Source organism: Paenibacillus sp. Y280 (genome assembly GCF_056786335.1).
In genome coordinates, this window is the sequence record NZ_JBXCIW010000033.1 from 1 (window position 1) to 45,571 (window position 45,571).

The 45,571-nt window shown below is 44.8% G+C and carries 41 protein-coding genes and 4 pseudogenes; 32 read left to right on the forward strand and 13 right to left on the reverse strand.

Features of this window, described 5'->3' with window-relative positions; genetic code table 11:
• Nucleotides 1–174 precede the first annotated feature (174 nt).
• Together AC1TPC_RS25170 and AC1TPC_RS25175 are read left to right on the forward strand one after the other, a co-directional pair.
• The gene (locus AC1TPC_RS25170; RefSeq protein WP_482069483.1) at nucleotides 175–960 is read left to right on the forward strand and encodes an ankyrin repeat domain-containing protein; all 786 of its coding nucleotides are present in this window, start codon (nucleotides 175–177) and stop codon (nucleotides 958–960) included.
• A 31-nt stretch (nucleotides 961–991) separates the two neighbouring features.
• A complete protein-coding gene (locus tag AC1TPC_RS25175; RefSeq protein WP_482069484.1) occupies nucleotides 992–1,474 on the forward strand; it encodes a peptide ABC transporter substrate-binding protein in 483 nt (160 codons plus the stop codon).
• Nucleotides 1,475–1,666: 192 nt separating this feature from the next.
• On the opposite strand, the gene AC1TPC_RS25180 is transcribed toward AC1TPC_RS25175, so the two are convergent.
• Nucleotides 1,667–2,326 carry a class I SAM-dependent methyltransferase gene (locus AC1TPC_RS25180; RefSeq protein WP_482069485.1) on the reverse strand — a complete coding sequence of 220 codons (660 nt, stop codon included), beginning with the start codon at nucleotides 2,324–2,326 and terminating at the stop codon, nucleotides 1,667–1,669.
• A 449-nt stretch (nucleotides 2,327–2,775) separates the two neighbouring features.
• Between AC1TPC_RS25180 and AC1TPC_RS25185 the strand changes: the two genes are divergently transcribed.
• The 3 genes and pseudogenes from AC1TPC_RS25185 to AC1TPC_RS25195 all read left to right on the forward strand — a co-directional run bounded on the left by AC1TPC_RS25185 (nucleotide 2,776) and on the right by AC1TPC_RS25195 (nucleotide 5,636).
• A complete protein-coding gene (locus AC1TPC_RS25185; protein ID WP_482069486.1) occupies nucleotides 2,776–3,066 on the forward strand; it encodes a hypothetical protein in 291 nt (96 codons plus the stop codon).
• A 257-nt stretch (nucleotides 3,067–3,323) separates the two neighbouring features.
• Nucleotides 3,324–3,458, forward strand: a pseudogene (locus AC1TPC_RS25190) (VOC family protein); the annotation flags it as partial.
• 678 nt (nucleotides 3,459–4,136) lie between these two features.
• Nucleotides 4,137–5,636 (forward strand): malate:quinone oxidoreductase, encoded by a 1,500-nt coding sequence (locus AC1TPC_RS25195; RefSeq protein WP_482069487.1) that lies wholly within the window; start codon nucleotides 4,137–4,139, stop codon nucleotides 5,634–5,636.
• Between the two features lie 196 nt (nucleotides 5,637–5,832).
• On the opposite strand, the gene AC1TPC_RS25200 is transcribed toward AC1TPC_RS25195, so the two are convergent.
• Nucleotides 5,833–6,051, reverse strand: coding sequence for a hypothetical protein (locus tag AC1TPC_RS25200; RefSeq protein WP_482069488.1), 219 nt, complete (start codon nucleotides 6,049–6,051; stop codon nucleotides 5,833–5,835).
• Between the two features lie 378 nt (nucleotides 6,052–6,429).
• On the opposite strand from AC1TPC_RS25200, the gene AC1TPC_RS25205 reads away from it, so the two are divergent.
• From AC1TPC_RS25205 to AC1TPC_RS25245, 9 genes are all read left to right on the forward strand, one after another.
• Nucleotides 6,430–6,852, forward strand: a complete 423-nt coding sequence (locus AC1TPC_RS25205; RefSeq protein ID WP_482069489.1) for a DUF1801 domain-containing protein — start codon at nucleotides 6,430–6,432, stop codon at nucleotides 6,850–6,852.
• Between the two features lie 38 nt (nucleotides 6,853–6,890).
• The gene (locus tag AC1TPC_RS25210; RefSeq protein WP_482069490.1) at nucleotides 6,891–7,397 is read left to right on the forward strand and encodes a DinB family protein; all 507 of its coding nucleotides are present in this window, start codon (nucleotides 6,891–6,893) and stop codon (nucleotides 7,395–7,397) included.
• 242 nt (nucleotides 7,398–7,639) lie between these two features.
• A complete protein-coding gene (locus tag AC1TPC_RS25215) occupies nucleotides 7,640–8,362 on the forward strand; it encodes a DUF4386 domain-containing protein (RefSeq protein ID WP_482069491.1) in 723 nt (240 codons plus the stop codon).
• A 101-nt stretch (nucleotides 8,363–8,463) separates the two neighbouring features.
• Nucleotides 8,464–8,772 (forward strand): hypothetical protein, encoded by a 309-nt coding sequence (locus AC1TPC_RS25220; protein WP_482069492.1) that lies wholly within the window; start codon nucleotides 8,464–8,466, stop codon nucleotides 8,770–8,772.
• Nucleotides 8,773–8,970: 198 nt separating this feature from the next.
• Nucleotides 8,971–9,369, forward strand: a complete 399-nt coding sequence (locus AC1TPC_RS25225; RefSeq protein ID WP_482069493.1) for a DUF1793 domain-containing protein — start codon at nucleotides 8,971–8,973, stop codon at nucleotides 9,367–9,369.
• 179 nt (nucleotides 9,370–9,548) lie between these two features.
• Nucleotides 9,549–10,046 (forward strand): VanZ family protein, encoded by a 498-nt coding sequence (locus AC1TPC_RS25230; protein WP_482069494.1) that lies wholly within the window; start codon nucleotides 9,549–9,551, stop codon nucleotides 10,044–10,046.
• Between the two features lie 56 nt (nucleotides 10,047–10,102).
• Entirely contained in the window at nucleotides 10,103–10,381 is a 279-nt protein-coding gene (locus tag AC1TPC_RS25235; protein WP_482069495.1) for a hypothetical protein, read from the forward strand.
• Nucleotides 10,382–10,405: 24 nt separating this feature from the next.
• Nucleotides 10,406–10,813: a hypothetical protein gene (locus AC1TPC_RS25240; protein ID WP_482069496.1), complete on the forward strand. Its 408-nt coding sequence runs from the start codon at nucleotides 10,406–10,408 to the stop codon at nucleotides 10,811–10,813.
• A 91-nt stretch (nucleotides 10,814–10,904) separates the two neighbouring features.
• Nucleotides 10,905–11,558 carry a hypothetical protein gene (locus tag AC1TPC_RS25245; protein WP_482069497.1) on the forward strand — a complete coding sequence of 218 codons (654 nt, stop codon included), beginning with the start codon at nucleotides 10,905–10,907 and terminating at the stop codon, nucleotides 11,556–11,558.
• Nucleotides 11,559–11,705: 147 nt separating this feature from the next.
• On the opposite strand, the gene AC1TPC_RS25250 is transcribed toward AC1TPC_RS25245, so the two are convergent.
• The 3 genes from AC1TPC_RS25250 to AC1TPC_RS25260 are packed head-to-tail and all read right to left on the reverse strand — an operon-like array spanning nucleotide 11,706 to nucleotide 13,647.
• Complete coding sequence (locus AC1TPC_RS25250; protein WP_482069498.1) at nucleotides 11,706–12,386, reverse strand: hypothetical protein; 681 nt, start codon at nucleotides 12,384–12,386, stop codon at nucleotides 11,706–11,708.
• Nucleotides 12,386–13,279 (reverse strand): ABC transporter ATP-binding protein, encoded by an 894-nt coding sequence (locus AC1TPC_RS25255; protein ID WP_482069499.1) that lies wholly within the window; start codon nucleotides 13,277–13,279, stop codon nucleotides 12,386–12,388. Before AC1TPC_RS25255 ends, AC1TPC_RS25250 begins: the two co-directional genes overlap by 1 nt.
• Nucleotides 13,276–13,647 (reverse strand): GntR family transcriptional regulator, encoded by a 372-nt coding sequence (locus tag AC1TPC_RS25260; protein ID WP_482069500.1) that lies wholly within the window; start codon nucleotides 13,645–13,647, stop codon nucleotides 13,276–13,278. Before AC1TPC_RS25260 ends, AC1TPC_RS25255 begins: the two co-directional genes overlap by 4 nt.
• A 760-nt stretch (nucleotides 13,648–14,407) precedes the next feature.
• Between AC1TPC_RS25260 and AC1TPC_RS25265 the strand changes: the two genes are divergently transcribed.
• The 3 genes from AC1TPC_RS25265 to AC1TPC_RS25275 all read left to right on the forward strand — a co-directional run bounded on the left by AC1TPC_RS25265 (nucleotide 14,408) and on the right by AC1TPC_RS25275 (nucleotide 16,195).
• Nucleotides 14,408–14,662 carry a GNAT family N-acetyltransferase gene (locus AC1TPC_RS25265; RefSeq protein ID WP_482069501.1) on the forward strand — a complete coding sequence of 85 codons (255 nt, stop codon included), beginning with the start codon at nucleotides 14,408–14,410 and terminating at the stop codon, nucleotides 14,660–14,662.
• A gap of 59 nt (nucleotides 14,663–14,721) precedes the next feature.
• Nucleotides 14,722–15,324: a hypothetical protein gene (locus tag AC1TPC_RS25270; RefSeq protein WP_482069502.1), complete on the forward strand. Its 603-nt coding sequence runs from the start codon at nucleotides 14,722–14,724 to the stop codon at nucleotides 15,322–15,324.
• A 409-nt stretch (nucleotides 15,325–15,733) separates the two neighbouring features.
• Nucleotides 15,734–16,195, forward strand: a complete 462-nt coding sequence (locus AC1TPC_RS25275) for an SRPBCC family protein (protein ID WP_482069523.1) — start codon at nucleotides 15,734–15,736, stop codon at nucleotides 16,193–16,195.
• Here the strand turns inward: AC1TPC_RS25275 and AC1TPC_RS25280 are convergent.
• The gene (locus AC1TPC_RS25280; protein WP_482069503.1) at nucleotides 16,192–16,314 is read right to left on the reverse strand and encodes a hypothetical protein; all 123 of its coding nucleotides are present in this window, start codon (nucleotides 16,312–16,314) and stop codon (nucleotides 16,192–16,194) included. The two genes, AC1TPC_RS25275 and AC1TPC_RS25280, sit on opposite strands and share 4 nt — an antisense overlap.
• Nucleotides 16,315–16,444: 130 nt before the next feature.
• On the opposite strand from AC1TPC_RS25280, the gene AC1TPC_RS25285 reads away from it, so the two are divergent.
• Nucleotides 16,445–17,272, forward strand: coding sequence for a DUF2935 domain-containing protein (locus AC1TPC_RS25285; RefSeq protein ID WP_482069504.1), 828 nt, complete (start codon nucleotides 16,445–16,447; stop codon nucleotides 17,270–17,272).
• Between the two features lie 70 nt (nucleotides 17,273–17,342).
• Here AC1TPC_RS25285 and AC1TPC_RS25290 read toward each other — a convergent pair whose 3' ends face one another.
• Both AC1TPC_RS25290 and AC1TPC_RS25295 read right to left on the reverse strand, forming a co-directional pair.
• The gene (locus tag AC1TPC_RS25290; protein WP_482069505.1) at nucleotides 17,343–17,993 is read right to left on the reverse strand and encodes a carbohydrate-binding family 9-like protein; all 651 of its coding nucleotides are present in this window, start codon (nucleotides 17,991–17,993) and stop codon (nucleotides 17,343–17,345) included.
• 99 nt (nucleotides 17,994–18,092) lie between these two features.
• Nucleotides 18,093–19,043, reverse strand: a complete 951-nt coding sequence (locus tag AC1TPC_RS25295; protein ID WP_482069506.1) for a hypothetical protein — start codon at nucleotides 19,041–19,043, stop codon at nucleotides 18,093–18,095.
• 303 nt (nucleotides 19,044–19,346) lie between these two features.
• On the opposite strand from AC1TPC_RS25295, the gene AC1TPC_RS25300 reads away from it, so the two are divergent.
• From AC1TPC_RS25300 to AC1TPC_RS25330, 7 genes are read left to right on the forward strand one after another with little or no spacing between them, the layout of a single operon-like run.
• Nucleotides 19,347–21,125 carry a vWA domain-containing protein gene (locus tag AC1TPC_RS25300; RefSeq protein WP_482069507.1) on the forward strand — a complete coding sequence of 593 codons (1,779 nt, stop codon included), beginning with the start codon at nucleotides 19,347–19,349 and terminating at the stop codon, nucleotides 21,123–21,125.
• A 24-nt stretch (nucleotides 21,126–21,149) separates the two neighbouring features.
• Nucleotides 21,150–24,539, forward strand: coding sequence for a tubulin-like doman-containing protein (locus AC1TPC_RS25305; RefSeq protein WP_482069508.1), 3,390 nt, complete (start codon nucleotides 21,150–21,152; stop codon nucleotides 24,537–24,539).
• A gap of 2 nt (nucleotides 24,540–24,541) precedes the next feature.
• Nucleotides 24,542–26,968, forward strand: coding sequence for a transcription initiation factor TFIID (locus AC1TPC_RS25310; protein ID WP_482069509.1), 2,427 nt, complete (start codon nucleotides 24,542–24,544; stop codon nucleotides 26,966–26,968).
• A 57-nt stretch (nucleotides 26,969–27,025) separates the two neighbouring features.
• Nucleotides 27,026–28,312, forward strand: a complete 1,287-nt coding sequence (locus tag AC1TPC_RS25315) for a vWA domain-containing protein (protein WP_482069510.1) — start codon at nucleotides 27,026–27,028, stop codon at nucleotides 28,310–28,312.
• 22 nt (nucleotides 28,313–28,334) lie between these two features.
• Entirely contained in the window at nucleotides 28,335–28,970 is a 636-nt protein-coding gene (locus AC1TPC_RS25320) for a beta-mannanase (protein WP_482069511.1), read from the forward strand.
• Between the two features lie 14 nt (nucleotides 28,971–28,984).
• Nucleotides 28,985–30,244: a TRAFAC clade GTPase domain-containing protein gene (locus tag AC1TPC_RS25325; RefSeq protein WP_482069512.1), complete on the forward strand. Its 1,260-nt coding sequence runs from the start codon at nucleotides 28,985–28,987 to the stop codon at nucleotides 30,242–30,244.
• On the forward strand, nucleotides 30,244–33,204 hold the full coding sequence (locus AC1TPC_RS25330; protein ID WP_482069513.1) for a GAP1-N2 domain-containing protein: 2,961 nt from the start codon (nucleotides 30,244–30,246) through the stop codon (nucleotides 33,202–33,204). The genes AC1TPC_RS25325 and AC1TPC_RS25330 overlap by 1 nt, the downstream gene beginning before the upstream one ends.
• Nucleotides 33,205–33,291: 87 nt before the next feature.
• Here the strand turns inward: AC1TPC_RS25330 and AC1TPC_RS25335 are convergent, their stop codons facing one another.
• Together AC1TPC_RS25335 and AC1TPC_RS25340 are read right to left on the reverse strand one after the other, a co-directional pair.
• The gene (locus AC1TPC_RS25335; RefSeq protein WP_482069514.1) at nucleotides 33,292–34,392 is read right to left on the reverse strand and encodes a GIY-YIG nuclease family protein; all 1,101 of its coding nucleotides are present in this window, start codon (nucleotides 34,390–34,392) and stop codon (nucleotides 33,292–33,294) included.
• Between the two features lie 184 nt (nucleotides 34,393–34,576).
• Nucleotides 34,577–34,987, reverse strand: coding sequence for a VOC family protein (locus AC1TPC_RS25340; protein WP_482069515.1), 411 nt, complete (start codon nucleotides 34,985–34,987; stop codon nucleotides 34,577–34,579).
• A 169-nt stretch (nucleotides 34,988–35,156) separates the two neighbouring features.
• On the opposite strand from AC1TPC_RS25340, the gene AC1TPC_RS25345 reads away from it, so the two are divergent.
• From AC1TPC_RS25345 to AC1TPC_RS25355, 3 genes and pseudogenes are all read left to right on the forward strand, one after another.
• Nucleotides 35,157–35,837, forward strand: a complete 681-nt coding sequence (locus tag AC1TPC_RS25345; RefSeq protein ID WP_482069516.1) for a GntR family transcriptional regulator — start codon at nucleotides 35,157–35,159, stop codon at nucleotides 35,835–35,837.
• Nucleotides 35,838–35,842: 5 nt separating this feature from the next.
• Nucleotides 35,843–37,534: a dihydroxy-acid dehydratase gene (gene ilvD, locus AC1TPC_RS25350; RefSeq protein ID WP_482069517.1), complete on the forward strand. Its 1,692-nt coding sequence runs from the start codon at nucleotides 35,843–35,845 to the stop codon at nucleotides 37,532–37,534.
• 125 nt (nucleotides 37,535–37,659) lie between these two features.
• A pseudogene (locus AC1TPC_RS25355) lies at nucleotides 37,660–37,845 on the forward strand (amino acid permease); the annotation flags it as partial.
• Nucleotides 37,846–37,893: 48 nt separating this feature from the next.
• Here AC1TPC_RS25355 and AC1TPC_RS25360 read toward each other — a convergent pair.
• On the reverse strand, nucleotides 37,894–38,115 hold the full coding sequence (locus AC1TPC_RS25360; protein WP_482069518.1) for an alpha/beta-type small acid-soluble spore protein: 222 nt from the start codon (nucleotides 38,113–38,115) through the stop codon (nucleotides 37,894–37,896).
• Nucleotides 38,116–38,275: 160 nt separating this feature from the next.
• Here AC1TPC_RS25360 and AC1TPC_RS25365 point away from each other — a divergent pair, with 160 nt between their 5' ends.
• Together AC1TPC_RS25365 and AC1TPC_RS25370 are read left to right on the forward strand one after the other, a co-directional pair.
• Nucleotides 38,276–39,151, forward strand: coding sequence for a DMT family transporter (locus AC1TPC_RS25365; protein ID WP_482069519.1), 876 nt, complete (start codon nucleotides 38,276–38,278; stop codon nucleotides 39,149–39,151).
• A 141-nt stretch (nucleotides 39,152–39,292) separates the two neighbouring features.
• Nucleotides 39,293–40,024 carry an MORN repeat-containing protein gene (locus AC1TPC_RS25370; protein ID WP_482069520.1) on the forward strand — a complete coding sequence of 244 codons (732 nt, stop codon included), beginning with the start codon at nucleotides 39,293–39,295 and terminating at the stop codon, nucleotides 40,022–40,024.
• Between the two features lie 93 nt (nucleotides 40,025–40,117).
• On the opposite strand, the gene AC1TPC_RS25375 is transcribed toward AC1TPC_RS25370, so the two are convergent.
• Complete coding sequence (locus tag AC1TPC_RS25375; RefSeq protein WP_482069521.1) at nucleotides 40,118–40,849, reverse strand: alpha/beta fold hydrolase; 732 nt, start codon at nucleotides 40,847–40,849, stop codon at nucleotides 40,118–40,120.
• Between the two features lie 176 nt (nucleotides 40,850–41,025).
• On the opposite strand from AC1TPC_RS25375, the pseudogene AC1TPC_RS25380 reads away from it, so the two are divergent.
• Together AC1TPC_RS25380 and AC1TPC_RS25385 are read left to right on the forward strand one after the other, a co-directional pair.
• A pseudogene (locus tag AC1TPC_RS25380) lies at nucleotides 41,026–42,375 on the forward strand (IS1380 family transposase).
• Between the two features lie 790 nt (nucleotides 42,376–43,165).
• Nucleotides 43,166–43,636, forward strand: coding sequence for a restriction endonuclease (locus tag AC1TPC_RS25385; RefSeq protein WP_482069522.1), 471 nt, complete (start codon nucleotides 43,166–43,168; stop codon nucleotides 43,634–43,636).
• A 310-nt stretch (nucleotides 43,637–43,946) separates the two neighbouring features.
• Here AC1TPC_RS25385 and AC1TPC_RS25390 read toward each other — a convergent pair.
• Nucleotides 43,947–44,949 (reverse strand): annotated as a pseudogene (locus AC1TPC_RS25390) (IS3 family transposase); the annotation flags it as partial.
• Nucleotides 44,950–45,571: the final 622 nt, after the last annotated feature.

Below are 45,571 nucleotides of genomic sequence, written 5' to 3' on the forward strand. Positions count from 1 at the left end.
CCCATAATGAAAAATGGGATTAAATGAAAAATCCCCCTACCCAAGTAGGAGGATGCTAATAAAGATGGTTCGAGGAAACCCTTGTCCCATCAGCCTCGGCAAATGCCGAGAGGCTATCTAAGTATGCGAGAGGACAGGCATGAAACAATCATATGTGAGAGAGGAGTTCTGGATATGAACTTTATTTACGAAGATGAAACACTGACAGTATCCGTTGTTAAAGCGATCCACACTGGTGATATTCCATCTTTGAAGCGACTTCTTATAGAGAATCCGGGCTTGGCTACAGCAAGAATTATCGGTAGAGACAATAACAACGAAGACAAAAGTTGTGGAATGTCTCGAACACTGTTGCATGTGGTGACCGACTGGCCTGGTCACTTTCCTAACGGTGCGGCTACAGTGGGTACTTTAGTCGAGTACGGTGCGGAGATTAACGCTCGGTTCACTGGGTCGCACACCGAGACACCGCTTCATTGGGCTTCGAGCTGCGATGACATTGAAGTGCTTGACGCGCTTCTTGATGCTGGCGCCGACATCGAAGCGCCAGGTGCAGTGATCGCCGGTGGCACACCACTAGACGATGCAGTGGCGTTCGCACAGTGGAGGGCAGCGCATAGGTTGGTTAAACGTGGGGCTCAGTTCGCACTCTGGCATGCTGCTGCGCTAGGTTTGATAGATGCAATTGAGGCCTATTTCGCTGGTGCCACACTCTCGGAGCGATACCCTTGGGGAGCAAGATTAACTTCACCTCCTGACAAGATCACTGTTGCCTTCTGGTGCGCTTGCCACGGTGGACACCGGCATTCTGCAGAGTACCTTCTCGACCGAGATGCTGAACTGAACTGGATTTCTGTTTGGGATGGATTGACCCCACTGGACGCAGCACGACGTAGTTCCGCTCCTGATCTGGTTCATTGGCTGCGTAGTCAAGGTGCCAAATCTGCCTGCGAATTGTGAATGATCAATTGATGGAATAGGGGGGATGAAAATGCGAATAACAAAATTGACATTATGTTTTGCTATATTCTGTGTAATATTAGCTACTGCATGTTCGAACACCAAGCCCACAAAAGATATGGGGGAACTGTATAGCTTGGCTTTAGATGCATATATGCCAATTGATGAAGGTCTAAATGGTGAAATGAAATATATTGCAATTGACATGAGTAACTTTAAAAACCTTGATGCAACAGATAAAGAACAAATTCTAAAGCATTTTGATAAATACAATGTTGAAGTAATGGAAGCAACTTATGAGCAACTAATAGCCGAAGGGTTACAAGACCCCAAGACATTAGTTTTAAATGGTGTTTTGTTACGAGTCGAAAATATTGAGATTTCAAATAAACAAATTGTTGTTGAAGGCTCTAAGTACAGAGCTGGTGACGGAGCAATTGGAACAAAAGTCATTGTTGAATACAAAAATGGTAAATGGCAAGTGACAAACGCATACGGTACTTGGATAAGTTAATTATGAAACGAACGGTATTAATCGTTCAATAAAAGAGCGACTGTCTAGGACTTTTCCGGGAAGCGGTGGAGATTTTTAAAGTGAGCGGGATGCGATATCGTCAATTACGTTGTTTAACCTTTTATTATTTAACATGATGAAGACTCCTTCCGCTTTCACGGAGGAGTCGATTTTGATAGTTGATGCACGCTCTCATTTGGCAAACTGGATATGGATAGCGTAATTATGGAGCAAGAAGTTGTGCACGTTGATGTTTTGAATCGCTTTTCCATTTTGTACCGCGACAGCCTCAACCTCACTCAAAAACTTTTGCAGCGAATAAACGTTATTGTAGAAGCGCTGTCCGTCCATAAGGTTGGAAGGCTCGGAGAAGTCGATCTCATCCTCATTCGACTCGCTAAACCAGCTATCAATGTACAGATTGTCTTTGGCAACGCGTACTAATTCTGATAAGGCACCGTTATAGCTTGGCAGATGCTGCAGTACTTGAATGCAAATGACATTGGGCTGCGAATCTGAGACGATATCTAAATTAAAGATATCCCAATTATAAAAATTCACATCGGGCAGCCTATCCTTTGCGAGCTTAAGCATTTTTTTCGAAATATCGCCGCCCTTATAGGAGTTTTTGCCAGCCACATTCATATGCAGCAGCTTCTCTCCAATCAGTCCCGATCCGCAGCCGATCTCCGTTATGTCAACTCCAAACCCTAAGCGCTCTTGTATATGACCAATAAGTAGGGTTCGCCAGCTATCCTCGCTCTGAATCCAGTACTCGTCGATTTTCTTTGCCGCATCTTGGTTGTCCCAGTTTTGCCAGTATCGATCACCTTTTCCTTCGCTTCTTAGCATATGCTTCTCTCCTTAAAGTTGTATTCCTAATTCATCCAGCGTCATAGACTTCGTCACAATCTATTATATTGAAGAGAATCTATTTGGTTACGAGAAACTGGAAAAGAGGCTCATAGGGAAATACAAATGGAAGAAGAGTCTTATAAAATTATTAAAATCATTGTAGATGATTATGTAGCAGAGAAAATACATTAATTAGATGGGATGTCTGTAACTAATTAGACAATTTGATTTTAGAGATCTGGACAAATGCACAAAATGATTTTGTGAAATTTTTAATGGAGAACCTTGGTGGAATCGATGGGTGTAACCGATACACGGGTAATTCTCTCGCTCTTCATACCGCAGCAACATTGGAGGCAATCGCCTTGCGGGTCAAGTGTACAGGTCATGTTGTCTTTCTGTGAATACAATATGGTGTATTCCAAAACTGGAAGGGGATAATTACTTTGAACCGAAATAATTATTATAACATGGGCAATGTAGGCAGCATGAATGAAGCTGAATTTTGTCCCGATTGTCCAACGCAGACGATCTATGATCCTCCAATTACGCAATACGAGGACTATTACCATCCGCAGCTTGTGAATGTCGTTCAAAATATTGAAACAGTGAAGCAGCATCATTGTTGCCCTGTCTATAAGCAGCATTACACGTATACGGAGAAAAATGTGATGGTTTCGAGCGTGAAACGCGGGAAACCTGCTAAAGTATCTTCCAAGAAACGTTCGAAAAAATAGTCTTTTAAATTAAACAAAGGACCCGTATGAACGGACACTTCGCGAATGAAGCGGCCTTTCTTGCGGGTCTTAAGTTTGCAATACTACATAAGATTTATGATTTTACGAGATAAGACTAGACTCGAAAAAGCGGTTAAAATATTACCCGAAAAAATGGATGGAAAATCAGAAACACTGACATACCTTTGTCAGCATTGGATGCTTATAATTTCAATTGTAACCGATAATAATGATTTTAGGAGGAGATTGAGTATGAGGAAGAGTACGAATCAATCCAACACAGTGGGGAGGGATTCATAACGGCTTCCGTTTCTGATCCTTTTGGTAATGTGCTGGGTATTATGTACAATCTGCACTACTTGGAGGTATTGAACTCCGGAATGGAAAGGTGAACAGTGTAATGGAAATAGATAAAATAGTGCAGGTTAACACTCGACAGGAATGGCGAAAGTGGCTAAGTGATTATCACAGTACTGAAGATTTCAAGCTTTGCCTGAGCTATATGTTAGAATCAGAATCGACAATATCCAGTCCGTGCAGAACGATGCACAGTTGTATCATACACGATTGAAAAAATTTATTGAACATACACGTATAAAAAAAATCTATGGGCAATGGAACGATGATGGTCGACTATTAGAATATTAAACAGCAGCAGACTATTTTCAAGTCCTAAGCTGCCGTTGTATCTTTTGGTTAAAAAGCTTCGTTGAAAATACATATTTACAAGTAGGATACTATTGAATTTAATACATCTGTTGTGTTATGTTGGCGTAATATGATTGAAATGATGCTCAAGCCAAAGCTTTAATCCTTGCAAGCAGCAGGGTTATAGCCTTGGTTTTTGTATGTTCCTAAGGACTGGTGGGTGGACTTCTCACTTTTCACCAGCTATTAAATAGCTTATAATTATAAGATAATAGTAGATATCTTAATCTATATATAATTGTATACACGTTGTGATTGAAACAGAAAAGGTGTGTGATTAGGTCGCGCCTTGGCTTGGTGTGACCGCTAAGCAGGAGCGCCTGCATCCTTTCTGCAAATTTTAGGGTATAAGGATGGTAATAATGAGCAACAGAGAAACTAAAACAGACGTCATCTTAATCGGTGCCGGAATCATGAGTGCGACTTTAGGAACACTTTTGAAAGAATTAGTACCGGAATGGGAAATTACAGTGTTTGAGAAGCTGGAAAATGCAGGAGAAGAAAGCTCTAACGAATGGAATAACGCAGGAACAGGGCATGCGGCACTTTGCGAGCTTAACTACACTGTCGAAAAACCAGACGGATCTGTAGATATTAGCAAAGCTATCCAAATTAATGAACAGTTTCAGCTTTCCATGCAGTTTTGGTCTTATCTTGTAAACAGGAAGCTTATCCGTAATCCGCAGGACTTTATTATGCCATTGCCTCATATGAGTATGGTACAAGGGGAACAAAATGTATCGTTTTTAAAGAAACGTTTTGAAGCGATGTCAAATAATCCTTTGTTTCAAGGGATGGAATTTTCCGATAACCCTGAAAAACTGATGGAATGGATTCCGCTTATTATACAAGATCGTCCATCGAACGAACCTATAGCGGCAACAAAAATCGACACTGGAACGGATGTCAACTTTGGTGCTTTAACACGCATTTTGTTTGACCACTTAAAGAGTAAAAACGTCGATATCAAATATAAACATAGCGTTGATCATATTAAACGTACTAGCGACGGCTCGTGGGAATTGAAAGTACGAAATGACAGCGGCAACGTCGAACGCCATACAGCAAAATTTGTCTTTATCGGAGGCGGCGGAGGAAGCCTGCATTTACTGCAAAAATCCGGTATTCCTGAAGGGAAGCATATTGGCGGATTCCCAGTAAGCGGAATATTTATGGTTTGTAATAATCCGGAAGTAGCAGCGCAGCATCATGCCAAAGTTTACGGCAAAGCTAAGGTTGGAGCTCCGCCAATGTCTGTTCCGCATCTTGACACAAGATTTATCGACAATAAAAAATCGTTGCTATTTGGACCGTTTGCGGGCTTCTCGCCAAAGTTTTTAAAAACCGGTTCAATGTTTGATTTGGTAACTTCCGTAAAACCGGATAATCTCGTAACGATGTTGTCGGCAGGCGCAAAAAACATGTCATTGACAAAATATCTGATTGAGCAAGTTATGTTATCGAAAGAAAAGCGCATGGAAGAGTTGCGAGAGTTTATCCCAAGCGCCAAAAGCGAGGATTGGGATTTAGTAGTAGCGGGCCAACGTGTGCAGGTTATAAAAGATACTGAGGCTGGCGGCAAAGGTACACTTCAATTTGGGACGGAAGTAATTAGTTCCGCTGATGGCTCGATTGCAGCATTGCTAGGTGCTTCTCCGGGCGCTTCTACTGCTGTTCACGTTATGCTTGAAGTATTTAATAAGTGCTTCCCGCAACATATGAAAGAGTGGGAACCAAAAATTAAAGAAATGATTCCTTCTTATGGCGTGCCACTATTGGAAAATCAAGAGCTTCTGAACGAAATTCATGCTTCAACAGCAGAGACGCTTGGTCTAAGCAAAAAAGAGCTAGTCTATAGTTAATGATTTGGATGTTCAGCTAATCCAGCTAGCTGGCAGTATAATTGAATAAGCATATATGAAAAACAGCAATCGAATTCCAGTTCGATTGCTTTTTTTTATCCTGAATTTTCGAAGGGTCTAAAGTTAAGCTACCGACATGGGGTCGGTCCCATTCTTATCGACGTTAATCGGCTGCCTTTTCCTCGCTAAAAAAGCTTCAATCAGAATGATCTGGTTGGTCCTTCCATTTAAGAATTTCATCAATAGACCTTGTTTTAACGATTTCCATAACGAAGGTTCCCAAATCATCATAACTCATCGCGTTTAATTTATGTTTGAACGCTTCCGGAAGGGTCTCTTCTTCAGAAATTTCTCTAATAATATCCATAATCACTTCAACTCTAGCCTTATGTCGGCTTTTGGTTTCAAAGCTCATTTGTTCGTACTCCTGTTCTGAATAATGTTTCTTCTCAGTTGTCTCTAGACTCGGCATAGATGACGCGAGCAAGCATGGAAAGCTCTTTTTTGTTCACCGACAATTTTTTGCGAATAATAGGTAATTGAGTTTATACCTTAGTCGCTTATTCTAGCACAGCTCGAATATGAAAATCTTGTTAAATTATTCTCATATACATCCCCCCCTGAAAATAAGGAGAACCGTCGAACCATTATATTTTCACGGGGATGAGGCTGATACAAACCTTTTATATACTATAGAATATCGGCAGAAAGCACAAAAAAGAGACGATAATTGAGGCCCGCTTTTGGTATACTCTTATTGATTACCGATATGATTGAAGGGAGATTTATAACGATGTATGAACAGAAAACAAAGGAAACTGACAACAGCGTAATCGAATTTATTGATAATGTCGAAAATCTAAAGAAGCGCGAAGACGCATATAAGCTGTTAGACATATTTACGGAAACAACAGGTTACCCAGCAAAGATGTGGGGTCCTAGTATTATAGGATTTGGCTCGTATCATTACCGATATGAATCCGGTCATGAAGGAGTTGCTCCGCTAGTTGGCTTCTCGCCTAGAAAGGCAAAGACAAGCCTGTATTTTGCGACTGGGGATAAAGAGCGGGATGCGTTGTTGCAACTTTTTGGAAAACATACTTCAGGTAAAGCATGTGTCTATATCAATAAAATAGCGGACATTGATGTTGAAGTTTTGAAGGCGTTAATATCCCAATCTGTCCGGTTTCTGAATGAGGCTTATCCGAAACAATGATTTAGAAAACCGCAGCACCTGATGAAGGAGTGTGTCGATTGAGAGACCGTCAATTGATTGAATCGTACATAAGCAATCTGCAAAGTTACTCGCTGGAGCAGCTAAGGCAAATAACCTCGAAAGGGGTTTGGTCACTCAGCCAAATGTACAATCACTTGATTCTTGCTGCTCTAGATTACCTTGACCAAGTGGAAAATTGTGCCTCAGCAGATGTTGAACAAATGCTCGGAAAGACGGAGTTTGGCGAGAAATTGTTTAAACTTGGCGGATTCCCGCCGATTAAAATTCAGTTGCCGGAAGGGCCGGAAAGCACCCCAAGCAATTCGGAAAGTAAAGAAGACCTCAGCCTTGGACTCCATCAAGTACTGTTGAAAATGAGAGAATGGGAAGGGATTGTAGATACAATAAATCCAAACTATAAAGTTAAGCATGATGGCTTTGGCTGGTTGAACGCGCGAGAGTGGTTCGATCTAGTCGGCATGCATTTCCGTCATCACCTGCGTCAAAAGAGTGAATTAGAACAACTGATAAAGAAGAACGCATGAAATATTTAGATAAAACAGCAGGGAATTCGTTAAGCAAATAGGGAACCAAAGCTTAGGGGAGACTACTTTGGCAATAAGAGCTTATATGAGATGCAAACCTCCATGCAGTAAAGTGTTTTTACTGCATGGAGGTTTTTTTTGTTTACATGTAAAAAATATTTGACATAGTGAATAGTTGATAATACACTGTGTATAGAATATTTTACTTACTTATAAATTTTAGCAGAAGAGGCGGTTTGAAAATGTCCTTACAAGAAAAAAGAAACATCGAATCTTCATCCCTTTTTTATTCTAGAGTCACAGGGCTTGGGCTTCTGCTTATGGCTATTTTCGCTATGTTTTCGAATTTTTCTGTACTTACTGGTCTTATTATTCCGGATGACGCAGCAACTACGGCTATAAACATCATAACCAACGAGATGCTCTTTCGGAGCGGGTTCATCAGCTTTGTCGTCGTACTTATTCTTGATGTGCTGGTCACTTGGTCGCTATATGTTCTTCTCAAACCGGTTAATAAAAATGTTGCAATGCTCGCGGCGCTGTTTAGATTGACATATACGGCCATTTTTGGGATTGCCTTATCTCATTTTTTGAATGTTTTGCAGCTTCTTAACGGTGCTGAATACTTGAGTGTGTTTACTACTGAGCAGTTGTACGCTCAAGTGATGTTATTGATCAATGCGTTTAACAATGGATGGCTGATTGGATTAGTGTTTTTTGGATTTCATTTGTTGGTCGTTGGTTATTTAATAATCAAGTCAGCAGGCTATTTGCCAAAATGGATTGGAATCTTCTTGATCCTAGCAGCTGCAGGATATTTAATTGATAGTATTGCACATTTTCTTCTAGCCAACTACAATGACTACAAAACGATATTCCAACTGATTGTAGCTGTACCTGGCGTGATTGGAGAGCTATCATTAGCTTTTTGGCTTCTGATTAAAACGTTGAAGGTAAATAGGTAATTGAGCTGACGAACAAGTACAGGGTGAGTTAAATATTCAGTCGAAGTTGGAATAACCCAGAAAAAAATCATATTTATTTCTTAACTATTGGAGGCATCACAATGAGTCAACGCTATCGTATAACAAGAGCACTTCAGCAATCCGAAAGTTCAGCGCAAACCATATCTCTGGAAGAGTGCAAACAATATTTCACGTCCAAGCCCGATTTTACCTATGCGACAGTGTTTACGGTAACGGGCGCTACCAGCATGTCCATTGAGGGTGATTTTTTCATGTGGAGCTGCGGCGATTCAAAGATCCCTTTCAGACATTATCAGGGAGATATTTATGTGTCTGGCACCAATGAAGCGGTGATCCCTAAGATGATTGAGGTTGCGAGCGAATTAAGGGCGGATGTGCTGGAAGGTTAATTAGCAGCCTATACGATTCTAGTTTGAGAAAAGCATCCTCATCGAGGGTGCTTTTTGATTTGTACGAAGTCATTGTAAGGCTGGTGAGGCGATTGGCTATTACCCCCGAATTTTCATGATGGGCTTTAAACGTTTCATGACAAACATGGATCTTCATAGACTAATTTCGTACCTAATTCTTAGGAAAGGGAGCAAAAAATGAAAATCCCTGTTGCCGGATTTGTAATGGGACCTTCCGAAGATGACGATAACCGTCATTTTCTCGTATGGGATCGTCTCTTCGGGCTTGGCTTGTTCCCGAGCGACATATTGGCAAAAGAAATTCCATATTATATAGCCAAACAAAACCGATACGGCACGCCGCTGGACAGCCGAAACACGTATACGAAATCGGATTGGCTGGTATGGTGCGCAACAATGGCAGCATCGAAGGAAGATTTTGTGAAAATGATCGCGCCGCTCTGGGATTCGCTGCATGAATCGACCAGCCGTGTTCCCCTTACCGATTGGTACGATACGGTCACGGGCAAGCAAGTGGGCTTCCAGAACCGCTCAGTAGTTGGAGGATTTTTTATTGAGCTGTTACATCCGTTTTAACGAGTGGTTTATGCCATTAGAAGGAAGAAGCAGGAGCTTGCCAGACGGCGGCTCCTCTTTCTTTTGTCTAAATAAAACAGAAGCTTATAAGAAGCGCAACTATAAGCTTGTTTGAAACGTCTGTATTTTATAAAGCAATATATGGTAACGAAAGTGGAGTAAAGGGAGAAATAAACACCGTGAAATTAATAAGAAATGTAACAAGAGTCGGTATGATTGGATTATTTATCATTTATATTTTATTCGTTGTAAAAGCCTTGTTTTTGGATCACAGGTTGTTCATGTTGTTGAATGGCTATAATATACACCGCAGCTACGACTACAATTTAATACCTTTTAAAACCATTGGGACGTTTATTACTAGATATGAGTATTACAATTTCAACACCTGGTTTAACAACCTCTTCGGGAATATTTTATTGTTTATTCCATTAGGGTTTAGCGCGCCTTATTTTTCAAGGAAAACGAGGAATCTTAAACGATTCGTTTTATTTATAGTGATTGTTATTGTTATTTTAGAAGCTTCACAAATGCTTTTGCACCTTGGCAGCTTCGATATAGATGATATCATTCTGAACTCGTTAGGTGGGTTAATCGGTTTTAGTATTTATACCGCGTGTGTGGCGTTGCTGAAGAAGCTCATTCCAGCTTACGATGTGGTGTCTAGAACCAAATAATGCTGAGTTATTCGCTTATTGCGCTTATAAGACCAATGAAAAGTGCGGAAATCATTTTGAGGAAACGCTGGAAAATTGCCGTATTCGGTATTATGGGATTGCTAGTATTTGGCGTGATGCTTTCAGCTCTCTCTCCCGACGACCTTCTCAAAGAACAAATGGAAACAGAAGGCTGGACTTATATTACGCAGGAAGGTGCTGGTTATTTTTTTGAGAAGGGAAAAGAAAAAACGATCGTTACAGCGAAAATATGGAATAGCAAATATGTCATCTATCATGTTAAGGATAACGCTGTCAATATAGCAGATAAGTATGTAGATACGAGGCAGCTTTAACATTGATTGAAAGGGAGGAAGCTTATGAACCTATCCTCTAAAAGCAGCTTGTTTATTTTTGCAGTTATCGCAGTTCTGCTTGTACTCTCGGGTTGCGGTGGTCCGAGTAAAGAAGACGTTATGAAGGAATTAGTACCTTCAGGGGATGAAAAGTATGCGATTCATTTGTTTTATAAAAACGGCTTACCGGACAGTGAGACGATGGAGCTAAACCTCTTTCATAACTCTAATTCTGCTATAACAAATGCCATACGAAAAGTCCAATTTTGGGATCAATATCAAGAACGCAATGTGAAGTGGGCTAAGGCTCTCGGGATTAAGGAGTTTCCCATGTATTTGGTTATTGATGCTGACGGAATTGTGTTTGAAACCCCATTTTTGAGCCATGTAAAAGATTTTTTAACAAAATCATTGGTACAAAAAATGATGTAGCGAATGGTCGGTGAAATTCCTGTTTTACCATTGTAAGGAAATTGCCTCTATGATACATTAAACGGATGGAATCGAGAGGGGTGGAAAAATATTGATGGTTAGCAAAATGAAAGTGCTCATAATCGTTATGCTCATAAGTATGTTAGCATTAGTTTCAACAGGCTGTACATCAATATTTGGTTCTGAAACGCCCAAGGTAGAACAAATGAAAGGACCTGCTGAAATCACACAGACATCTGTTGAGTTGTTCAAGGGCGAAGGGGCAAAGTTCCAGCCTTTCTTAGGTCTTATGTCCGGAGCCTTTAAATTGAGCTATGAAGGAAATAAACCAAATGCAATTATGGATATCGATATATGGCAAAAAGGCAAGAAAGTTGCTTCAGCAGGCTCAGTCGGCGATTTGTTTTTCAGCACGGAAGCCAAAGAGAGTCGCGAAGTGGAAGTCATCATTTCAATTGATAAAGTTTACATAAATGGACAGGACGCAATTAACACGATTAAAGTCAGTAAAAGGCAGGACTCCGGATCAACCACGGGTACGTTTACCATTCCATGGGATGAGAAGTTGAGCACAATAGGATTAATCTATCCTAATGAACCGCGTACATTTTATGCTGATGAACCTGTTCATTTATTGGGAATGCAAGCTACAAGCAGCAATATAATGAGTACAGTGGATCTTTCGAAGGAATCGATAAGCGGACTTGAGTGGGCACTCATCTTTACTTTGCGATTTGAAGAATAGCTGAGAATCAGAATGGAAAGCTGGCCGTTCGTGGATCACCTGTAAAAGCAGCGGCAGCCTGGGACTTTTATTCGAGTCCGAAGCAGCCGCTGCTTTTTTCTGTAAATCTGTCGTACACTTTGTTTCAAACCTTAACCGTTTCAACTACTATACCGTCGCCTTGCGAAGCAGAAGGTAAGACACCCCCGCGAATATTACGATGAGCGGAAGCATCCATAGCGTGTAGTCTACAGCGGTTTGTTCACCCATCCATTTAAAGATGGCAGGATACCAATTCAAATAATTTGCCAGAAATCCTAGAACGGTACCCATCAACAGCATAACGGCTGAAATGATAAACATGCCATTAAGCCCAGTACGCTTATGAGTTGCAGCAATTAAAATTCCCAAATAATGCATGAATAATAAGAGGACCAGAGGCACCATTAATTGATTGATGAGAGGACCGTCGCTGAGATAAGGCACTAGAAAGAAATTCAAGTCGCTTCCCCAATCGTTCGTCCATCCTTCCGTGACACCGAGAAGAAACAGCAGAACGGTGGATCCTATACTTGTCAAAATAATCATGGTTGAGGTTCCTAGGAAGTAATCCGTTCTACTTACACTCATGCCGAGAGCGAATGGAAAGGTTTGTGCCAGCGTAATAATTCCTGCTATAAACATATAAATGTAGATAGAGGCAACACCACCGGTTTTGAGAGGCTCATCAATAAAATAGCTGATAATAAGATTGATCGTGAAGCTGGAAAGCATGACTAGCCAAGGGACGATGAACCACGACCATTTATCTCTGCTATGCATTTTCACAACGCTTGCGACTCGGTTCATTAGACTTCAACCGCCTTTCTGTGCGTTTTGCCATTCGTCAGATAAATAATTAATTGCTGGAGGGATACGGGAGCAAGCTCAAGCCCCAATGCCTCAGCCTGCTTGCGATCACTGGCATCCCAATGGCCCATTACGGTTGCTGTCACCAGGTTGCCGAAAGGCTCGCGATGAATGATTTCCTTGCCTGCCGTGAAGGATTCAACAGCGGCTTTGGGTCCCGCCAAGGTAAATGCTCGGCCGCGAAGCGCCTCTGCTTCCTCATCAATGATCAAGGTCCCATTATCTATCACCAATACATGCTCAAGGATGCGGCTTACTTCATCGATGAGATGCGTGGACAAAATAACCGTTCGCGGATGCAGTGAATAATCCTCAATCAGCCGATCATAAAACAAGCTGCGAGCGACCGCATCCAGACCCAGATAGGGCTCATCAAAAATCGTGAGCGGCGCACGGCTCGCAAGACCGACAATAATTCCGACTGAGGAGAGCATACCTCTGGAAAGCTTTTTCATTCTCCGTTTTAACGGAAGCCGAAACTCTTCAGCAAGGGAGAGAGCAAAGTCTTGATCCCAGTTGGGAAAGAAAGAAGCAGATATATTCAGCACATCGATAACACGATAAACATCAGGGTACTTCTGGCTTTCCTTGATAAAACAAATCTGGCTGAGTACACGGTTGTTCTCGTAAGGGGTTTCACCGAATACCTTAAGCTCCCCGCTTGTAGCGAATAGCTGGGCGGTAATCATATGCATGATCGTCGTCTTCCCGGCCCCGTTCCTGCCGAGCAGTCCGTAGATTTTTTCCTTTTCCACGGAGAAACTTACATTATTGACTGCTTTCACATCACCATAAGACTTCACCAGTCGGTTCAGCTCGACTATTTTACTCATTGCATATTATCCCCTCTCCGGATCATATCCGTTAACTGTTCGGCCGAAATGCCAAGCTTTTTCGCTTCCCGGACCATCGTTACCACATAATCTGCGAAAAATTGCTCCTTCCGCTTCTCGATCACTTTCGCACGAGCACCCTCTGCCACAAACATGCCAATACCTCGCTTCTTATACAAAATTCCTTCGTCAACAAGCATATTCACACCTTTAGCCGCAGTTGCCGGGTTTATCTTATAAAAGGCGGCAAACTGGTTTGTTGAAAGCACCTGTGATTCCTCGGGCAGTATACCTTCAATAATCTCGTCTTCAACCCGTTCTGCAATCTGAATAAATATCGGACGGCTGTCGTCCATCAAAAAGGTCATTCTGTCATCACCACCAAACTGGTTAACTACTCATGTAACTAACTATATAACCGAATGATTTGGATGTCAATACCAATTGTTGAAAATAGGCTGTTCCATGCTGCCATTGCGCTTATTAAGTATGGGATCGACTTCATACTTATCTAAATTTTGGTAACAAACACACAGTCAAAAAGCGCTAACTTGTAATAGATTAATAGGGACTAGAGATTGAGGAGTGAGGCTAATGGATGAGATGTATCATTTTTGCAGAAGGAATATGAATTGCAGAGTTCGCGTTCAAACATGCGATGGGAAATGCTTTGAGGGCGTAATCGTTAAAGTTGATAACGACAATGTATACTTGCGGAGATCGGATGGCGTCCGAACATCTGGATGGTATGGGTATGGATTCGGCGGTGGACTATTTGCTTTATCGTTGTTAGCTCTGTTTGCTATTTTTTTAATCTAACTAGCATTCAAAATCAAGATTAATAGAGCTTCGGTTTGTTTGAAATCTCTCTACAGAAAGGAAAATTTTTTCTGTAGGGAGGTTTATTTTTTTGTTTTATTACTCTTGCGTAGAACAGTTGAAACTATATGGTGATAATTGGAATTTCATGCTATCATTAATAATAAAACGGAGTTTCAATAGATGAAACGAATGGACGATTCAAAAGCCAATTAACTTACATTTCCGATCATTGAAAAAGACCTTTGGACGGTTTGGTTTGCCATGATAATTGAAAATCAGAGTGGCAGACACTAAGGAGGATGCCGGTTGATTAATTTAAAGAATACAGTTGAATTAAAACATATCGCGATTCGTGCTGATCTTAGAGGTAAGGGTATCGGCAGCAAGCTAATAAATGATTTTATACGAGCAAAAAGGGTCGTGAAAATAAAGGCAGAAACGGATAAAGACGCTATTGGCTTTTATAAAAAAATGGGTTTTGTGATAACGAGTTTAGGGGAGAAGTATCCGGGGATTGAGCGCTTTGCATGTAATCTTCTTGTTACAACAGAGATGGAATGACAACAGGCTACTAATAGTATCGTAGCTTCTCAATGTTTCTCTCAGAAAGGAGTGATCATTTGAATAAGAGAATCCAGTTAACGATAACGATATGCGTTTTTATATTCTTATTAACAGGTTGTCTGGGGTCTAATCTTGCCCCTGAGATACAAGAAACAACTGCGCCTCAGGTGGAAGCCGTCATCACTAAAGAAGAGCCGATTAATGAGCCAAAGAAAAGTTTTTCTTACTTGGATCAACTGCCGGATGAGAAAGTGAGAGCCTACGAATTATTTAGAACCGATAAGGTTAAGGAACACTTTCGAAGCTTTTCCCCGGAGGAGACGGTCATTACTTACCTGCATGCTGCCAGTATCCTTGATGAGGATGTCATTTACGACCTTACTTATAACAATGGTAAATTGCCGGATCGAGATACGTTTATCCAGGAATATCGGGACTATCTAGATAGGGACATGCTCGACTCGGCCATAAAATACCGCTATTACGATTCCATTCAATTGGATGAGGGAGAATCAGCGCAAGAGGAGGCTGAGGAAGGGTTAACGGTGATCCTTACTGTAACGATAGGGGCCCATAAAGAATCAGTCGCATATGGCGTAAAGAAAGAAGATGGTATTTGGAAGCTTGATCTTTACCATATGATTGAAGACAGAAAGTAATATAGAAAGTAATGATAAGAGTTCCAAGCAAAGCTGATTGTGGGATATGTATGAATACTCATATAAACTCTACAACCCTCTGGCGGGATCCAACTAGAACGTTCAATTAATCTGCACTTGGCAGACATCGACTTTTAATCGCGATTCGCGCTCCCCGAGCCATCTGTTGAAGGCTTAACAGGAATTTCTCCTTTTAATTTAGCGCTGATAGCAATTATTCTGCTAATAGATGGAGTTTCTCCCGTTAATTCCTTTTGTTTTACCTGTTCATGGCGTATTTCAATAGATTAACAGGAGTATTTCCAGTTAAATGAATTTCCAGCGCCATTTTGAGGAAATTAACATGAGAAAATCACGTTAATTGTACATGGAGTGAAGGGGTAATAGAAATTCGAAAGGAGTTAACATGATGGCAATTCTTAACGATGAACCTATTGCAAAAACAGAAATGCTTATTCGAAAGCCAATTGCTGATGTATTTCAGGCTTTTATCGATCCTGCGGTTACGACGAAATTTTGGTTCACCAAAAGCAGCGGCAAATTGGAAGCGGGAAAACGTATTCAATGGGATTGGGAGATGTATGGTGCTTCTGCTGATGTTATTGTAAAAGAAATCGTGGAAAATCAACGAATCCTCATTGATTTTGGCACCACAGTCGAGTGGCTCTTTACTCCCATGGCAGAGAACGTAACCTTTGTTACGATTACAAACTCAGGCTTTAAAGGTAATGGGGATGAAATCGTAAGACAAGCTTTAGATTCAACCGAAGGATTTACGATTGTTCTTTGCGGGCTAAAGGCGCTTCTTGAGCATGGCATCGTCTTAAATCTCGTATCGGACAAGGCCCCTGATGCCCATGTTAAAGGCTAATCCTGCTGGCTTCGAAAGTATTCCGCGTATTCTTCCGTACTCCACATCCAACGCTGCTGGTCGTTTTCTTCCTCAATAGGTTCCGTAGGCCATATCGCCAGCTGCGGTAAATCCGCCATATGCTTGTTCCAATCATTCGATATCCCTTTTTATGGGATTTATTGCTCCATTTATTTTTAATACGAACATACATAAAAGCGCCTCCCGTTAATACAGTATTTAAGTAAACATTAACTGGGAGGTGAATGCATGTCGGATTTGTTTGTTGCCCGTTCTTTGGATGAAGTGCGTTTTTGGGCACGGATTATGAAGGAGCATTCCTTATTTCTAAGGCTTGGATTCAGGGCGGAAGACAAACAGCTTATTGATGAAGCAAATCAATTCTATGCCATTTTTGAGAACATCGAACAGCGAGCGATCTCTTACAGACTTGATACTGACCCTCGAGAAATCATGCAGTTTAATACGGAGGTTCATACCGCAGTAAGCTTTATTTGGGCGTTTAAAAGAAAAGTGTTGGGTTTAATTCTGACCTGTCAGCTTCCCGGACAAAATAATTTCCCTCTTCTGGTTGATCATGTAAGCAGGGAAGCAAATTATTTTAGAAATCGATTATCGGATCTTAATCAAGGCATTTTAGAACCATTGCCCGACGCTATCATCGATGAAAATGTGTTTTTCTTAAAAATTATGGCGGATCATGCAAAGTTCATTAGTCATCTACTTGATCCATCTGAACGGAAATTAATTGATCAGGCAAATGAATTTAGTCATGATTTTGATCAGCTATTGTTCCAAGCCCAGGATTTAGATTCTATGCGCCCGCAATCTCAAACCGTACCATTATTGGGACAATTTTTGGATCAAAATAGGGTTTCCGTAAAGTCGCTTAGAGATTTCAAGAAAACAGCTCAGACTTTGATCGAGGCATGTAGAATAAAAAGCATCATACATCCTTTGCTGGCCGATCATGTGTTCCGGGAAGCGGAACGTTTTTTAGAAATTATCGATATGTTCGAAACGGCATTGTTGGGCAAATCGGTCAACCCAAAATCGCTCATGCATGATCACCACTAAAAAAATAGAGCAGTCCGCCGATAATCGATGGACTGCTCTATCATTATTTCTCATGTGAGGGACCATTTTATCAACCATTACTAACGAATGCCAACGTCCCGAATCTCGACGGTGTATGATAATTAATGGCAAGAGTCGGCCGCCAAGCTTGAAACTGCCTGACGCCATTTTTTCCTTCGTCTATTCGGTAAAAATTAACTTTCCAGCTGACTCCAGGTACAGGCTTGCGCTTGAAATTAATGGAAGGAATGCGGATGCTGTAGCATAATACTCCCTCGTCAACGGTTTCGACTATCGTATGAAGCTGAGTGAAGCTCCATTCCATATCGGTCCCTGTAACGGAAGCTTTGCCATCGTTCTTAATCCTGGCATCAAAAATGACGTTCCGCGGACTGACCTCAAGCTCAAGATAGCTTCGTCCAAGCCCTTCTTCGTCAATGAACAATTCTACGACATCCTGTTCGTACAGCGGATCGTCCTTTTGGGTGAAATCCGATACGATATGATTGTCCTGACATAAGAATCGGACGTACAAGCTGTCTGTGCTCCAGCAGGCTTGAACCTCCGTTTGTTCTAATGGCGACAGCCCCGTGACGGTGTCCGATAATTCGATATGGCTGCAGCTGCTCCAGTCCACCGTCTCTAATCGATCGGGAAGACCATTAAATTTGGCTGGTTTACAGTAATAAACGGATGATGTATTCTGATCGTCGGCTGACAATTGCTCCACCTCTTTTTCTAACGTTTAAGAAGTCATTGCAATACGGGCGCAATCACATTTACGTGATTGCGCCCATTTGCTATACATTTAGTTTGAAAATCAACGTTGTTTGCTCTTGAGCTGGAAGTCTTCATCCCATTTATACTTTTCGTTATAAATATCCATTACCTCTGCGTATAAAGCGCTGGAACTCGAGTTCGGACTGTCCTGAATGATCCGATAAAGCCGCAGAAAGCGGTCCTTAGGGAGCTTGCGTGCGTAGCGCATTATCAAGTAGGGATACAGCGAAATGTATCTCTTCATTCTGACCGCAGCACCGGTTACTCCAACCAGAATGCTCTCGCCATGCTCCATCCTCAAAATTTGGGCTTCATGTAGCATAACATAGCGGAACGTGTTTTCTTTTATGAGGTCCCGTCTAATTTTTGCAATCTCGCCTATATAACGGACAAGATCGGGATTGAAGTGATCCATCAGCAGCGGATCCAGCATTAGATCCATGTCCTTGCGCAGCACGAATGATTGGAGCAGCAAGATCTGCTCGACCCGAAGCTGGTCGGTATGGACAAGTGCTCCAATTTCACGAAGCATTTCATAAGCGAGCGGTTTGTCGCCGCTATGAAATACTTTTATGGCGCTTTCTCGGTCATTTACAAGGCCGGCAAAGAGTGTATAAGCTTCTTTTCGAAAAATTTTTTCAAGCTGCGAGAGTAAAAGTGCAGGGGTCGACCTTCTCTGTATCGTCCATAATAGAGCGAGTAAAAGCAGAGACCCTGCGGCGAAAAGACTAGTCTGCATCGTGGACTCGCTCATCACTAGGCCAACGGTCATGATTAGCAATACAATAAGCCGCGATCTCCACATCGAACGCTGTAAAATGGAGGCTGCCCGTTTCTCCACATGTTGCAGGGCAGACTTGCGGCATACCGGGCATTCCGATTCGCCGAGTACAGTAAAGTGATTGCAGCGGCGGCAAATTTTAAGCTTCTCATAAGGAAAGCGTGATTTAATAGAAGGATTGAGTATTACCGGCAGCTTATTCTTAATCATTCGCGATCACGCTGCCCGCTGCTTTTTAGAATAGATAAGACCAGCTTACTGACTTGCTCGGGAGAAGGGGCTCGTCTCCTGCTCGAACGATAGCTGATGACGCTGATTGTGACAAAAAGAAACAATAGTCCAAGACAGACGTATGTAACCATGTGCTGTACCTCGCTTACAGTAAAAGTGATTTATGGAAATCTATCAGGTATACTTATTTTATAGTATAACATTATACTTGGAGCAGTGACTAACAGTGACTATCGGACTAGCATGCGAGAACCGTTTGTCCTATTACAAAGGAGTACAATTATGAATCGACTAAAACGTTTTTCTCGTCAACTTATAATGGCTTCCGCCATGCTGCTGCTGCCGTTTGGCAGCTTATCTACGGCACATGCGGCTCAAGGAGCCTCGCAAATCGATGCGGTGCTGGTGCTTGATGTAAGTCATTCAATGAGTAAAAGCGATCCAAGCAAAATCGGCAACGAAGCGATGAAGATGTTCATCGACATGCTGTCGACCAAGGGGGATCGTGTAGGGGTCGTTGCCTATACCGATGAAATTCAGCGCGAGAAGGCGCTGCTTGAGATCGAGTCGGCCGCGGATAAGGAGAATCTGAAGGGCTTTATCGACCAATTGAATCGCGGTGCTTATACCGACGTATCCGTCGGAGTAAAGGAAGCCGTACAAATTTTGGATGACGGCGCTGATCCGGACCACGAGCCGATGATTATTTTGCTGGCTGACGGCAATAACGATTTTAATGATAATTCCGGCAGAACGCAGGCCCAGTCCGATGCGGACATGGAGAAAGCCTTAAAAGAAGCGAATGACAAAGATGTGCCGATCTATACGATTGGGCTGAATGCAAATGGCAAATTAAATAAGGAAGCATTAGCCAAGCTCTCTGACGTAACCGGAGGCAAATCGTTCTCAACCAACTCGGCAGATGATCTGCCGCAAATATTAAGCGAAATATTCGCTAGTCATCTTGAGCTGAACGTCGTTCCTGTCGATTCGTTTACAGCTAATGGAAGCTACCAGGACGTGAAAATATCGGTTCCGAATGCGAATGTGCTGGAAGCGAACATTTCGATTATGTCGTCGAAGCCGGTTGAAGCGAGGCTGCTTGACCCGTCCGGCAAAAACGTACCGATTCCGTCGGATGACGTCCTGCTTTCAAAGTCGAAGAGCTACTCCCTGATCAAGCTGCTTACACCGACTGAAGGTGATTGGACGCTGCAGGTCAAAGGTGTGAATCGCGATAAAATCGATATTAATCTCATCTTCAACTATGATTTGAGCTTGGCGATGGACCCGCTTGCGAAGACTAGCTATTCGAAGGGCGATAATGTGAAATTCAGCTCTTATCTGGTTAGCGGCGGACAAAAGTTGGTCGATGAGGAGCAATACAGCAACATGAGAGCGGTTTTGCTCGTTAAAGATTTGGACACAGGTAAAACCGAGGAAGTACCGCTGCAAAATGCTGGTGATCATTTCGAAGGAACATACAAAGTTGCTGACGAGCATGATTATGAGATCAGGGTTAAAGCGGAGGAGGAAAGCTTCTTCCGAGAAACCGATCCGGTAACGATTACGGCCAAATCAGGGGGGGCGGGGCAGACTGCGCCAGATCAGCCAGCAGATACAGAAAAGAAGCAATTCCCGCTTGTGCCTGTCATTATCGGTGCGTTAGGCTTAGTGGTTTTGCTGGCAGCAGCCTATTTCATCTTGCGTCTGCTAAAGCAGGCGAACCGCGGCTTTGTCGGCCAGCTCGTCATTGAGATCCGTGACGAGAATACAGGTGACAAAACGTCGCCGCAGTACAAGAAGCTGACGGCCTTCAAGAGCAAGCTGCTGCTTCACCAGCTGCTGCAGCTGGCGCCTGAGCTGAAGGAGACCGAGAAAGTAGTCTTTAAACCAGGCAGCAACGACCGCATCGTGCTCCAAAACGGCTCCACATGCACGATAGAGAAGTCGGGACGTGCAATCGATGCGACGCGTGATTTTGAAATGAAGAGCGGAGACCGCATTACGGTTTCGCTTAAGCAAGTGGATAAAACGATTTTTATCGAGTATCTCGTTTAAATAGAGCAATGGAGGTTGTAAACAATGAAACCAATCGTAAGAGAACATATACAACAGCTCGACGTTTCGCTAGGCGGAGGAATTGTCAGCGAGAAAATTCGAGTGGACACCATCGATAACCCGATCTTGATTATTGGACTTGGCGGCACAGGCATTGATGCGCTGCTTCGCCTGAAATATCAAATTAACCGCCGCTTTAAGCTGCCGGAGGACCCGGTTTCCAAGAGAAAGATGGATAAGCCCGATAACGTCGAGTTTCTTGCCTTCGAGACGAATGAACAGGACCGCAATAAAAAATATAAAGGGATCGGCCTCGATCCGATCAACGAATTTGTGCTGCTATCCAACGCCGAGGTTGGCGGATTGCTGCAAAACCGCAGCATTTTGGAGCCGTACATTACCGATTGGCTGTCGCCGGAGCTGAGCATTACCGATGGCATGAACGGTGCGGCTGGCGTGCGCCAAGCAGGACGGCTGCTGCTGTTCACAAAGATCAACCAAGTTGTGCAAAGCATCGATAAAAAAATTAAGACGCTGTCTGTGGGTACAAACAAGAAGCTGATGGTATTTCTGCTTACCGGCTTATCCGGCGGAACGGGAAGCGGCTGCTTCCTCGATATTTCGTATATTGTTAGAGGCATTATCGAGCGCGATCATGGTGCTGCAGGCATCGACCGGGTCAATACGCTGGGTTATTTGTTCACGCCGGACATCAACCTATCGAACAAAAGCTTGAGCGATCATACACGCGAGTACATTAGGAAAAACGGCTATGCGGCGCTGAAGGAACTTGATTATTGGATGAATGTGGACAGCAGGGGTGAGCGGTTCAGGCAGCAATATGGCAATATCCTATCTGTAAACTCACCGCTTCCGCCCTTTAATCTATGCCATCTTATTTCGGCGACAAATGCGGAAGGCAAGCTGCTCGAAAATGCCTACGATTACTGCATGAACGTGACGGCGGAGAACATTACGAACTTTATTTCCAGCGAGGAAAAGCAGTCTGGCGAAGAATTCGCCATTCACGACTATATTAGCAATATTCGGACGAATATCGCCCAAATGAACAAGATGTATCCGGCTAACTACGACTACAACATCATTGGAGCTTCCTCGGCCGTACTGCCGATTGAGGAAATGACTACTTATTTGGCTTACCGGCTTTTTAATAAAATGGACAAAATGTTCGAGAAAGCGCCAAGCCAGGACGACGTGGAAAAGTTTGCGCGCAAGCTTGGCATCGATCTCGAAACGATGATGAAGACGTTCGATTCGCGCGTGCCTGAGCCGCTTCCAGGCTTCGAGAACAGCGAGCGTCTCAGCTACAACAACGTGATCAAGATGCAAGCCGTTAATATGGATACCGAGCTGGAGCAAAACTTCTTGGCCCGTGCGCGTGAGGAATACATCAAGGCTAAGAAACAGCTTCCAGGCGAAATCGTAGGACAATTTACTGATCAAATTCGCCGCACGTTCCTACATCCGGAGCAGGGACCGTTCTACGTATCTCGTCTCTTGTATACGGAGAAAGGCTTCTGCTTATTGAAGATGATGCTTTCTTATATTGAGACGCTACGCGAAGGACTGTCGCGGCTGCCGAGAGAGATTGAAGCAGCTAGAGAGCAAGCGGAAGAGCGCATGGGCGATGCGAAGAGCGCATTCGTGTCCAAGGACAAGAAGAAAAACAATTATATTGAAGCGAAAATCAATGAATATTGGCTGCTTGCGGACGTGGAGCGGATGGAGCAGCTCATCGAATTTTATGAGGATCTGCACCAGCTTCTGAACAACGAGAACAACCGGATCTATAACGTGTTCACTGAAATTTTAAATGTACTTAATACGATCTTTGCCAAAAACGGCGATATTCTCACGAGTGGCGAAGAGCAGGCTGACCATAAGGGAAACAAAACGTATTATTGGAATATCGTCGGGGTGCCTGACATTTCCGATGTCATCAGCCGTCTTATGGATAAGAAGGACGGGGATGATCTGATCCGCGACTTTACGCAGGAGCTGCTCGATCACTCCAACCTATGGGTGAAGGAACAGGAAATCGATATCGTCAGCTCGATCTCGGAATTTTTGACCGATAAATTCGGCGACCTCATTACGAAATCGATGGAAGAGTTTCTTGTTATGAAATACGGGAACGATGAATCGATCGAGAAGTTTGTTGAACGCCATATTGCGAGCAAGCTGGATGAGGAAGCCGTTCCTGTATTCCATCTGAGCAACAGCTCAGGCAATTTGCATGTGCCTTCATGGGGATTCGTATCGGTGCCTGTACAGGCGCCTAGCATTTTGCGAGGCATTCGGAATTATCAAAATAACTCGATCGGAAAATCCCACTTCACGATTAAGGAAAGCGAAGTGAAAAACCGGATTTTCTGGCTGAATACGAGAAACGGCGTGCCTTTATTCGTTTATACGCCGCTTAAAGTGTATGAGGAAAGCTATGAGCGAACGATTTTGGATAAGGAAGGCATCGGTCGTCACTTGGTGCAAACCGATCGCAACAATTGGACGTACCTGCCGTCTCCGATTCCGGAGAAGTCATGGGGAGATACGTACGTCAATCCACGTGTGCAAAGCTATAATGCAAGAGTTCGCGCCGAGTTTGCAAAGGCAGAGAGCTTCCGCGTTATTGTAGAGAAGGGCATTGATCAAAATACGAGCAGCCGTTATTCGGTTCGCTTCACGAAGCCGTTCCAGCTTGCTGATGCGCTAAAGCCATTCAATATGCAGCTGGATGCTGCTAAGCCTAATTTGGGCGAGGTGAAACGAGCGTTAAACGAATTGAAGCGTCTGCTTTCCGAAGGGCTGGAGCTTGAATCGACAAAAGATATTTTCGGAAGCTTCACAGAGGAGCTGGCGCAGGAGAATCTCATTCGCTCGCCGGAGCAGCTGAGTCGTGTTCGCGAGGAACTCTCGAAGTATGAGTCGCTTGCCATTAAAGCAAACGAGCTTGAGCTGCTGCTTCATCAGCATCAGGATGAAGAAAAATGGCTTGATCAATTTATCGAGGCGTTGTACACGGATACGATTTGCAAGAAGGGTGCGCTTTACGTGTACGACCGTGATGCCGAGGAGGAAGCTTGGTCGCCTTTCGCTAACCTGATGAAGAGCAGCAGCTACGTCGAGCATGAAGTGTTCGAGAGCTTCCGCCGCCTTGAGGAGAAAAACCGCAGCACACTTATGCGCAAAGCGGCGCGCAGAGTCAATGAATTGACGGCAAGCGAGGATACGAAGCTGCTGCTTCACAAGCTGGAGGAGCTGTTCGGTACCTTCCTTGATGCACGCGAGCGTTTGGAGTACGAGAAGGTCGAGCTGGCAAACGGCGAGGAGCTGCACCGGTTCTACAAGGAAATGACTTCTAAACTTAATGAAATTCGCAGAAAGTTGAAATAGATATGAGAGTCATGCTGGATCAATTTGCGGCCGATTATTCGGCCTCCGAACAGAAGCTAAGAGGCCTTGAGGATGATCAGAGCAGCATTCATTATCCGACCGTATTTCTATTCATCGGCGATGAAGCGGAACAAGCGATTGAGCCGATGACTCGCTCGAATGAGCTGAAATGGGATAACAATGCCGGTGTTATTTACCTCCATGTATCATCCGGAGAAGGAGATGCCAGCACAGAGCAGGGGAAGCAGAGTAACCCGGTGACAGCCGATCGCGTGGCGAGAAATAGCGGATCAGCGGCAAAGGTTATACGAGTCCCTTTGACCGGTCTAACGAAGGATAAAAGCGATAACAAGTCGGTGCGCAAGAATATAGCAGTTTCCTTCCGCGAGGAGGGGCGCTGCTTGGTTGCTCTCAACAGGGCGCTGCGCCAAGTTAGCGATACGATTGCCGACTATGGCCGATTGTATGCTTCCTTCGATCGCCTTCACCTTGCCGTTATCACAAGGGTTGACGATCCTATGAACGTGCTTGTTCCGGAAATATCGCTGCTTGCGCAATCGATATTTTTGCAGCTCTTCAAATCGGTGCAAATGGATTTGTACGCCCTAATTAACGAGCGGGAGCAGTCAGAGACTTTCGGCTATGCGGGTGCTGCGGGAATTGGCTTCCTTCGTGAGCTTGAGGGGATGCAGCAGCTGGATTATTCGTACTCCGCGAACCTTCAGGTGACCAGCGATGGCCTTGCGATTCCTGTCGTTCATAAGCACTCTCCGCTATTTGATCTGGTCTATATTTTATCTGACCGCAACGAGCGGGGTATGACAACCTTGAACGGCATGCTGGATAACTATGAAATCATTTGCCATATTCTCCTGTTGAAGAACAGGAAGCGCAAGGACGCACATATTCAATCGAATGACGGAAGCTACAACAATTCGTCGTTCCGAAATAGTCTCATGTCCGAATCAGGAAGGCAGGGCTTCGTCTCGGCTGGCCTAGCCAAAGTGAAGCGCCCTGATTATTCCATCGCTTTGACCGTGCTGTACCATTTCTTTGAGCAGCTGGCAGCACGTCTGCAGACGATGCCTGAGCTTGCGAGCAAAGACAAGCTGGCGTTCTTCGGACTTGATGCTGAGACGATGGAGGCGCGAATCGCTCAAATCGTTCCGAGCGAGGATAACCTTGTTGATATGACGGGTCTCTTAACGAGCGGCATTCGTTTTGAACAGCTGCGCCGTATGTCGCTGCATGAAGCGGAGGAAGCATTGTTCGGCGAAGGCTGCGAAGCCTTTTTCCGCAAACATTTTGCCGATGCAGCAGCTATCCGTCTTGGTGAACACAAGCCTATGGATGAGCTGCGCCGCATCATCAGCCGAAATCGGAAGGAGCAGCCGCAGGTCAGCTTCTATCAGGTGTCCGAGTGGACCGATGAGAATGAACCGGGCAGCGCGTTGAACGCTGTTCATGCCCGAATACGAGATTTGACTAGAGAGGTCGGTCTTGCTCAGGAGGAGCTTGAACGTACCCGCGATTCGCGCGTCGAGGATTTGAAATTTCAACGCCTACCGTTTATGGATAAGCAAAATCTTCGCTCCTTTATACGCGTCTTCTTTGATACGGTCTACCTTCTGAAATGGCAGCTGCTGCGTACGGAGACAGAGCTTGCGCTGTATCGAAGGTTCGCGCGCGAGCTGGAGCAGCTGCATGTAGAGTATCGTATGAGAGTAGAACAGATGAATACACTTGGGGCAGAGCTCAAGGCGGCTGCGCTGCAAAGCATTCGCTCGGCAGATGATTATATCGGGCAGAACATCTATGAATATTATGAGCGCGTAACCGAAGGCGTCATGAAGGATATAGAAGAAAAACGCGGCGCATCGGCGTTTTTTGAGGAACGGTACGTGGGCAGCGCAACGGAGCTGCTGGAGCAAGGAGATTCCGCGCTCTTAGCGCGATTGATCGATGTTTGCCGCAAGCAATTGTTGACAGCAGAGCCGTTTGCTCATCCATTCGAGGAGGAGCTCTTGCTGCGGGCGAATGTATCCGTGGCTTACAGCAATCGCAAAGCCTTGACGCGGGAGGAGCTGTTCCGCCAGCTGTACCATACGCTGGAGGACAACGCGTCCATTAACATCCGCCTTCTCGACTACACTCACGAGCATCGTTCTGAGGAAAAGTATTTGTTCGGAGATCGAGAGAGCGAGTTTATCCGCTATGCGCTTGGCGTTGACGAAACGTCACGCATTTACAAGCTCGGCTGCGTCCACGAGAAGCGCAGCAGCGGCGCTCTGAAATTAAACTTAATGGGCGGCTTTCATTTAGAAGATTTGATGTATTACCGGAACGGCAAAGTATATTATGAAACCTATTTGCAGAATGGGTACGAATTTCACGTGCTAGATCCAGCCCATCTGCCTAAGCTTCGCTGACCGGTATACATCATTAGTCGCGCTGGTCTACTAGCAAGGGAGAGGGGTGCTGTCATTATGCAAAGAAAAATAAATGGGTTTCTGCTGTTGTTCAGCTTAATAGGCGGCGCAATCGGTTTCGCAATCGGCGAATTGGTATTGGGCCAATTGTCGGAGGGCTGGCCGCGCTTCGTCGTTGTCGGCCTTTATTTTGGCGTCGTCGCTTTAGGCATTGGGCTGTTCTGCCTCATTGCTGAGTTGATAGCGCCGCGCTTAAACGGCTCTTCTTGGCGGCAGCGTTACACCGCCTTGTCGTGGAAGCTGCTTGTGCCGGCGACGTTATTGCTGCTGTTTGCAGTCGGAGGCTTGGTTCAGCTGATTTATGGGCTGCAATTCGGCGGCGCGAAGCCGGTAAAGGATATCGTGCTGACGATCGATAATTCGGGGAGCATGCTTGAGACCGATCCTGACAATGAGCGGTATGCAGCTGCGAAGCAGCTGATTGCCAACATGGAAAGCGATAAGCGGGTGGCTGTTGTTGCCTTTAGCGATGCTGCTGAATTGCTTCAGCCCTTTACAAGCGTAAGCACGCAGGCTGAGAAGGATACCGTAAATGCCGCGATCGATGCGATTGAGCCGACTAATGGAGGTACAAACTTCAGTCTAGCGCTTGATGAATCGATGAACACAATCAAGGGCATGGGGGACGCTGATCGCGGCAAAATGGTCATCCTGCTGTCGGACGGCTTCAGCGAATCCAGCTTGAATGAGCAAATTGCGGCGTATCAAGAGCAGCAAATTGCCGTGAATACGGTTGGTCTAAGCGTGGTTGACGCTAGAGGCTCAGCATTGCTCAAGGAAATTGCGGATTCGACTGGCGGAAGCTACTATGATGTGACGGAAGCGAACGGACTGGGACTCGTTTTCCAAAATATATACGACAAGATTGATAAGCAGACGCTCCTGACAGAGCGTACGGGCAAGCTTGCAGATAGTACGTTTTATACGCTGCTTCGTATTTTATGCTTGGCCATTATTGGTGCTGGCATAGGCGTTTCGCTTGGGCTGGTATTCGACAATCGATTTTTGGCGGTCAGCTTTGGCGCTGGAGGTATAGCAGGCGGCTTGCTGGCAGGCTTCATATTGGACTCCGGATTATCCGGTCATATGATCTCAGATGGATTATCCCGTTTATTTGCGGTGCTCGTACTGGCGGCAATTATTAGCGTATTTACGCTTATTGTTCCAGTTAAAGACAGCAATAGCCCAAGACTTCGCGGAGGCGGCAGAAAAAGCAGCACAAGCGACCGTCCATCTACGGGCATAAGCGGACGGACGAAGGATAGCCGCAGTCATGGATTTTAAACGATGCGGGAGGCGGATTTAAATGCGTTTTATCGATGCAGAGGACGGTTCTCCGGTCATCAGCGGCTTGACTCGCGCAGTCGAGGAGGACCGCTGCACGCTGCGCTGGATTTGGCCGGGTGGGATAGAAGCGGTTTATATTGGGAAAAAGCCAGTCGATCAGTTAGAGGACGGAACGCCGGACACTCATCACCTGAAGCTGTACACGAAGGCTGAGTATAAAGCGAATAACGGCTATCATAGCCGAATTGAAGGTGTTGGGCTGTTTGTCTTTTCGGTGTTTGCCTGCCTGGAGGGGAGTGCAGGACCGCAGCTCATCCTTCAGCCTAACCGAGAGAATCGTATCGAAATCAGTGCCGGACGGGCTAAAATTTATTATTCGATCGGAAGCAAAGGCGGTCTCTTTAGGAAGTTCAAAACGATTCAGATTCAGGTGTCGACCGAGGTCCCGATTGCAAAGGATGTGCTTTGCTACGTGAAGAAGCAGGGCAGCTATCCTGCAAATAAGGAAGACGGCATGTTATATCCGTTTGTCGCCCCTTTTGCCGCGGGGAAAAATGTCCTGCCTGCCATTGAGATCGGCAAACAGGATTTTATACGATTGTTTTTTACAGATGGCCGAACATACGGTCAAACGTACGAGTTGATTTCAGAATAAAGGAGGAAGATCGCATGGGCATTTTCGATCTTTTCAAAAAAAAGCCGGAAGCGAAGCCGCGTCCATTGTTCTACGATATCGTCTGTCCCTATTGTTTTAGCAAATTTACGCCGGATGAGGTCGTTTTCCGCGCAGCTCATTCCCGTGAGGACGATGAGGATTATGCGCTTGGGGAAGACGAGGAGCTGAACAAATACCGCGAGCGCTTCGGACTCGATTCCGTACATGATATGGAAGCGGTGCTTCACCCGGTGGACGTGCCGGAAGAGCATCGGGTTTACTCCGATCACGTGCTGATCGGCATTAATGACCGTTACGGCGAGCTGACGCGCAGAAGGCTTTGCCCGAAATGTCATAACGAGCTTCCGGTAACGGCAGGCAAAGTGCCAAGCAACATCATTTCCATTATTGGTGCATCCCAGGTTGGCAAATCCGTGTATATGACTTCGTTAATCCATACGCTGCAAAATACGACGGCGGATCATTTTAATGCGGCCTGCATGCCGCTCAACGCGGAGATTAGCCGCAAGTTCCGCACCTATTACGAGGAGCCGCTATTCGAGCGCGGCGATCTGCTTGCTTCCACGCAAAAGGAGAAGATGCAGGAGCCGTTTATTTTTCAATTCGTCTTTAAGGATGATTCGAAGCCGCCGCTTACGCTCGTATTCTTCGATGTGGCGGGCGAGGGGATGGTCGAGCAGGATTACCTCGGCCTGCATGGCCAGCATATTAAAAACTCGGCAGGCATCCTGCTTATGGTTGATCCGCTGCAAATTCGTTCCATACGCGAGAAAATTAGAATGAATATCGGCGATAAGCCGGGCGAATGGGTCTCCCAATACGACGAGCCGCGTGACGTTGTCCTGACGATGTTCGGCGACTTTATTGCGTATCAGGAAAACAACAAAACGGATATACCGACAGCTGTCGTACTGACGAAGAGCGACATGCTTCATTCCCTGAAGGATGAGGATGGCGAGTACATTAAATCAAACAGCAATATTTTCAACAATATGGTGCACCGCAATTATTTCAATCTGACCGAATTTGAAAATATCGACGGCGAAATCAGGCGCTTCATCGAGAAGGTCGATCGCCCGTTCAAAGGAACGATGGACGTTTATTTCAAGGATACGGCGTACTATGCGGTATCCGCGCTGGGCAGCAATCCCGTGGATCAGAAGCTCCAAACCGTCGTTAGTCCAATCCGTGTGGACGAGCCCTTCATCTGGCTGCTTTATAAGCTGAACTTCATCGAGGGGAGAAGAGAATAGTGCGCGATTCTATGCCCCGCAGGATGATTCAGCAGCAAATGTACGCACGGGAGAGACGCGGTATTTTCAGATCCACGGAGGGCTATGACACGATCGCCAAATCAAGCGGCTTAGACCCTTCTTTTATCAAAAAGATGCTTCATCCGTTTTGCGTATACGATGCGCCTGCCGAGCTGGCGACGCGCGGAGAGAAGGACGCTTCTGCATATCCCGAGACGATGCATCTGCTACATCTGGACAATGGCGATGTGCTGCTCGGACGCAGCGTCTATCAGGCAGCGGATTTCACCGGACTTCGCAGCGCATTCTTTACGCATAACTATATCATTCCAGAGCGTCTCGCGAATAACCATGCAAATGACTATGAGAGCTGGCTGCAAGCAGCTTTTGCAAGCAGTTATAATATTGCTGAGGGTACGGAGATCGCGGAATTAGCCAGCCTGCCGATTCAAGCGGCTTCAGCGATTAAGCCATCCTATCGTTCCTTATTAACGCTGCTGAACATTGATGAGAAGTCATTTAAGCAGCTGCTGCATGCGGTAATGTCAGCAGTCAGCGGCAAGAAGAAGATTTATGTATCGCTTGACGTGCCGATCGCGCAGCTTCCGAGCAAAGCAAAACAGCTGCTTGAGGTGATTTATGCAAGCTTGCCATATGCCTATCGCAAGCAGCTTGGCTTTATTACGTACGCGAAAGAGCCGCAAAGCCGCAAAGCGGTGCATCTTACATTCGTGGAGCAGGGAAGCCTGCGCCCTGGAGACCGAAGCATCGAGAAGGATTTTACATTTGATTTCGCTAACGGCCGGATCATAAACGTCGATCTGGACGGTACGGATCAGCCGTATTTGGATTTCGCATGGGATCATTTGGAGCGGCCTCAGCATATGGCCAGCTTCTTTCAATTTGCGGAGCTCATGCTGGCAGGGATGGGGCCGGAGCGTCAAATCGCAGCGTCTGCCTATCATGAGCTTTGCGTGATGTATCAGATTGAGGAAGGCAATGAAGCGCTGTATGAAGCGCATAAAACAGCTGTGCTCCGCGGTTTGCTCGAATATCTGCAGCCAGCAGGCTCGCTTGATTCCAAGATGCGGCTCAATGATTTGCTCCTATCCCGATTTGATTATGAATTCGATCGCGTGAGGCAGGGGTTAGTGCCGGAACCATTCATAATAGACATCTTTAAGGACTACTACCGAATCGACGGCAAAAATATTGAAAGTAAAATCGTTACTTTCTTCATCCACTCGCTCAATCAAGCGAACAGGCTGAACGTGCAAGAAACGGTTGTTTCCATCTATGCAGCCGTTGAGAGCGATTCAGCTTTAAGCAAGGCTTTCTTTTCGAAGCTGATGACGGATTCAACGTTGACAGGCAGCTTGTTCATTTCTTTTCTGGAGAAGAAGCTAAAGGCTGCGGCGGGGGCAAAAAGCGTACTGGAGCAGCTAGTGCATTGGGGAAGCGTTCATCCGAGGCTGTATGGCTTTGAACCGTTTCAGACGCTGGCAAGGAAACAGCTGACGGATAAGCTGGAGCGGGAAAGCTATTCCCTACCAGCATCAAGCAGCGTGCTTGCGCAGCTGCGCATTCTGGGTGAGGAAGCTCGGACTGGAATGGGAAAGCCGGCTTCCGATGATGCTGAAGATCTTATTCAGGAGCTCGAGCTGGCCGTTTATCGCACGATGCTGACCGAGCTTGATATAGACAGGCTCACCATTGAGCAGTTGAGGCAAGCGAATTTCCTCAGCTTCAAAGACCAATTGCAGCGATGGAATAGCCAGCTTCAGGACCCCCGCCAGAAATCTGCGGCTCTTGCGCTGCTTGCCATGTACGAATGGCTTGTGCTGCCAGAGCCGACGGTTGCCCTATTCAATCGATTGTCACCGGCAGAGATCGACCGTGTGCAGCTGACAGGGCGCCGGATACTTGCAGGACAGCTGGAGCTTGCAGATGCTCCGCGGCATGTGCTGGCTTATCTCAGCAGCTCGGATTTGGAATCGGTAGATTATGTAGGTCTGCTTGACTATTTGCAGCGGAATGCACCGGATAAAGAGATGATATACCGATTTTTCCAACTGTCGGAGAAGCATCCGGATTTCATGAGATCGAGAGGCTTCGTGCCTGCGTATAAAACGGCTATAGTCGGTTATTTCGAGAAATATGACCGGGATGCTTTCAAGAAACGCGCAAATTGGAAGCAGTTCTTCGAAAAGGCTGGCCCAGCTCTCACTGCCGTATATAAGCAGGCCGAGCGGGAGCTATCCTCGCCGCTTTCCAAGTTTTTTCGCCGGAATCGTAAAGCGACTCTGATTACATCTGTTGCGGCGATTGGCATCGTTTTGGTCGTTGCGGGCATGATGCAATCCTTCGCTGGCAAGGGAGAGAAGACGCAGGTGGGCGGAGCTTTGCCTGAGGTGACGCCTACTGCTGAAGTGGGCATAACTATGCCGGAAACGCTCGTTTACGCAGAGCAAAATGCGGCAAACAATGAGCAAGAGGCAACGACCTCCCTCGTATTTGCGTTTAAGGATGCAGCAGCTTGCGCTCAGTTTGCACCGGATTCATTAACAATAGAGCCGCTGGGTGCTGAAGCGGTTGAATACAAGGCGTTAAAGGTATCTTCAAATTGCAGCGCGGGGGAGATGGAAACACAGACTCCTGCGGATTCCACAGATTCGGCTGCGACGGAGTCCGATGCACCGTCTACGATCCAGCCTACAGAAACGCCTGTTGTAGATGGAGATACTGCGACCGATGATGCCGCAAGCGAGGAATCGGACAGCACAAATGATGCTGGCTCTGCATCTGGAAGCCCAATACCCAGCAACCAGCCTGAGCAAGAAGGATATGCGAGCCGGGTTATTGCAGACTTAGGCGAGCAGGTCGATCTACCAGCTAACACCATCATCCGAGTCGGAGAGGCAGCGTATGAGCTTACCGTACTGCAAGTCGTCGATAAATGAACGTAAAATCCGCCAGTTAACTTATTCTAAGCTGACTAGCGGATTTTTTTTCGCAGTAAGCTGCAAATCAATTACTTAGAGGTTTCTTCAGGTGTGAATGAGGCTCTGCTGGCAACGAAGCCGCTCTATTCGGTAATCGTAATTGTATTTGCACAGCTGAAGCAAATCGAATTTCAGCCCTCGCTTCGGTTGTGTAATGGCGGGCTGCTTCTTCCCGCTTGCCCTTATGGCTGCGCGTACTCGCTTCTTGTCCTCAATGGTGTTTACGATTAATTCGTCAGGGCTAGCCTCGGCGTAACGAGTCATTAGAAACTGGTCACATGCCCCGTTACTACCTGCTTGTTCAAGCTCAAACAGCTGAAAGTCGCGCAGCATGCCTTCTTGAACCTTTGCCACCAGCACATGCGTTTCCCCGAAATAAAGCACGTCTTGATCAATGACTGCCTCACGATCTACGATCTGCTTGTCTGCTGCCTGCTCCAGATTGCGGATGCTAAGCAGCATTTGCTGTGCTTTCTCAAACTCCAATTTTGCCGCATAGGCTTCCATCTTAGCGTATAAGGTTTCGATCAAGCCTTGCCCTCGATTAGCGAGAAGCGCCGATGCTTGGCGCGTATGCTCCAAATAATCGCCCTCAGATATTTTGCCTTCGCAAACTCCGCTGCATTTGCCGATATGATACAGCAAGCATACCTGCTTGGGCATCGCTTTGCAGGTGCGAAGCCCATAATGCTCCGTGACGAATTCAAGTAAGGCATCTCGAAATCGAGCGCTTTTGAAAGGGCCAAGACGATGTGCGTCACTTGTTGCAGAACCTCCATGACTGCGCTTGCGATTGCGGTAATAGACATCGAGCCGGGGAAGCGGCTCTGCTGTAAGCTGCAAATATGCATAGCCGCTATTTTCTTTTTTTAACGCACGATTATACGGGGGCTTATGTATTTTAATGAGATTGTTTTCCAGCAGAAGACTTTCTGATTCGTTATTTACAAGCACGACCTCAATGGATGATATTTCATCAACGAGCTGGGTTATTTTTCTGTATATGTGATTTTTCGTAAAATAAGAGCGCAGCCGGCTCCGTAAATTTTTTGATTTGCCGACGTAGAGAATAGCCCCCTGATCATCCTTCATCAGATAGCAGCCAGGACTCTGCGGGTAATCGCCGGCGTTGAATAAGAACGACATCGATCGTCATCCTCCTAATCCTATGCTTTTGGAGAAAATCATATCTCCGACACTATTCGACAACCATACGGACAAACCCTTGTATAAGTGGCTCACAATTGTATTCTTACGTCTATAACAAAAAGAGGCCAGCCTAATAAACGGGCAGCCTCGTACAGCAAATTCATGATGAATTGAAATTGAATTAAACTTGGGGGCCATCCGGCGGTGCTGTAATCATCCAATGGAATCCGAACTTATCTTCGATTTCTCCAAACAACGAGCCCCAAAAGGCAGGTTCTAACGGATGGGTAATGCGGCCGCCTGCTGCTAAGTTCTCGAAAGCTTGCCGGGCTTCGGCTGCTGTTTCGAAGTCGAGATTCAAAAGGACGTTGTTCCCTTTAACGATCGGTTCAAACACGGAGTCCGACATGAAGAAGTTAACCCCGCCAGCGTGAACACAGAGATGCAAAACTTTGTCCTTGAGCTCCTCGCTTGCATCTGGCAATTGTCCGTGCGTCATAATAGACTGGATCTCGCCGCCTAAAGCCTGAAAATAAAATTCGGCCTGCGCTCTAGCATCCTCCGACTTGATAAAGATCGTATATTTTGCCATTTGACAACATCCTTTCCTTCACTTAATGAAATTCAACCTGTTTTCATCTTATCATATCGATTCGAATCAGGTTTCTTATGGATTGCTATTTTGAAAAGAGAGTTCACAAATAAATATATTGATATTTGCATATATATGCGATATATTTCTCGTATAAAGGAGGATTCAAATGCCTATTCCAAGCCATTATTCCACTCCGATTCGAATGTCAGCCAAAGAACGTGCATACTCGCAAATCCAGCGCTGGATCATAGATGGAACGCTGCAGCCAGGGGAAAGACTCGGTGATGCTGAATTAGCAGAAGCATTGGGCGTCAGCAGAACACCGGTCAGAGAGGCACTCCAGCTTCTTGAGGTTCAAGGATTAGTCGAGGTACATCCTGGGAATTATACAAAGGTTAAAAGGATGGAGAAGACTGATATTTTAAAATTGTATCCTACACTCGCAGCCTTGCACGGGCTTGCAGCCGAGATGGCCACTGAAGCCATACTGGCAGAGCATATTGAACAATTGAAAGCGATCAATGCGCAATTCGCTGATGCGATAAAGCAGGGTCAACCTTATCAAGCGATGGAGCTGGATGAACAATTTCACAATCTCATTATTGAAATTTCAGACAATCCGTATGTTTCAACGTACAGCTCGTCGCTTCAATTGCATATCCGAAGATTTAAATATTTGTTTCTCAAGCAGCCTGTTTCCGCTACATTAGCGTCTGTTCAGGAGCATGATTCAATCATTGCCGCTATGAAGAATGGCGAGCGTGAGCAGGCATCAGAGCTAATGAAACAAAATCTTCTGCGTCCGATGCGTGATTTATACGCATTAATTGTTATAAACGAGGAGTGATTTCCATGGAAAACAAAAAGGATTTACGTATTCGCAGCAAAGTGATTAGTGAAGGGGTAAACCGTGTTCCGAACCGTGCGATGCTAAGAGCGGTAGGGTTTCAGGATGAAGATTTTAAGAAGCCTATGATCGGCGTAGCAAGTACATGGAGTGAAGTGACGCCATGCAATGTACATATTGACAAACTTGCAGTACAGGCAAAGGAAGGGGTTCGCACGCATGGAGGAGCCCCGTTGATTTTTAATACGATTACCGTATCTGACGGCATATCCATGGGACATGAAGGGATGCTGTTCTCGCTCCCAAGCAGGGAAGTCATTGCCGATTCCATTGAGATTGTCGTAAATGCAGAACGCTTCGACGGCTTGGTTGCCATTGGCGGCTGCGACAAAAATACGCCTGCATGTTTGATGGCGATAGGCAGAATGAATTTGCCTGCTGTTTATGTTTATGGCGGTACGATCCAGCCGGGCAAGCATAACGGCAAAGATGTGGATATCGTAACGGCATTCGAGGCGGTCGGACAATATCAGGAAGGAAAAATGACAGATGAAGAGCTCCATGAAATCGAATGCAGCGTATGTCCAGGCGCTGGCGCATGCGGCGGCATGTATACAGCCAATACAATGGCTTCAGCCGTTGAAGCTTTGGGCATGAGCTTGCCTGGTTCATCATCCACGCCTGCGATTTCCTCCTATAAAGCGGTTGAATGCGCAGAAGCGGGCAGAACGGTGATTGAGCTCCTTGAGAAGGACATTCGGCCGCGTGATATTATGACTAAAAAAGCGTTCGAGAATGCCATTACGCTCGTTATGGCTCTAGGTGGATCGACGAATGCGCTGCTTCATCTCATAGCTATGGCGCACTCGGTCGAGGTAGATTTGACGTTGGACGATTTCGAGAGAATTCGCAAGCTTGTCCCGCATCTTGCTGATTTAAAGCCAAGCGGCAAATATGTGATGCAGGATTTAAATGATAATGGCGGCGTACCGGGCGTATTGAAGCTGCTGCTGGAAAAAGGACTTCTTCACGGCGATTGTCTCACAGTAACGGGGAAAACATTAGCAGAAAACTTGGCGGAAGCACAGCCATTGAAGGAAAATCAGCAGGTCATCCGTCCTTTCGAGAACCCGCTGAAACCAACGGGGCCGCTCGTCGTGCTAAGAGGCAATCTTGCTCCAGAGGGCGCAGTTGCAAAAATGTCAGGCATGAAAAAATTAAAGTTTACCGGTCCTGCACGGGTATACAACAGCGAGGAGGAGGCGACAGCTGCCATTACGAATGACGAAATCGTCAAAGGCGATGTGCTGGTCATCCGATATGCTGGACCTAAAGGCGGTCCCGGCATGCCGGAAATGCTCTCTGTTACCGCCTTGATTGTAGGTAAAGGCTTGGGCGGCGAGGTGGCGCTTCTAACCGACGGACGTTTCTCCGGCGGCTCGCATGGCTTTGTTGTAGGACATGTATCGCCGGAAGCGCAGGTAGGCGGTCCCATTGCGCTGCTGCAAGAGGGCGATCTCATTACGATAGACAGCGAAGCGCAGGAAATTCAATTTAATGTTACGCCTGAGGAGCTGTCAGCAAGAGCGAGCGAGTGGGTCAAGCCTCCGCTTAAATATAAATCAGGCGTGCTGGCGAAATACGCAAAGCTGGTATCATCCGCATCAAGAGGCGCTGTAACCGATTTGGATCTTTAGATCATTCAATGAAATAGGGTGGGGCAGGTGAAATTCCTGATCCTCCCTATTTTTATTTGTATTCCTATAAAAAAGAGTTAATTGCTCGTGAGATACAGAGCATAAGATCGATATGGAAAGATTGATTTATCGATACGATTGAATGGAAAACGGGCGAAACCGATCATATTACGATTCTCATCCCGCAATTTATTACGAAGCATTGGTGGCATTATTTTCTCCATAACCAGACCAGCTTAATGCTGAGAGCTTACCTATTCACGCAAAAAGATGTGGTCATCGCAACGGTTCCTTACCATCTTCAAAAATAGAAATAAAAAAGCCCTTCATTATCCTATTGATAATGGAGGGCTTTGGTTTTATTCTAGAAGTTTGCGTTGTCCTAATTGCTGTTCAGCGATTTGGACTAATTTTTTTGTAATATATCCACCAATAGAACCTGCATCACGAGTGGATAAATTACCATTGTATCCATCTTGCGAGAACGGAACACCTAGCTGTTGTGCTGCTTCTACTTTTATTTGTGCAATTGCTGCTTTTGCTTGTGGTACTACCAACGTGTTTGAATTTTTTCTGCTCATGTAAGTTCACTCCTTCTTGGGATGTAAAGTTATTATGTCGAACCAATTGTAAATATATACAATCAACCCAAAAAATTTTTTTAAAAAAATTGAGCGGCTCTGAAGCGGTTCAAGCTTGAAATATAGATTTCGTCATACAGACCATAAGGGGACCTTCAACATGCAAAAGCTATCAAGAAATCAAACGATTTTTTTAATATTATTTTTAGTCATCGTCTGGGGAGTCAATTGGCCGCTCTCGAAATATGCGCTCTCGTTCATGCCGCCGGTGCTATTTTCTGGAATAAGAACGCTACTGGGGGGCGTGCTGCTGCTCGTTATCGCAATTCCGCGATATAAACGTCTGCATTTTCGTGAAACGTGGATGATTTATGTCGTATCCGCTATCGTAAATGTCATTTTATATTATGGCCTGCAGACGATTGGACTGAAATATTTGCCGGCAGGCTTGTTTTCGGCGATTGTATTTCTGCAGCCTGTACTCGTCGGATTGTTCTCTTGGCTATGGCTTGGGGAATCGATGAACGGCTTGAAAATTACGGGGCTTGTTCTTGGGTTCTCGGGCGTTGGCGTAATATGCAGCGGTGCAGGAGGCTTGTCCGGACATATCTCCGTTGCAGGCATATTACTCGCCCTCGGATCATCGCTCAGCTGGGCATTGGGCACAATTTATGTGAAGAAGAAGGGTCCAAGCGTCGATCCGATCTGGCTTGTTTCGCTTCAATTAATAATCGGCGGCTTGTTCATGACCGTACTAGGCTCAAGGGTGGAAAGCTGGTCTGATGTCGTTTGGACACCTGCGTTTATAATAACTCTGCTGTTTATTTCCGTGTTTGTCATCGCCATCGGGTGGTTGGTGTTCTATAAGCTGATGGACTCGGGCGAGGCGAGCAAGGTTGCATCCTTCACCTTTCTTATTCCGTTAGTCGCGATTTTAACCGGCACGATATTTCTGGACGAACCGTTTACCGCATCGCTGCTGCTTGGTTTAGTACTCATTCTTCTCAGCATTTATTTCGTGAATCGGAAAGCATAAATGCATGTTCTTTCAGGCTTCTTATCCCAAGCGGATGAGAATTTTTTTTTATGGGGTTGTATCCTGTTTCAAAATCGCATATCGTGTTTATTATCCTAATAGAATGAATCTAAACATATACAGAAAGGGAAGTGTTTGCCTATGAAAAAAATAACTTTTTTGGTATTCAGCTTTGTCTTGGCATTTGTCTTCACAACATCAGCTTTGGGGGGAACCACTGCCGATGCGGCCGTAAAGAAACAGTATCTTGACATCTCAGAAGATGTTTTTTACTACGGTCAAGTAAAAAATGGAAAACCGCATGGAAAAGGAACGATGAATTGGTACCAGACAAAATCCTATTCCGGTGACTGGGTGGATGGAAAGCGCACTGGGAGCGGCAAATACGTGCACAGGTACAAGAGCGACAACAAAGACTTTGTCATTACATACGAGGGTCAATGGAAAAAAGACTTGAAAATAGGAAATGGCTCTTATTCTACGAAGGTTTCTGACCATAACGGTAAAGTTGAATCGCATAAGATCCAATTTGGCACTTTCGCGAACGATCGATTTGCGGCGGGCTTCTCCGTTGCCCATACTTTAGCCGATCAGCCCTATAGCTTCAATTATAAGGATGCCAAGACGAACATTCAGTTGTCCGGGTCGAATGTGAATATGAGAAAAGTATGGAAGGAAGGCAAATTCGATTCGATACAGTATTCGAAGGATGGCGTGACGAGGGAATATTCCGTAGCTTCGAGCAAAAGCTCAGACGAGACGATCGTGAATGAAAATAAAGCTCATCTAAAATATTTGCAAAGCCTTCAGTCTGACTTGAATCTGTATCTAGATAAATGGGAGCGCTTGTCCAGAAGGGTTCCTTTGGCTTAATATTTAGTTAGTCAGTATGCGAATGACTCCTTTAAATACATCAAAAACGACAAGCCTGGACAAAGTGATGATTTCCGAGGCTTGTCGTTTTTGCTATCTAGCCACATGCTTGAAGAAGTCCTGCAGCACGAGTCTCAACCCATTTGGATCGCTAAGCATCGGCAAATGCCCGGTGTCTAGATTTCGCACGAATTGCGGAGAGAGTGCGGAGATCATTTTATTTTGCAGGGACAGGCCAAATTCTTTATCCTTGTTAAGCTTCACATATAGTTTAGGAACGTCTGGAATGGGAGCATCGACACGATCTGTATATACATGAAGGGATTCAGGAATGAAGCCGTGCACGAGCTCGGCCGTTTGCTCTGGCGTAAGATCATTGCAAAGTCCAGAACGAATCGCGGACTCTGGTGGCTTCGTACCCATTTTCCGCAAAATGGCAGACAGCAGTATTCGCTTAGGGAAGGGCAGAACCGATAGAAATGAACCGCCATTACTCGGAATGGCTGCTCCAATTGCAACAAAGCCTGCCAAGCGATCAGAAAATTCGTAAGCGAGTCTAAGCGCAAGAACGCCTCCGAGCGAGTGTGCCACAATAATGAACTTCTTAACGCCCCATTGATTTATCTGTTTTTGCATATGGGTCACATAATCTGCCAATGCAAGCTCTTTCCTCGCTTCAACCGCTCCTTCTCTAAGCGGAAAATCAACCGACAAGCACGGCTGCTTCATTCCTTCGATCACTTTGCTCCATACTCCGCTCTTCATTCCAGCTCCATTCACGAATACGATCCCTATCTCTTCTTGAATAAGCTCTTGTTTATTCATCGCTATTCTCCTCCGCGGATCCATGTTTATCCTTATTTATAACTTTATGATAACCGTTACCTGAATCCGTGACATAAATTTAAGAAAATCGTAGATTATAAGAGATTTTAGGAGTAAAATTGAGATCACAGCGTGTTTTCTGCTGATATCTAATTGCACCTATGGGGTGAACTCCTATGACAACGAAATTTACACTTGAAACTTCCAGTGATTATTTAACTTCGCGTGCTGGTCTTATTATCGTCGGGCAACTTCTTGCCGGTACTCATCTTAATAAACGGTTGAACCTATCCAAGGTTGGCGAAACCAAAATACCCGATATCTCACATGCAGACAACGTTCGCGCTTACTTGGGCTTACTTTGCCAAGGGAAAAGCGACTTTGACCATATTGAGCCATTTCGCCAAGATGAATTTTTCTCGCGGGCTCTCGGCATATACAAATTAGCGTCCAGTCCCACCATGCGTCAACGCTTTGACCAAGCAGCTCCATCTGGCGAATGGCAGAAGATCATTCTCGAAGAGTCAGCCGATTTGATAAAACGTGTTAAGGCTCCGCTTACAGCTGTTCAAATAACCGATGATGAGGATAAGGTGCGCTCCTACTTACCTCTTGATCTGGATGTATCGCCCTTTGACAACTCCAATACGAAGAAGGAAGGCGTATCCAGAACCTACAAAGGCTTTGATGGCTCACCTTTCTTTGCTTACCTCGGACAAGAGGGCTATGGCGTTAATGTCGAACTTCGTGAAGGCAAAACACATGTTCAAAAGAATGCTGACGACTTCATTGATAGGAGCCTTCGGTATGCACGGCGCATCTCTAGCCTACCGATTCTTGCTCGTCTAGATGGCGGCAATGATGCAGCCGATAATGTGAATCTGCTGCTTGACCAAGAAGGAGATTTCATTATTAAACGCAACCCGCGTAAAGAGTCACCCGAACAATGGCTCACACACGCGAAAAAGGAAGGGCGTTGCAAAGAAGTGCGACCAGGTAAGAACATCTATTTAGGAACCATGACTGTCCAACCAGAGCGTTTCATTAAGCCCGTGCAACTCGTTTACCATGTGACGGAGCGCACCATTGAACGGGACGGTCAGGTGCTCCTTGTCCCAGAGATCGAGCTGGCACTTTTCTGGACGACACTTAAATGCTCGGAGGAACAAATCGTCGAGTTGTACAAGGATCATGCCACAAGTGAGCAATTCCACAGTGAGATTAAATCTGAACTTGACCTTGAACGACTACCGTAAGGCAAGTTCGCTACGAATGACCTCATCTTACATATGGGATTATTCGCTTACAACATGCTTCGATTAATTGGTCAGGTTGCCTTGACCGACCAAGATGCGCCAAAGAAGAAGAAGAAGAAGGTTTTCCGCCAGCGTATTCGGACCGTAATCCAAGATCTTATGCTCATTTCGGCGCGTTATGTGAAACATGCTCGAAGCTTCAAGCTTTGTTTTGGAAGATGGAGCCCTTGGTTCCGGCAGTTGCGTCGTCTATATATACACTTCAGCTAAAGACAAGCATTTCATACGACTAAGCAGAACGCTTGAGAGCAAGGGTTCTGTTTTGAGTTACCCTGAAACAGCTGAATTTGGCTATTGGGTCAGATTGGAAGATGATCCATGTGCCATACGGTTGAGATTACTGAGGTGTCACGGATTCAGGTTCATAATAGAGCGACCTCCAGATGGTTTTTTTGAGGAAATGACCTCGTGCGTAACCCCATCGTACAGAGGCGCTCATTTTTATTAAAACGCCAAATTATTCGTTTTACAGGAATTCTAACGGGCAGTATAGCGGAGCAAATGATGTAATGTTTTTTCCTTTAATACTAGAGAATATTACCTCAGAGGTGATTATGTTGAAATTTAAATTATACTTGGAATATACACCTAAGAATGGAGTGCAAGGCATTCAAATGTCGCACTCTGTTTGCAGTTCTATCTAATTCGCGAAACGCTTGAACTCGAGTGGAAAAGAATGGAAACCGATAAGGTGTACTATTTCCATTTTTCTATTAACGTGGTAAAATAATTTAGACCGAAAGCATCGTCAAAGTACAAGCTCTATGGAGGGAAGGAATCCCCCTAGAGCTTTTTTTCTATCAATTTGTGTAGAAGGTGAATGGAATTGTACGATTCGTTAAAAGAATATTTGGGGTTGCCTGACTATGTAGATGTAATTTTTGAGATATTCGGGTTTATTGTAATTGGTTTGATGGCTTTGGTATTTGTAAAATTCTATCTCATTGATGATGTGATTTTTAAAAAATGCTACCACGGAGTCAAATTCGGATAAGTTAAGTTGAAATGTGAAAAATGTCGGAATGACAAAATAAGAGCTGATAATGGAATTGAAGAAGAAGAAGACGTGCCGGCACCAAAAACAGTTTATAGATTAGGGCATTGTGGGGCATGTGGAAATGAAGTTGAGAAACGATTCCGACAGCTTACCATTGAACCTGGTCAAAAGTTAAAGTACGACGAGAAAGAAATTACCGAATTTGCTCAGAAACACAGATTCAATTCATTATTAAAAGAGCAACTACACTTACGACATTATCCTCCTGTTGGTTATTATCCGAATTATTGCATAGGCAATGCGGTAGTCCAAGAAGCAATTGCCGGAAAGATTATATATGATTGCACGGAATGTTATGTCATAACCACTTCGTATTTCACGAAAGCAGCCATCGAGTTAGCCACCAAGGCTAAGGTCCAACTCATAAATCGAGACGAACTCGTCCGAATGCTTGGAAATGAAGTTGCTTCATAAAACGTACAAAAAAAGAAAAAAACACTGAGGGAAAATAGCATCAGTGTTTTTTCTTCTAATCTCTCGAGCATTCGTTCAATCTCCGTTCTAAGCTATCGAGTAACGATAGTTCAACGCATCTTGGAGCAGTTTGTTGGTTGCAATTACTCCAATTAGCTGTGGGGAAAAGACGATGTGTGGCCAACGAGCCGATGCACATCAGGGTGAAGTGTCCCCTTAAAGTTAGAGAAATATTTTATGCAACCTGTTGGGCATGAGTTCGGTAGCGTGACATGCTTTGGGTAATCCCTTGTTTCTTCAAAGCATGTTAATACTGCTTCATCTGGTAGTGTTAGCCTTGATCCGAATGAAAGAGGAGTTCATCCTCGTCGGATAAGCGTTTTAAAGTCCATATTTAGCATCTCCGTGACTAGGGAATATGTAGGGCGAGATCCTACTGTGTAAGTGATAATTTCACCGTTAAACAAGTCCAAAACAGGTGATAAATACAGCTTCTCTCCAAATAACTTAAACTCCGTAATATAAGTAACCCACTTCTCATTTGGTTAGATGCGATTTTGCCTACTGTCCCTTTATAGGAACGATATTTCTTCATGCGCACCACAGATTTCAAGCCTAATTCTTTCATGATACGCTGCACTTTTTTATGATTAACTCGGTTTCCCCGATTAAATAGTTCATCACAGATACGACGATAGCCATAATGCCCTGATGTTCCTCGTAAATGGATTGAATAAGTAGTTTCAGGTCTGCGTTTGGATCTGGCTTGCCAAACTGCTTCACAATGTAATAAAAGGTGCTACGTTTGACTTCAGCCAACTTTAGCAATGCAACCACCGGAAATTCAAGCCTTAATTCATAGACTACTTGCACTTTGTCTTGTTTGGTGATTTTTCCTTGTTTTGAACTAAGGCATTCAACTTTTTTAAATAGGCATTTTCCATACGCAGACTCCACTTCAGCTTGTAGCGCTTCAACTGATCCCTCGATAGGTTCTTGCTTCTTAGGTCTTTTATTAATCTTATCCGTCATAAAGTGGCGCCCCTTTTTCTTTGGTTTTAGGGCGTCAATACCATGTTTATTAAATTGACTACGCTATTCTCGAATCATCCCTGGAGATGAGATATTGAAGATGACAGCTGCTTCATTTGGAGACGTCCCATTGTCGTTCATATAGTTGAGTACGTCTAGTTTATATGCCATGGAGTACGTTGTATAGGTTTTTTCAAAAGCTTTTAGGCCGTGATATTTGTATTGCCTAGTCTAATCCACATACGTAGAGCTTCATGATTGATCCCTAATGATTTTGCAATGCTTTTGACTCCTTCAGTCCCATTTTGATACTGATGAATGGCCTACAATTTCACTTCTAAACTCTGTAATATGGCAAAAAAACTGCTCCTCCATTGTTAGTCGTGTCTAACAATTGGGGTGCAGACCTATCAATATCAGCTGCTGTTTTTATTGAAGCACGAAGAAGAAAAGTAGGTAACGTGTTAAACACAAGGCAGTTTTAGTCTCTCATGTCAGTTGTGTCTCAGATTACTCAAGGTAGTTTCTTGTTTTATATATGGCTTAAATGGATAAATTTTATAAAAAATATTATTTACAGAAATATATTAATAATTTACAATACGAGAGTGGAGGGAAAACTTCCAAAAAATATGAAGGAGTGTCATGACTTTGGGGAAAAATATGTATCGAAGAGGGCTGGCAATATTACTAGCCCTGGTAATGTTTTTTAGCTTGGACTTATCAGCTTTTGCAGAAAAAAACAACTCTAGTAATAAGACAGAATCATATCTAGTCGGTTTAAAGGTAAGCGTCAAATAGCCCCCACCTTGTCATCAGATGAGAGCTAAGATAAGCTGGATTAAGATTTAAACACGTGGCAAGTCAGCGGTAGCGATGTTGACCAAGGCAACAGCTTGTCTA

Coding starts and splice junctions, on each gene's coding strand:
- AC1TPC_RS25260 (WP_482069500.1), bottom strand. CDS start 13,647: ATGACCTTTTTGATGGACGACAGCCGTCCGATATTTATTCAGATTGCA.
- AC1TPC_RS25205 (WP_482069489.1), top strand. CDS start 6,430: ATGTATGAACAGAAAACAAAGGAAACTGACAACAGCGTAATCGAATTT.
- AC1TPC_RS25215 (WP_482069491.1), top strand. CDS start 7,640: ATGTCCTTACAAGAAAAAAGAAACATCGAATCTTCATCCCTTTTTTAT.
- AC1TPC_RS25220 (WP_482069492.1), top strand. CDS start 8,464: ATGAGTCAACGCTATCGTATAACAAGAGCACTTCAGCAATCCGAAAGT.
- AC1TPC_RS25305 (WP_482069508.1), top strand. CDS start 21,150: ATGAAACCAATCGTAAGAGAACATATACAACAGCTCGACGTTTCGCTA.
- AC1TPC_RS25225 (WP_482069493.1), top strand. CDS start 8,971: ATGAAAATCCCTGTTGCCGGATTTGTAATGGGACCTTCCGAAGATGAC.
- AC1TPC_RS25180 (WP_482069485.1), bottom strand. CDS start 2,326: ATGCTAAGAAGCGAAGGAAAAGGTGATCGATACTGGCAAAACTGGGAC.
- AC1TPC_RS25195 (WP_482069487.1), top strand. CDS start 4,137: ATGAGCAACAGAGAAACTAAAACAGACGTCATCTTAATCGGTGCCGGA.
- AC1TPC_RS25325 (WP_482069512.1), top strand. CDS start 28,985: ATGGGCATTTTCGATCTTTTCAAAAAAAAGCCGGAAGCGAAGCCGCGT.
- ilvD (WP_482069517.1), top strand. CDS start 35,843: ATGGAAAACAAAAAGGATTTACGTATTCGCAGCAAAGTGATTAGTGAA.
- AC1TPC_RS25295 (WP_482069506.1), bottom strand. CDS start 19,043: ATGATTAAGAATAAGCTGCCGGTAATACTCAATCCTTCTATTAAATCA.
- AC1TPC_RS25240 (WP_482069496.1), top strand. CDS start 10,406: ATGAACCTATCCTCTAAAAGCAGCTTGTTTATTTTTGCAGTTATCGCA.
- AC1TPC_RS25375 (WP_482069521.1), bottom strand. CDS start 40,849: ATGAATAAACAAGAGCTTATTCAAGAAGAGATAGGGATCGTATTCGTG.
- AC1TPC_RS25320 (WP_482069511.1), top strand. CDS start 28,335: ATGCGTTTTATCGATGCAGAGGACGGTTCTCCGGTCATCAGCGGCTTG.
- AC1TPC_RS25280 (WP_482069503.1), bottom strand. CDS start 16,314: ATGGCGGATTTACCGCAGCTGGCGATATGGCCTACGGAACCTATTGAG.
- AC1TPC_RS25335 (WP_482069514.1), bottom strand. CDS start 34,392: ATGTCGTTCTTATTCAACGCCGGCGATTACCCGCAGAGTCCTGGCTGC.
- AC1TPC_RS25200 (WP_482069488.1), bottom strand. CDS start 6,051: ATGAGCTTTGAAACCAAAAGCCGACATAAGGCTAGAGTTGAAGTGATT.
- AC1TPC_RS25345 (WP_482069516.1), top strand. CDS start 35,157: ATGCCTATTCCAAGCCATTATTCCACTCCGATTCGAATGTCAGCCAAA.
- AC1TPC_RS25170 (WP_482069483.1), top strand. CDS start 175: ATGAACTTTATTTACGAAGATGAAACACTGACAGTATCCGTTGTTAAA.
- AC1TPC_RS25360 (WP_482069518.1), bottom strand. CDS start 38,115: ATGAGCAGAAAAAATTCAAACACGTTGGTAGTACCACAAGCAAAAGCA.
- AC1TPC_RS25310 (WP_482069509.1), top strand. CDS start 24,542: ATGAGAGTCATGCTGGATCAATTTGCGGCCGATTATTCGGCCTCCGAA.
- AC1TPC_RS25255 (WP_482069499.1), bottom strand. CDS start 13,279: ATGAGTAAAATAGTCGAGCTGAACCGACTGGTGAAGTCTTATGGTGAT.
- AC1TPC_RS25340 (WP_482069515.1), bottom strand. CDS start 34,987: ATGGCAAAATATACGATCTTTATCAAGTCGGAGGATGCTAGAGCGCAG.
- AC1TPC_RS25285 (WP_482069504.1), top strand. CDS start 16,445: ATGTCGGATTTGTTTGTTGCCCGTTCTTTGGATGAAGTGCGTTTTTGG.
- AC1TPC_RS25275 (WP_482069523.1), top strand. CDS start 15,734: ATGGCAATTCTTAACGATGAACCTATTGCAAAAACAGAAATGCTTATT.
- AC1TPC_RS25370 (WP_482069520.1), top strand. CDS start 39,293: ATGAAAAAAATAACTTTTTTGGTATTCAGCTTTGTCTTGGCATTTGTC.
- AC1TPC_RS25365 (WP_482069519.1), top strand. CDS start 38,276: ATGCAAAAGCTATCAAGAAATCAAACGATTTTTTTAATATTATTTTTA.
- AC1TPC_RS25250 (WP_482069498.1), bottom strand. CDS start 12,386: ATGAACCGAGTCGCAAGCGTTGTGAAAATGCATAGCAGAGATAAATGG.
- AC1TPC_RS25315 (WP_482069510.1), top strand. CDS start 27,026: ATGCAAAGAAAAATAAATGGGTTTCTGCTGTTGTTCAGCTTAATAGGC.
- AC1TPC_RS25175 (WP_482069484.1), top strand. CDS start 992: ATGCGAATAACAAAATTGACATTATGTTTTGCTATATTCTGTGTAATA.
- AC1TPC_RS25300 (WP_482069507.1), top strand. CDS start 19,347: ATGAATCGACTAAAACGTTTTTCTCGTCAACTTATAATGGCTTCCGCC.